Origin of the sequence: Cobetia sp. MC34 (assembly GCF_018340035.1) — a bacterium.
Taxonomy (GTDB): domain Bacteria; phylum Pseudomonadota; class Gammaproteobacteria; order Pseudomonadales; family Halomonadaceae; genus Cobetia; species Cobetia amphilecti.
The window spans coordinates 1-57671 of sequence record NZ_JADPPY010000011.1; the positions used below are offsets into that span (position 1 = coordinate 1).

Genomic DNA, 57671 nt, shown 5'->3' on the forward strand with positions numbered 1-57671 from the left:
TGGTGGTTCAGGAACGCCCCGATGACCTGCTGCTGCATGCCTTCTTCCTGGTCACCAACCTCGGCAAGTTCGACTGGCCGCCCGAGAAGATCCTGGCACTCTATCGCAAGCGCGGCAGCGCCGAAGCGCACATGGGCGAGGTGAAGTCGGCGCTCGACGTGCATCTCTCGTCGACCGATCGCGGTGCCTCCACCGTCCAGGACGTGATGGCCCGCAATGAGGTGAGCCTGTTGCTGAGTCTCTACGCCTATCAGGTTCTGCATGGTCTTCGCTGCTTGCTGGGGCGCCAGACTCGGCAGGGTTGGAGCCTGAGCCGGATGCGTGAACAGGTGCTCAAGGTGGCGGCGACGCTCTCGCTGCACGCTCGGCGCATCACCGTTCACCTCGGCGATGCGGCTGATAAATGGTGGCCTGCCTTGCTGAAGGGGCTGCCGAAGCTGACCGCGCTCAGCTGACGTTCGGCGCAACCACCATAGCTTCAAGAATCGAGCGACCGCAGCGACGGTCGACGATGACGGCTGCTTTAACGGCGTGATTAATTCCTGAACGTTATATAGATACGACAGAAGAGCAGCATTTGGGCATGATTCAGCGGGCCGTTACGGCGTAGATAGCGCCCCTGGTGCGAGAACCCAACGGCCAGCCACTTCAAGCCGCCCGATCAGGGCACTCGTGAATAAGGCGGGTTTAAGTGTTTAGACTGCGATTGGTTAGATGCAGTGTCAGCAGCCCTATGTAACCCGGGATAGTCTTCAGCATTCATATCCCTAGCTCCTACATTGTAGCTAAACTTTGCAAATTCTCTTCACTCCAAGCATGAACTCTAATACCATTATCTGAGAGACATTTCGGAATAGCTCCATAAACACCATTAATTCTAATAGCATATACAGGCTTACCTTTTTCTAAGGTCATTCTCACCTCATGAGGTACCCAATAGCTTCTATGCGTTTCATTACCTACAAAAACGATTGTTCTAAATGTGCCACTAAGGCTTTTGGAAATTGCTTGCTTAATAACTGCCGAGTCTTCCGTTCTCCATCTTCTTAGCAAATCGCGAACTCTAAAATTCAAATTACTATACCTAGGATTAACTGCTCTTCCCTTGATAGTTAGAACAATCTCTCTATCAGCTTCCTTGAAGCTAAAAAATACCACATTAGACATTTTTCCACCCCTTACCATTAAATAATTGCAATGATCATCCTTACCCTAATCTATATATATTAAAGCTTAGCAATTAACACATTCATAGCAAGACCATAGAATATAGGACTAAAAGACGACACAACAAAGCATATATTTAAAGTCAACGAACATTGAACGATAAAAGAGTTCAAATCTAACATCACTAAAACTATCTAGTAATCTACAGGCAGGCTTTCGCCTGCCCTATCCGCCGTGAGCGGCTAACAGAAGGAAAAGAAGGAGAAATCAGTCTTGCGGGGTGCGTTGCTGTGCCTGGACGACAGTGACCGCAATGACATTGAGAATGTCGGCGGTGGAGCAGCCGCGCGAGAGGTCGTTGGCGGGTTTGGCGAGGCCCTGGAGCAGCGGGCCGATGGCTTCTGCGCCGCCGATGCGTTCGGCGAGCTTGTAGCCGATGTTGCCGGCTTCCAGATTGGGGAATACCAGCACGTTGGAGGTGCCTTTGACGCGCGAGGTGGGCAGCTTGCGCTCGGCGATTTCCGCCACGATGGCGGCGTCGAGCTGCACGTCTTCATCGATGGCGATATCCGGGCGTTGCTCGCGTACCCGATGCGCGGCCTGTACCACCTTGTCCACCGAGGCGTGATGCGCGCTGCCATTGGTGGAGAATGACAGCATCGCCACCCGTGGGTCTTCCCCGAGCAAGGCCTGGGCGCTGTCGGCGGCGGCCAGCGCGATCTGCGACAGCTCCTCGGCGTCGGGGTCGATCACCAGCCCGCAGTCCGAGAAGATCATGCCGCCCTTCAGGTTGTGGAACGGCTTGCACAGCATCATCAGAAAGAAGCTGGAAACCAGCTTGCTGCCCGGCGCCAGCCCCAGCAGTTGAATGGCGGTGCGCACCACATCGGCAGTGGTGAGCACGGCGCCGGCCACCGAGCCATCCGCCAGCCCTTCGCGCACCAGCATGTTGGCGAATGTCAGCGGATCACGAATCTTCTCGGCGGCCTGCTCCGCCGTCATGCCCTTGGCCGCGCGATGCGCGTGCAGCGCCTCGGCAAGCCTGGCGGTGTGCTCGGAGGTGGCGGGGTCGATCAGCTCGAGCCGTGCCAGCGCCTGATCCTCAAGCCCGGCTTCTCTGGCGGTGGCGGCGATGACGATGGGGTCACCGACCACCATCACCTGCGCCAGGCCCTGCTCCGCCGCGCTCACCGCCGCCTGCACCACCCGCATGTCCTGCCCTTCGCAGAGCACGATACGGCGCGGGTCTGCCTTGGCCCGCGCCAGAATGTTGTTGAGTGCCTTCATGTCTGTCTCCTCGCTGCCCTTGCAGGCAGCCGACACATCCAAAAAGCCCCGGACATCTGAAATGGCCGGGGCAAGGGAGAGTTCCAGTCCTGCTTGCGCGTCGCGCTACACCCGCTTCATCGCGCTGCCATCCATGACCTGCACAGCGCGATCAGCGATGGGCGTTACACGTAATCCTGATACTTCTCGAGCAGACGCACCGGCTTCTTGAGGGCGTCGCGGCGGAACGGGTCGCCCAGTTCGCGAGTACACATCACCTCGATGACGCAGGTCTTGCCTTCGTTCATCTGCATGTCGATGGCCTTCTTGAGGGCCGGGCCCACGTCTTCCAGACGGTCGACGGTGATGCCTTCGGCACCCATGGAGCGTGCGATCTCGGCGAAGCTTTCGTTGTCCAGCTCACCGGCGACGAAGCGACGGTTGTAGAACTCGACCTGGTTCTTCTTCTCGGCGCCCCACTGACGGTTGTGGAAGACGACGGCCGTGACCGGAATGTCGTGACGCACGGCGGTCATGATTTCCATCAGGCTCATGCCCCAGGCGCCGTCACCGGCGTAGGCGATGGCGGGGCGTTCCGGCGCGGCAGTCTTGGCACCCATGATGGTCGGCAGCGCGTAGCCGCAGTTGCCGAAGCTCATCGGGGCGAAGAAGCTGCGCGGACGATCGAAGCGCAGGTAGCTGTGGGCCACGGAATTGATGTTGCCGATGTCGGTGGAGACCATGACATCTTCCGGCATGGCCTTTTCCAGCTCGCGCAGTACCTGACGCGGGTGCAGGTATTCGCCGCCGGAGAACGGCTTCTCGTCCTTGGCTTCTTCGATGGCGTCGAGGCTGAAGGCGTCCTTCTCGTGGGTCCAGGCATCCAGCTCGGCTTCCCAGGCGGCCTTCTCTTCACGAATCTGGGTCAGACGCGAATCCTTGGAGGCATCGCATTCCAGATTGCGACCGGACAGACGCTCGGTCAGGGCGATGGCCGCTTCACGCGCATCGCCGCAGATGCCGACGGAGATCTTCTTCACCAGGCCCAGCATCTTGTGATCGGCGTCGATCTGGATGATCTTCGCGTCCTTCGGCCAGTAGTCCATGCCGTGCTGCGGCAGGGTACCGAACGGCCCGAGGCGCGTGCCCAGCGCGATGACGACATCGGCCTGGGAGATCAGCTTCATGCCCGCCTTGGAGCCCTGATACCCGAGCGGACCACACCACAGCGGGTGGCTGGCCGGGAAGGAATCGTTGTGCTGGTAGCTGTTGACCACCGGCGCGCCGAGACGCTCTGCCAGTGCCTTGCACTCCTCAACGCCATCGGCCATCACCACACCGCCACCGGAGACGATGACCGGGAACCTGGCGCTGGCCAGCAGCTCGGCTGCCTCATCCAGGCTCTTGCTGCCACCCGGGCCGCGGTCGACACGTGCCGGCAGCGGAATCTCGCATTCGATCTCGCCGTAGAAGTAGTCACGCGGAATGTTGAGCTGGGTCGGGCCCATCTCGGACATGGCGCGGTCGAAGCAGCGACCGGTGTATTCCGCCATACGCGACGGGTGCGTCACGTGACCCTGGTACTTGGTGAATTCCTGGAACATCGGCAGCTGCTTGCATTCCTGGAAGCCGCCCAGGCCGATGCCGGTGGTGCCGGCTTCCGGCGTGACGATGACCACCGGGCTGTGCGCCCAGTAAGCCGCCGCGATACCGGTGACACAGTTGGAGATGCCCGGGCCGTTCTGGCCGATGACCATGCCGTGACGGCCGGAGACGCGAGCATAGCCGTCGGCCATGTGGGCAGCGCCCTGCTCATGCACCACCGGAATGAGGCGAATGCCGGCCGGGGCGAAGATGTCCATCGCATCCATGAAGGCGGAGCCCATGATGCCGAACATGTCGGTGACGCCATTGGCGACCATGGTTTCCACGAAGGCCTCGGAAGGGGTCATCTTCTGCTTGCCCTGCACGACCTTGCGATTGTCTGCGCTGTCTTGAGTGCTCATGGCGTCTCCAACTCTAAATTTTATGTTTATTGATACATTTAGTTCCGATTACCGAAACATGTGACCAAAATTAGCCCTCGCCGCGCGGCCCGTCAAGCCCGATTTCGGAAAATGATCAAAAACACTCCTTTTTTAGAAACTTCTTCCGATGAATGGAGTACTGTTAAAGTAGGCACAGCAACGCAAGGCACTGACGGGCCGAGCGTTTCGGCGCCACACTGCCCAGCGCACGGATTGAAGGAGGGAATAGCCCATGAACAGTGCCACCCAGCCCCAGGCGAGCCTGCCGCGTGACCGCAAGGACGCCGACAGGGACACCAGCAAGGAAGGCAGCAAGATAGAAGGCGATACGCCCGCCCAGCGTCTGCTGGCGCTGCTGGAAGTGATCGCCGCCAAGGACCAGTTCTTCACCCTGCAGGGACTGGTGGAAGAGACCGGCCTGCCCAAGCCGACGCTGCACCGAATGCTGCAGCAGCTGGAAGGCAGCGGCATGCTGCAGCGCGAGGCGGACAACCGCCATTACAGCAAGGGCAGCCGCCTGCGTCGTCTGGCGGAAAACCTGCTGATCAACGACACCGTGCAGGGTGCCCGCCACGGCGTGCTCAACCGGCTGATGGAAGAGGTCGGCGAGAGCTGCAACATCACGGCGCTGTCCGGCAGCGAGGTGCTGTATCTGGACCGCGTCGAGACCCAGGCCCCGCTGCGCTTCTATCTGCACCCCGGTTCCCGGGTGCCGGTGCATTGCTCCGCCAGCGGCAAGCTGTTTCTGGCCCAGATGCCGCCCGCCCAGCGCCGCCGCCTGCTGACCGGCACGCCGCTGAACGCGATGACGCGCAATACCCTGACCGACATCGAGTCCGTCGAGGCCGAGATCGAGCAGGTCCGCCAGCAGGGCTTCGCGCTGGATGATGAGGAATTCCTGCCCGGTCTGGTGTGCATCGCGGTACTGGCACCCAATCCCGATGGGCCCTCCAACATCGGCGTGGCGATCCAGGCGCCGGTGATGCGCCAGTCGCGCGAGGACATGCTCAAGCATCTGCCGGCACTCGAGCGTGCCGCCCGCGATATCGCCGCCATCCAGCGCGGTGCGATACCCTCCACCTGAGGCCAGCGGGCTGGAGCTGGATCTGGAGCTGGAAAAGAAGAGCGACAGGCACAAGGTCGTGCTTCCCGTGACGCGCATGAGGGGCTAGCCTAGCGGACTGCCTTTCATACGCCACGTCGAGAACACCATGTCCGCCAGCGATGCCTTGCGTCTTGTCCTGCTATCCACCCTGTGGGGCATGTCTTTCATCTTCATGCGCGTGGCCGCGCCGGAATTCGGCCCGACCACGCTGATACTGCTGCGCATGGGCATCGGCGCGCTGGTACTCGCCCCGCTGCTGCTGGGCGCGGGACGCCTGAGGATGCTGTGGGAGCACAAGGGCCCGCTTGCGGTGCTGGGGCTGACCAGTCAGGCGCTGCCCTTCTGCCTGCTGGCGCTGGCCACCACCCAGCTGGAGGCCGGTTTCACCTCGCTGATCAATGCCACCACGCCGCTGTTCACCGCGCTGCTGGGCATGGCGCTGTTCGCCACGCCGATCCAGAAGCAGCAGTATCTCGGCCTGGCCGTGGCCTTCAGCGGTGTCTATGTGCTGTCGAGCGATCGCCTCGATTTCCAGCTCGGCGGTGACGGCTGGTTCATTCTCGCCGCCCTCGGCGCGACCTTCTGCTACGGCTTCGCCTCCAACTTCTCGCGCCAGCGCCTGAATCACCTGCCAGCGCCGGTACTGGCCGCGGGCAGCTCACTGATGTCGTCCCTGCTGTTGCTGATTCCGGGCCTGTGGATGTGGCCGACGACCAGCGTCAGCCTGGAAGCCTGGGGCAGCGCCATCGCGCTGGCGGTACTCAGCACCAGCCTCGCCTTCCTGATCTTCTTCCGCCTGCTGGCCAGTGCCGGTGCCACCGCCACCACTTCGGTCACCTTCCTGGTGCCGGTCAGCGCACTGCTGTGGGGCAACATGCTGCTCGATGAGGTGATCGATGCGCGCATCCTCACCGGCATGGGCATCACTCTGCTGGGCACCGCCATCGCCACCCGTCTGATTCGCCTGCCGACACGTCAGAAAGTCGCCTGACCACTTGCCGCATGATGCAAAAAGGCCCGCCCCTGAACACGAGGTTCATGGGCGGGCCTTTTGGTTCAAGAGCTTTGGGTTTGTGAGCCTTTTGCCTTGTGGGGCTGAGCGCTCAGGCGCCAGTCATTCGGGTCAACCAGCTCAGCCGGTCAATCGAAGCATGAATCAACCCGCCGCTTCCTCGGCGGCATCGGCCAGCGCTTCGAAGACACGCGCCACGGCTTCCGCACCCGGGTCGCTGTTGCCGACCAGATGGGCGGAAGGCACGTAGGCGGAGCGTCCGGCCCGCGCCTTGGCCATCTCGGCGGTGGCATCCGCGCCCTGACGGGCGGCGCGCGCCATCGCGGCCCAGTCGACCCGCCCGGCGCGTATCTCCTGCCTGCTCTCGGCCGGCGAGGCTGACTGATCACCCTGCTGATCAGACTGCACCGATTCCTGCTTTTCAGACTGCACCGACGCTTGCAGTGCCTCCAACGCCGGCAACAGCGCATCCAGCAGGCTGCGGTCGCCGCGTGAGGCGCCACCGTAGTGCTGCATGCGGGCGACGCCGTGACTCAGGGCGTCGTGCCAGCGCTGGCCCAGCGGCGCCTGGCCATGCGCGTCCGACTGCTCCTTCCAGCGGGTGGCGGCGGCGGTGAACAGCGTCGAGAGCAGCACACCACTGGAGCCGCCCATGCCATGGGCCAGCTGCTTGCCGATGGTGGTCATCAGCTCACCGGAATCGCCACACGCCAGCTCGCAGTCTTCCAGCGCCTCGATCACCGCGCGCGCACCGCTGGCGAAGGTGCTGCCGGTATCGCCGTCACCGCTGATGGCATCGAGTCGGTCAAGGTCCGCCTCACTGGCGAGCAGGATTTCCAGTGCCGCGCGCAGGCGTTGCTCGACCTGCGGATCGCCCGGCAGGCCGGCACGCGATTTCACGCCACGGGCGGCACGCTCCTGGCAGTCGGCCTTGGCCTGGGCACGTCTGGCATCCGAGGCCTCATCACTGGCCGTTCTGACGGCGTCCTGACTCGGCGTGAAGTGCGCCAGTGGCGTCACCGGCTGCACGCCCGGCCAGGCCACCGGCGCGCAGCTGGCGCTCAGCGCCTCTTCCAGCAGGCTATCCAGCGGCAGCAGCGTCAGCGAGAAGCCGTGCATGTCCAGCGAAGTCATCAGCGGTTGCGGGCCGACCACGGCATGGATGCCCAACGCCTGCAGCGACGGATGGGGCAGCGCTTCTTCCAGCAGCAGGCTGCGTTCCAGCGCCGAGCAACCGCCCAGATCATTGATCAGCAGCAGATGGCCGCTGGCCGGCAGGTCGCCGCCGACATCCTTGCGCGAATGGCCCTGCACCAGCGCCGTGACCACGGTGTCCATGACCGCATGCACGCCGTGGGTGTCCGAGTCGCTGCCAAGCTCGAGCGCCATGGCGCCGGGCTCGCCGTGAATGCCCAGCCCCAGTTCCGGTGCGCGTTGCTCACGCGGCGTGCCGGGATGGCGGCCGACATTGAAGGCCACGCCCAGGGTCGAACAGCTGTCGGCGACGCGCCGTGCGACGGCGGTGATTTCCTTGAGGCCCGCCCCACGTGCCGCCAGTGCACCGGTGACCTTGTGCACCAGCAGTGTGCCGGCCAGCCCGCGCGGCTGCGGGTTGTCGGGCAGCGCCACATCATCGGCGACGATGACCATCTCGACCTTGAAGCCTTCCTGGCGCGCCCGCTCGGCGGCCAGCCCGAAGTTGAGGCGATCGCCGGTGTAGTTCTTGACGATCAGCAAGGCCCCGGCCTCACCGGTCACTTCGCGGATCGCCGCCAGCACGGCGTCCACCGTCGGCGAGGCGAACAGCTCACCACACACGGCAGCCGTCAGCATGCCCGCGCCGACGAAGCCTGCGTGCGCGGGCTCATGCCCCGAGCCGCCACCGGATATCAGCGCGACCTGATCACGCGCCCAGTCATCGCGTACCACCAGGCGCATGCCACTGGCGGGGTCTGACAGCCGCACGCCACTGCCATCAGGGTGGCGCAGTCGTGCGCAGCCTTCCAGCGCCTCACCGACGACCTGGCGTGGCTGATTGATGAACTGTCGGCCAGACTCGCTGCTACTCATCCTTCTCTCCTTGAGGACACTCGCCCTGCTGATAAAGGCGGCACTTGAGGCCGCCGTTCATGCCTGTCTTGTGCCACGACGCTTCCATGACGCTCAGGGGCCTCGACTCATCCTGCCTTGCCGTTCCCCCCAGCGTCGTTCGCGACTTTGCCGGATGCAATAGTCATATCAGAAAATGATGGCATTCGCGCTGCAGCGTTGTGCCACGCCCGTCGATCGAGCGGCCTGAAAGACAAAAGCCCCCCGACGCCTGCGCGTGCGGGGGGGCTTGGAATGTCGGGAGCCAGCGGGAAGCGGGCTTGCTTGTCATGCGAGTCACCTTTCCTCCTTGGCCCTGGCATCGGCAGACTCGGAATCAGCAGACACGCTATCGCCACGCTCGGTATCGGCAGGCTTGGTATCGGCAGGCTCAGTACCGGCAGACTCAGCACTGGCAGGCTCGGTACCGGCAGAAGCTGCCTGCTGCCTCGGCGGCGACTGGGAGGCTGGCGCGGGCCTTGATGTCGGCGCGGGCTGTGGGTGCAGCCAGGAAGGCAGGCGACTGGCGGGGGCTTCCAGATTCGAGGCCTGGAAATCGCAGTCGGAGTACTCCACCGGCGTGTGCACCCTGAAGCCATGCTTGCCGTGGTGCTTGACCCGGTACATCGCCTGATAGGCCCGTTCCAGCGCCAGCCCGAAGCGATTGTCGGCATCGCGCCCGAAGCAGATGCCGATGCTCAGGCCGATGCTCAGGCCGATGCGGCCGAGGCCACCGCTGATCTCGAGGGGATGCGCGAAGCGCTCCAGCCAGCGACGGGCAATATGTTCGACACGCGGCAGTGACATGCGGGGCAGCTGAAAGAGGAATTCATCGCCGCCGAAACGCGCCGAGAGATGATGGTGGATGCCCAGTCGATGCAGCTCATCGTTCAGGCCATGCGCGACCAGCACCAGCACTTCGTCGCCGGCACGATGGCCGAACTGGTCATTGACCTGCTTGAAGCCGTCGAGGTCGATGAAGATCAAGGCACTGTCGTCGGCCAGCGGTCGCTGATGCCAGCTGTTGATAGCCTGGCGATTGGCAAGGCCCGTCAGGGCATCGGTGCTGGCCAGCGCATTGAGGCGCGATTCGTAGTCCTTCTCATGACTGATGTCGGTATGCGTGCCCAGCAGCCGCAGGGCATTGCCGTGCTCATCGCGTTCGACCACCCGACCGCGGTCGGCGACCCAGGTGATGCTGCCATCGCGGGCCAGCATGCGATGCACGACCTGATAGACCTCGGTGCGCCCCTCAAGGTGATCATTGAGATTGGCGAGCACTTCGTCGCGGTCTTCCGGGTGCAGGTGCTCACGCCAGACATCGAAATGGGCGTTCAGCTCGCCGGGCTGATAGCCCAGCATGCGCCCCCAGCGATAGTTGAAGATGGTGAGCTTGCCGCTGGGCACTTCGAGCTGCCAGAGGCGCAGGCCGGTACCGTCGAGCGTCGTCGACAGTTTCTCTTCCAGCCCCGCTAGTCGGCGTTCAAGGCGAGCCTTGTCGCGTTCCATCTGCTGGAGTGCTTGTTCCAGTGATTGTTCACGCAGACTCTTGCGTGCCATGCCAGGCCCCCGGTCGACTCCTTGTCCTGCATCCTGTTTATCCATCGGCACCACGGCGGACTCCCTACTCGCTTGCCGATGCATCGCTCACGGTCTTGTGTTCTGTCTTGTTGTTCTGTCTTGTCGCTCTGTGTTGCGGTGTTCTTCCGCCTGTTGTGCCTGGCGTCCTAGGCGCTTCGCTGCCCAGACCGGTGACTGGGCGGTTGTCACCCGCCCGAGGTCAATAAGCACTAACTGTAGCTTAGATACCTAAAACAGAACCTATCGATATAACGTCCAGATGTGACAGCCCGAATGCCGAAAGAATCCCGACGAAAGTCTAAATCACATCAATAGCGCAAAAATGCGCAAGCCATATGATGTTTGCCCAGCGCGCCCGAGCATCAGCGCATCAGCACCTCAGAGCGCAAAAGCATCAGCGCGTCAGAGCGCCAGCTCGCCGCCCTTGGCCACGGCACGCTGAAAGGCCTCGCGCTGACGGATGCGGGCCAGCCATTCCTGGATATTCGGGTGATTCTTGAGCCCCTGGCGTGCATCGAGCGCCTGGATCGGGAAGCTCATCTGGATATCGGCACCGGTCAGCGAGTCGCCGGCAAGCCACTGGCGATGCTCGAGACAGGTATCCATGTAGGCGAGATGCGCCTTGATCTCCGGGCTGATGAAGCTGTCATTCACCCCCTTGGCCAGCTTGCGCGCGATCGGGCGCACCAGCCACGGCACCGGCGGCTTGTCGAGACGCGAGAACACCAGTCTGAGCATCAGCGGCAGCATCGCCGAACCCTCGGCGAAGTGCAGCCAGAAGCGGTAGTCACGCTCGGCCTGGCTGCCGGCGGGCGGGCGCAGATGGGCAGTGCTGCCGCTGCCCTGGCCGGCGTACAGATCGATCAGGTATTCGATGATCGCACCGGACTCGGCGACCACCACCGGCTCGGCATTCTCTCCCGCCAGCGTGGTGTCGGTGATGATCGGCGCCTTGCCCAGCGGGTGAATCTCCTTCAGCGCCTTGGGCGCGCGCATGCTGTTGCTGTCGCGAGCATAGGTCTGCAGACGGTATTCAAGATTCAACTCTTCCAGCAGCCACAGGATGCGCTGCGAACGCGAGTTTTCCAGATGGTGAACCGTGATCATGGGCGTGCTCCTGAAGGTGGGGGCAAGTGCGCAGCGGTCAGCTCCGGGGCGATCAGCGCTCGAAGATGCTGTCACCCAGGTCATCGATGGTGCGCTTCGCCTTGAGCAGGGTCAGCTCCACGGCGCCCTCTTCGCCCGGCACGGTGTCGGAGCGCTCGAAACGGTGCTCCAGCATCTCGCCGCCTTCCACCGGCTTGCGGATCACGCCCGACACCCGGTATTGACCATCGTGCTTCTGCGGCATCGCCACGATCAGATAGCCCTTGTATTCGGTGGCTTCCGGTTCCTTGACCGGCGCAGGCTCGCCTGCGGCAAACAGTTTCTTCAGCATACCCAGCATGAGATATCTTCCTTGGCCGGCCGCCATGACGGTCGCCGGCAATCTACGTGCAGAAATGACAATGAAAAGGGGCTTCTGTCAGCATCGCATGCACCCACGGGGGAGAAAAGCGCCCAGCAACGCCCCTGAGCGCCATGCGTGCCCTGAATGAGCAGCACCTCATCAGACGAAAGCGCGCCCGGCTCTGGTAGCCGACAGCGCGACTGACTCTGGCCGTCTAAAGCGCGATACGACAGCCGGATAACGTGGCACCGACAGCCGGATAGCACGACGCCGACCCCTATGGCAGCGAATGGCTGCAGCAGGGGCCGGCGTCATGGTGTTCCGAGATCAGGCTATCGGATCAGAGATTACTCGATGCCACGTCCCTTGCTGGCCGCGATACGCAGGCGCAGGGAGTTCAGCTTGATGAAGCCGGCAGCATCTTTCTGGTCGTAGGCGCCCGCATCGTCTTCGAAGGTCGCGATGGACGCATCGAACAAGGAGTCTTCGGACTGACGGCCGACGACGATCACGTTGCCCTTGTAGAGCTTGAGACGCACGACGCCGTTGACGACCTTCTGGGACTCATCGATGGCCGCCTGCAGCATGCGACGCTCCGGGCTCCACCAGTAGCCGTTGTACACCAGCTCAGCGTACTTGGGCATCATCTCGTCCTTCAGGTGGGCCGCTTCGCGGTCCAGAGTGATGGATTCGATGGCACGGTGAGCACGCATCATGATGGTGCCGCCCGGTGTTTCGTAGCAGCCACGCGACTTCATGCCGACGTAACGGTTCTCGACGATGTCGAGACGGCCGATGCCGTTGGCGCCGCCGACCTTGTTCAGGTACTCGAGCACTTCGTGAGCGGCCATTTCCTTGCCGTCGATGGCAGTGATGTCGCCCTTGGTGTAGGTCAGATCGATGTAGGTCGCGTCATTCGGCGCCTGCTCCGGGCTGACGCTCCAGCGCCACATCTCTTCTTCGCACTCGGTCCACGGGTCTTCCAGCACGCCACCTTCATAGGAGATGTGCAGAAGGTTCGCGTCCATGGAGTACGGAGACTTCTTCTTGTTCTTGGCGTAGTCGACTTCGATACCGTGCTGCTCGCAGTATTCCATCAACTTCTCGCGGGAGTTCAGGTCCCACTCACGCCACGGCGCGATGACCTGGATGCCCGGCTTCAGCGCGTAGGCGCCCAGCTCGAAACGCACCTGGTCGTTGCCCTTGCCGGTCGCACCGTGAGAGATGGCGTCGGCGCCGGTCTCGTTGGCGATCTCGACCAGACGACGCGCGATCAGCGGACGTGCGATGGAGGTGCCCAGCAGGTACTCGCCTTCATAGATGGCGTTGGCACGGAACATCGGGAAGACGTAATCGCGGACGAAGGTCTCGCGCAGGTCTTCGATGTAGATCTCCTTCACGCCGAGGGCTTCTGCCTTGGCACGCGCCGGCTCGACTTCCTCGCCCTGACCGAGGTCAGCTGTGAAAGTCACGACTTCACAGTTGTAGGTTTCCTGCAGCCACTTGACGATGACTGAAGTGTCCAGGCCGCCGGAGTAGGCGAGAACGACCTTTTGCACGTCGGACATGCTTGACTCCTGAGTTGATGCTTGTAGTTCCCGCGTACCACTGATGAACGCCGTGGCCGCAGGTGGGGTTGGATCGCCCGGTCCAGACGAGCGAAGGCCGCGCAAGCGCAGCCGCTCATCTACCCGAATCACGATGTGACGCCGATTATAGCGAGGCTGGCACCTCACCGATACTGCCAGGAGGGCCAGAGACACCCCGGCACGCGGCCAGCGCCGCGACGCGCCCTTTTCGCCCTGCTACAATTGGCCACCTTGAGCGTCGGCAATACGCACGACGCAGCACGAGATGCTATGACGGGATTGGAGATCTTGATGACCCAGGCGAGCGAGCGCACGCAGATGGCACAGCGCTTCCGTGGCTTTCTGCCAGTGGTGGTCGACCTCGAGACGGGTGGTTTCAATGCCGCCGGTGATGCACTGCTCGAGATCGCTGCCGTCACGCTGACCATGGACGACGATGGCAACATGGTGCCGGATGCGACCTATGCCTTCCACGTGGCCCCCTTCGAGGGCGCCAACATCGAACAGTCGGCACTGGATTTCACCGGTATCGATCTCGACAACCCGGTGCGCAAGCAGGTCGCGGTGGCCGAGAATCAGGCGCTGGGCGAGATCTTCAGCCCGGTGCGCAAGGCCATCAAGGCGCACGGCTGCACGCGTGCGGTGCTGGTCGGCCACAATGCGGCCTTTGATCAGGGCTTCCTGAACGCGGCGGTCGAGCGTTGCGGTATCAAGCGCAATCCGTTCCACCCGTTCTCGTGCTTCGATACTGCTTCGCTTGCGGGTCTGGTCTATGGCCAGACGGTACTGGCGCGCGCCTGCCGCGCCGCCGGCATCGAGTTCGACAACGCCTCCGCTCACTCGGCGCGTTATGACACCGAACGCACCGCGGAGCTGTTCTGCGCGATGGTCAACCGCTTCAAGGACCTGGGCGGCTGGGACCTGGCGATGAAGGAACAGGGCATGAATGATGAGGTGCCGGCCTCGCTCGACGCGCCCGCGCCCTGACTGGCAGAGCTTTTGCCCCCCTCCGGCTGACAGACTCTCTGAGAGCCAGACATGAAAACGCCCCCGCAGCCAGGCTGCGGGGGCGTTTTTTCTGCTCGGCACTGCTCGGCACTGCTCGGGTCAAGGCGAGCCCGATCAGAGCGACTCCTATCAGAAGATGCCGATCACTCGGCAGACGCTTCCTGAGCGGCCTGCTTGATCAGCGGCTCCAGTTCGCCGCTCTGGTACATCTCGACCACGATGTCGCAACCGCCGACCAGCTCGCCGTTGACCCACAGCTGCGGGAAGGTCGGCCAGTTGGCGTATTTCGGCAGCTCGGCGCGGATGTCCGGGTTGTCGAGAATGTTGACGAAGGCGAAACGCTCGCCGCAGGACATGACGGCCTGCACGGTCTGCGCAGAGAAACCACACTGCGGCAGCTGCGGGGTGCCCTTCATGTACAGGAGGATCGGGTTCTCGCCAATCTGCTTTTCGATCGATTCGATGGTAGTGCTCATGTGCAATCCTCGGACGGTGGGCGCAAGGCCCGTGAGTGTCATTCCCTCATTCTACTGGGGGTAAGCCATGAATTCAGCCCCCGATAGTGCCCGAGTTGTGGATTGCTGTCTGCAGCAGCGCGCATCGGCCCTGCAGCGCGCACCATGGCCGCCCTGATAACGGCGTGAGCGTTGCACGCTCGAGCCGAGCTGGCTAGGATGGCTCTTTTGACAGGCAGCGCCATCCGGGCGCCGTGATCGTCGGCGACTTCCTTCCCTCCGACGCATGGCGCCCTTTTCGATGGTGCTGCCCGAGACCCTGACAGGAGCCCGCTCGATGGCCACCCGGCACTTTCTGACCCTGCTTGACCTTTCTCCGGAAGAACTCGACTACCTCATCCAGCGCGCCATCACCATCAAGGATGAGCTGAAGAAGGAAGGTCCGGTCTATACGCCGTTCGCCAACCGCACCCTGGCGATGATCTTCGAGAAGTCCTCCACGCGTACCCGCGTGTCCTTCGAGACGGCCATGGCGCAATTCGGTGGCCATGCGCTGTTCCTGTCGCCGCGCGACACCCAGCTGGGCCGTGGCGAGCCGATCGGCGACACCGCCCGCGTGCTGTCCGAGATGGTCGATGGCGTGATGATCCGCACCTTCGCCCACTCCGATATCGAAGCCTTCGCCGACGCCTCCAGCGTGCCGGTCATCAATGCGCTGACCGATGACTATCATCCGTGCCAGCTGCTGGCCGACGTGATGACCTGGACCGAATGTCGTGGCTCCGTGAAGGGCAAGACAGCGGTCTGGATCGGCGATGGCAACAACATGTGCCATTCCTGGATCAACGCCGCGCGTCAGTTCGATTTCAACCTGCGCATCTGCTGCCCCGAAGGCTACGAGCCGGACAGCGAGATCGTCGCGGCAGCTGGCCAGCGCGTCAGCATCCATCGTGATCCGCAGCAAGCCGTGCAGGGCGCGGACCTGGTGACCACCGATGTCTGGGCCTCCATGGGTCAGGAAGAAGAGCAGCTCAAGCGTGAAGCCGACTTCGCCGGTTTCCAGGTCGATGAAGCCATGCTCGACAAGGCCGCCGACGATGTCATCTTCCTGCACTGCCTGCCGGCACACCGCGGCGAAGAGATCAGCATGGGTCTGCTGGATGACCCGCGCGCCGTCGCCTGGCAGGAAGCGGGCAATCGCCTGCACGCCCAGAAGGCACTGCTCGAGTTCCTGATGCTGGGTCGCCAGGACTGACGCCGCCGCCCAGCAAGCCGAAGGGGTGCCCTGCTGCCGCCTGCATCCACGCAGGCGGCGCTCGCGTATGCTCAAGCGAGACGGACACTCCCCTGCTCCGCTGCCTTCATCGCCATCCGGACTGACCTGCCATCATGCAACCGCTCCTTCAGATCGATTCGCTGGAATGCCGCTACGACACCACCGTCGTGACCCGTGACATCAATTTCTCCCTCAACAAGGGTGACATTGCCTGCCTGCTCGGCCCCTCCGGCTGCGGCAAGACCACGCTGCTGCGCGCGATTGCCGGCTTCGAACCGGTAGCGATGGGCGAGATTCGTCTCGAAGGCGAGGTGCTGTCCAGCGCGACTCATCTGACTGCGCCGGAGCAACGCCATGTCGGCATGGTCTTTCAGGATTACGCGCTGTTCCCCCACCTGAGCGTGGCGGACAACGTGGCCTTCGGCGTGCGCCGCATGACCCGTGAAGCGCGCAATGACAAGGTGACGGAGCTGCTGACGCTGGTCGGCCTCGCCCATCTCGGCGAGCGCTTCCCGCATGAGCTGTCCGGTGGCCAGCAGCAGCGCGTGGCCCTGGCCCGCGCGCTGGCGCCGGAGCCGCGCATTCTGCTGCTCGATGAGCCGTTCTCGAATCTGGACGTGGAGCTGCGGCGCCAGCTGAGCCAGGAGGTACGGCGGATTCTCAAGCACCTCGGCATCAGCGCGGTGCTGGTCACGCATGATCAGAATGAGGCCTTCGCGATGGCCGACCAGATCGGCGTGATCCACGGCGGTCATCTGCAGCAGTGGGACACGCCGTTCAATCTGTATCACGAACCCGCCACGCGCTTCGTCGCCAACTTCATCGGCCAGGGCTATTTCATCCCCGGCACGCTGAAGGACAACGAATGCGTGAGCACGGAGCTGGGCGTGATTCGCGGCAACCGTGCCTATCCGTATGCGCCCGGTACGCCGGTGGATGTGCTGCTGCGCCCGGATGACCTGGTGCTGGCCGAAGGGGATTCGGAAGCCACCGACCTCAAGGCGCGCGTGCTCAGCGCGACCTTCGCCGGTACCAGTACCCTCTACCGGCTGGCGCTGCCTTCCGGACGGGAAGTCGAGGCGGCCTTCAACAGCCATCACGACTATCAGCCCGGCGAGCAGGTCATGCTGCGCATCCAGGCCGATCACCTGATCCTCTTCGAGCGTGTCGAGGAGAGTGAAGCGGTGCTCTAGCGCCTACGCGCAGGATGATCGCCAGCCAAGAAAAAACGGCCTCCTTTCGGATAGCCGTTTTTTCTTGGCTCGCTCATGGCGTATCGCTATTTGAACTGACTCCACTGCTTGGGCGACTGCCCGTACAGACGCTTGAATTCGCGACTGAATTGCGAGGAGCTCACATAGCCCACGGCCATGGCCGCCTCGCTGACGGTCTTGCCGTTGGCGATCTGCATGGCGGCGGTATTGAGGCGCATGGACTTCACGAACTGGATCGGCGACATCGTGGTCGCCTGCTTGAACTTGCGGTGGAAGACGGCGCGACTCATGCCGACCCGCCCGGCCATGTCTTCAATGCTGACCGGCTCATCCAGTCGGCTGGAGAGGTAATCGATTGTCCGCGCGATCTCATTGCCCACACCGAAGGCACGTCGCGCTGACTCCCCCGCCTCGCCCTTCAGGACGGCGTAATAAAGCTCCCGCAGCCGCCCTTCTCCCAATATCGCCGCATCGGCGGGGCTCTGTGCCACCTGCAGCAGTCGCAACAAGGCATCGCTGAAGGCGGCGTCCCAATGCGCCAGGGCAAGCCCCGGCGGCAACGGGCCGCTGCCCGGCTTGCGCACGAGGCCCGCGGCGCTTTCCATCTCGATGGCAAGCTCCGTCATTACCCGCGTATCCAGCGAGAGGTAGACGCCCAGCAGCGGTGTCTCTGGCGAGGCCGTGGGGGCGCCCGCCTCGACCGGCATCGAGATGGGACAGCACAGATACTGGCGGCTGTCGTAGACATGCCGCTCGCCGTCCAGTATCGCCTCCTTGGCACCGCTGACGATCACCACCACGGCGGGTTCATAGATGGCCGGCGCGCAACGCACGGGCTCCGTCATGCGAAAGAGCTGCACGCCCTTCACTGCGGTCTCTCGAATGCCTTCCTCGTGGGCGAGGCTCGCCACGAGTCGTGTGATCTCTTGTCTGCTCATGTCGCCAATCTAGCGCCATGCCTGCCTCTCATCAACAACTTGAGACGATCAGGCAACGATTGACGGCAATTTCAGCCGATCACGAACCCGAGTGAGATTTATCGTCCATTCCTCTCAGTATTGGCAGACCCGGGCACTGGCGGCTATATATGTGAAGCAGACAGGGGCGAGCTGCTGACAGGGGCGAGCTGAAAGCCGGGCACAAAAAAAGCGGCCACCCCGAAGGATGACCGCTTTTTCAAGAATTCTGGTGGAGCCTAGCGGGATCGAACCGCTGACCTCAACACTGCCAGTGTTGCGCTCTCCCAGCTGAGCTAAGGCCCCGAATCAGACTGTCATTTCGCATGTCACTTGCAGGCAAGAGGCACATGAAATCTGTACAGGCTTGTCGTGAATCATGGTGGAGCCTAGCGGGATCGAACCGCTGACCTCAACACTGCCAGTGTTGCGCTCTCCCAGCTGAGCTAAGGCCCCGTCTTCACGATGGAGCGCATGTTACAGAGCGACGAATACGTCGTCAACCTCTTATTTTTGCTGCGCTTTGTGGAGTGCGCGAAGTCTGCGGGTCGCATCGCGAGGCACGGTTTCCCGCAGGGGCTCGCTCACGGACTCACGGCCGACGACAAGGAGCAGGAATCACGCTAGCACTATATCAGTAGTGGTTATCCTGAACGCGACGCACTGGATAACAGGGCATCGACAAGCCCTTGTCCAATGGGTACATTGGATCCCGCATTCACTTCACTGCTTATTGACATCTTTACTGGAGCCGCCTTGATCAAGGTTCTTGTCGCTGACGACCACCACCTGGTGCGTACCAGCATCGTCCGTACCATTGAGCTAGAGGATGGGCTCAAGGTGATTGCAGAAGCCTCGGATGGCGAAACCGCGATCAAACTCTGCCGTGAGCACAGCCCGGATATCGTGCTCATGGACATTCGCATGCCCGGCGTCGATGGCTTGGAAGCCACACAGAAGATCGTGCGCAGCCTGCCCGACGTCAGAGTCATCGTGCTGACCGCCTATCTGGAAGAGTCCTTCGCCAAACGCCTGCTGGAAGCGGGAGCCTTCGGCTTCATTTCCAAGGGCACGCCCTTTGACGAGATGATTCGCGCCATCCATCAGGTGGCCGCTGGCGAACGCTATCTGTCCCCGGAAATCGCCCAGCGCCTGGTGTTCTCGGGCATGGACACCCAGCGCAACAATCCCTTCGACCAGCTGTCGAGCCGAGAACTGCAGGTGGCGACGATGATCGTCAATTGCCATCGCGTCAGCGAGATCTCGGACCGCCTGCACCTGAGCCCGAAGACGGTCAACACCTACCGTTACCGCATCTTCGACAAGCTTGGCGTGACCAGCGACGTGGAGATGACCCATCTGGCTATGCGTCACCAATTGCTGGATGACTACGTGCTGGACCGTCCTGACGAGGCCTGAACAAGCACACCTTGCCAGCCCGTCACACACTGCAGGCCCGCGCTGCTCGTGACACTCCCGAGCAGCGCCGACAACGCCTCATGCAACAACGCCACCTTCCCCGGGTGGCGTTGTTGCATGAGGCGTTTCTGTCTGAGACGTTCGTGAATGGCACGTCCTGACAGGCGCCGGTCATGACAGCAGGCATTGCAGCATGGCCCTGTTGCCCCCATGCCTGCGAGCAATCGCCCTTGTTTGATAGACTCGAGGCATCTCTGGACGAGGAACCTCATGGCCAAGCAGCACACTGATCCCACGATGACGGACACCACTTCTCAGTCGCCCGAGAATGAGGAGCCGGCAGACACCGCCAGCCAGCCTGATGCCCAGCAAGCCTCCTCAGCGAGTGCGCAGGCTGACAGCCGCGCACGCAGTGACGCCGCGCGTGTCTCCAGCCGCCTGATCACCAGCGACGCGAGCAGTGATCTGCTGCAGGGCAGCGAGGCGACCGGCTTCGACGCCCGCCATTTCCTCAAGCATGTCAGCGACGCGCCCGGCATCTATCGCATGCTGGATAGCGCCGGTGACGTGCTGTACGTGGGCAAGGCCAAGCGCCTCAAGGCGCGCCTCTCCAGCTATTTTCGCAACACCGGCCTCAATGCCAAGACCCAGGCGCTGGTCGGGCGCATCGCCGATGTGCAGGTCACCATCACGCGCAGCGAGACCGAGGCCCTGCTGCTGGAGCAGACCCTGATCAAGGAGCTGCGCCCGCCCTACAACATCCTGCTGCGCGACGACAAATCCTACCCTTACGTCTTCATCAGCCAGCATCACGACTATCCGGCGCTGGAGTTCAAGCGCGTGCGCCACAAGCGCAATGACGGACGCTACTTCGGCCCCTACCCGAGCAGCGTCGCGGTACGCGAATCACTGACCCTGATGCAGAAGATCTTCCGCCTGCGCAATTGCGAGGATTCGGTGTTCGCCCACCGCGAGCGCCCGTGCCTGCAATATCAGATCAACCGCTGCACCGCGCCGTGTGTCGACTACATCAGCAAGCAGGATTATCGCCGCGACATGGAACATGCGGTGATGTGCCTGAACGGCCAGAGTGACAAGGTCACCGACGAGCTCAGCCAGGCGATGGAAGACGCGGCCATGCGGCTGGAATTCGAGGAAGCGGCTCGCCTGCGTGATCAGGTCGCCCAGCTGCGCCGCATGCAGGAGAAGCAATACGTCGACACCGGCACCGGCAACGCCGACATCCTGGCGCTGGCCGAGCGCCCCGGCGGGCTCTGCATCAGCGTGGTCTCGGTCCGTCAGGGTCGCATGCTCGGTGCGCGCCACTTCTCGCCCGGCAATGGCCTGGACCTGACCAGTAGCGAGCTGCTGACCAGCTTCGTCAGCCAGTACTATCTCGGCCAGGACAGGGAGATGCCCGATGAGGTGCTGACCTCGCTGGCCCTCGATGACGCCAACCTGCTGGAAGGCGCCCTGAGCGAGAAGGCCGAACGTCGGGTACGGGTCGCGCATCAGGTGCGTGGCCATCGCGCCCAGTGGCTGACACTGGCGCAGACCAACGCCGAGCAACATCTGGCCACCCAGCTGGCCAGCCGCCAGCAGCTGTCCAACCGCTTCCTGTCGCTTCGCGATGCGCTGGGACTCGATGAGGTGCCCAAGCGCTTGGAATGCTTCGACATTTCCCACAGTCATGGCGAGGCGACCGTGGCCAGCTGCGTGGTCTTCGATCATGACGGGCCGATCAAGTCGGATTACCGGCGCTTCAATATCGAAGGCGTGACAGCGGGCGATGACTACGCCGCCATGCAACAGGCACTGACGCGGCGCTTCAAGCGCCTGCAGGAAGGCGAAGGCAAGCGCCCGGACATCCTGCTGGTCGATGGCGGCAAGGGGCAGCTCAACATGGCGCGTGGAGTGTTCGAGTCACTCGGCGTGACCGACATCATCCTGCTCGGGGTGGCCAAGGGCACCACGCGCAAGGCAGGGCTCGAGACGCTGTTCATCGAGACGGTGCACGACACCCTGGACCTCGACAGCCACTCGCCGGCGCTGCACTTGATCCAGCATGTGCGCGATGAATCGCACCGCTTCGCCATCGCCGGTCACCGCGCCAAGCGTGACAAGGCGCGGCGTACCTCAAGCCTGGAAGGCATCGCGGGAGTCGGCCCCAAGCGGCGCCGCGAGCTGCTCAAGTTCTTCGGCGGCCTGCAGGGGGTGAAACAGGCCTCCAAACCGGAACTGGCGCGCGTGCCCGGCATCAGCGAATCGCTCGCCGAGCTGATCCACCAGGCGCTGCATGGCTGATCCACCAGACGCTGCATGGCTGCCCCCGTGCACGACATGGCTGCCTCTGGCACCATCGACTCAACGCTCAAGGAAGAGTGACAGAGCGTTGGCTTGAATAACCTGCCGTTTGGCATGGCTGAATGCGCCGCCGGCAGGCTAGAATAGACGACTTGTGCGGCGCCAATCGATCGGCTTTCTTCAGGGTCTCGACTCGCCCTCGATTGCGCCCAGCCACCTACGCTTCATGCAAGGACTCGTGCCGTCACGATGAGCATCCCCAATATCCTGACTCTGATCCGCATCCTGTTCATTCCGCTGCTGGTGGTATGTTTCTATCTGCCTTATGCATGGAGCCTGCCGCTGACGGCGCTGCTCTTCGCACTGGCCGCCATCACCGACTGGTTCGATGGCTATCTGGCCCGCCTGTGGAATCAGACCACGCCCTTCGGCGCCTTCCTGGACCCCGTCGCCGACAAGCTGATGGTCGCGGTGGCACTGGGCCTGCTGATCGAACGCTACGACAGCCTGTGGATGACCATCCCGAGCCTGGTCATCATCGGTCGCGAGATCGTCATCTCGGCGCTGCGTGAGTGGATGGCCGAGATCGGCAAGCGCGGCAGCGTCGCGGTGTCCTGGGTCGGCAAGCTGAAGACGGCCGCCCAGATGCTGGCCCTGTTCATGCTGCTGTTCTTCGCTCCGGGCAGTGTCGGGGGGGATGCCGGCCTGGCCCTGCTGTATATCTCGGCAGCGCTGACGCTGTGGTCGATGATCAGCTACCTGCATGCCGCCTGGCCGGAACTGGTGCGCTCGGTCTGACACCCCGTTCAGCCACGAGATGCTGCGAATGCCTCAACGCCCACCGCTCCTATGGCCGGTGGGCGTTTTCGTTTCCAGTGACCTGACTCGCGAGACAATTTTTCATTAACTGTTTGACAGCATGGGAATTATCCGTATAATTCGACCTCGAGTTCAGCGGGAATAGCTCAGTGGTAGAGCACAACCTTGCCAAGGTTGGGGTCGCGAGTTCGAATCTCGTTTCCCGCTCCAGTAACACAGGTAGCGCAACATTCACCTGATTTACTGACTCATGTATCTGCAGCAGCATCAGTGGATACTCCTCGGATCAGACATCAGTTTCGACTGACATCTCGATCATTGAGGCTGGATGGCAGAGTGGTCATGCAGCGGACTGCAACTCCGTGTACGCCGGTTCGATTCCGACTCCAGCCTCCATTTCAGATACCGAAACATCCCCTGTTTCCTTCTGGAATGGATATGACACCCACCCCCTTCGGGTCGTCACACTCCCTTGCTTGTTTCGCTTTACATTGCTGCAACCCTGACGCTTTTTCGCTTGGTTATCGTCTGATCTACGCCTTGCCAAGCCATTGCCTTGCCACATCATTTCTCTGTTTTCATCTGTCCGTGATTCTGACAGTGTTCCGGCACCCGTCAGTGACTTCCCCTTTACATCTTCGCGCTTGGCACTGGCTATCTGTTTACTTGCCCTTCTCCACCGCGCGCCATTTCGCGTCGCTTGCCGCGATCATGCCGGGCGAAAAGCGTTTTGCTTTCCTGTATCAATGTCACCGCTCACGATGGTCATTTAGCCTCGCAATTTCATTGCATAACAGTCAGTTAAATCACACATTCAGCAAGGTGTCGCCGCCATTAAAGTTGACCTTGATCTGAAATATGATAAGTTATGCGCCAGTCTGCGCGGCCATGGTGGAATCGGTAGACACCGGAGACTTAAAATCTCCTGCCTTCGGGCGTGCCGGTTCGAGTCCGGCTGGCCGTACCAGATCAAACAAACACCATACTGAATTCAAGAGCGCCGCTCCTCTCACGAGGGGCGGCGCTTTTTCATGCCTGTCACTTTTCATGTCTGATAAATTTCGAGCCTGTCACTTTTCAAACCTGAACACTGCTCCGCTCGTCAGGCCTCGCGCGGCCAGACGTCGAGAGAGGTAACCGTTGCTGGCAGCTCCTCGACACGAACAGTACCGACAATCGCCTGGCCAGACGCCAGCAAGCTGCTTACATGCGACTACACTGAAGAGGTAGCGACGCCAGCGCTGGCTTCCAGCACGGCTCGCCCAGCCAACATGCATCAGTGCAGGAGCCAAACATGCTGACACTGCTCAAGAGTCCCGCCGATCACGTTGTCGCCCTGCATCTCGCAGGACATATCGATCAGGCCTCGCTCGCCCCCATCATCAAGGAATGCGACGAACGCCTGGCGCGCCATGAGCGAATCTCGCTGCTGGTGGAAATTGAACGCTTTGGCCTGATCACACCCGCCGCCCTGCTCAATGACATCGGCTATGCCCTGCGCCACCTGGGAGACTTCGAGCGCGAAGCCATTATCAGCAAGGCCGACTGGCTGCGCCATGTCACCGAGTTCAGCAAGCATCTGGTGCGCTCCATCGAGGTGCGCCACTTCTCGCCCGACGAGCGCGAGGCTGCCTATGCCTGGGTCGCCGAGCCACCGCGTGGCGGTTCTGGTCTCGGTGCTGGCGCCGACAAAGCCCCCGCCGGCCGTGATGCCCAGACCCCGGCTGCGAAACGCCATCAGGCCTGAAGCCCCCCCGGCATCGAGTGAGCCTCCAAAGCGCCCTGCCACCGCCTCACGGCAGGGTGCGCGTCAGCACCAATCCCGCCAGCAGCAGCGCCCCCATCGCTATTGCCCAGAGCGTCATTGCGCGTTCCACTTGCGGGCGCTCTGCACAGCGCAGCAGCTGGAAGACCGTGATCAAGGGCAGCATGTAGCGCGTCTCGATCAGCTCCCGCGTGCAGATCATCAAGGCGAGCATCACCAGCAGCAGACCACCATGCCCCAGCCGCAGCGGTGCCCTCAGCCACCAGAGCGCCATGCTGGTGGTCAGCAACATGGTGACCCACAGCCCCACCGGGTGCTCATTGAGCCATAACAGCCAGCTATTGCGGATCGTCCAGCGCTGGAAATTGTAGTCATGCGTCACCTCAAAGCTCATCACCAGCATGACCCACACGCCCGCCAGCGCCCCCAGCAGCAGAATGCCCCGCCATGGCCAGGCACCCTGGGTGCACAGACGCCACAGCAGATGCCACTGACGCGGCAGGTCGGCCAGCCACAACGGCAGAAACACCACGCCGATCACGCCCAGGTAATAGCCGAGATTGCCGGTGTGCCAACCGGCCTGATGACGGGTGGTATCGCCCATGGCAATGCCGTCGTTCCAGAGAACAAACCCGATGAAGGTGGCCATAGGAATCACGGCCACCCACCACCAGCGCACGATCAGGCCCCACCAGATGGAAAGCTGGCGCAATGGCGAGCGCAGCGGTGGCGCCATGCCGACAGCCTGCGACCGAGCTCCTGCCTGCGCATGCGTCATGAACAGCAACAGACCGCCCCACAACCCGAGCAGCACGATGCTGTCCTGTCGCAAGCCGAGACCGGCCAGGATCAACACCAGCAACAGCAGACGCCGCTCACGCACCAGCGCGACGAGCTGCAGCGCGACCAGCACGATGATCCATGGGTCGGTATACACCAGCGCCAGATAGGGGAAGATGATCGGCAGCCATAGCCACTGCCAGCTCTGACGATTCGCCTGTTGCTGGGCATCGCTCTCATCGAGCATGGGGTCCAGGCGCCGATAGACGCTCGGCAGCGCCCGCCAGACCATGCACGCCATGACACTGAAGCCGAGCAGCGACAGGCCCCGCACCCAGTTCACCGAGGGCATTTCAGGCCAGCGCCCGGCCAGGGTGTCAGCCGCGAGAGGAAGATTGAGCCACTCCCCCAACGTCTGGAGTGTCATCAGGGCTACGGCCATGGTGGCGTGGTACAGGGTCAGGGTGGTCAGCTTGGGGTGCTGGCTCCAGTCGCCGGCGAGAAACTGGCGAATCTGCGCGAAATGCACTCCCTCATCGACGAAAGGGATCGGCAGGAAAAGACTCACCAGCCACAGGGAAACGCTCAGGCACGCCCCCAGTGCGAGCAACACAAGCCCCACCTTCAAGGGCCAGCGATGTCTGGCGCGCACGTATCCCATGCGCTGATCGAGTGACGACATATCCTTGTCTCCTTGTCAGATCTCCCTGAGAAAGCCGTTCACGGCCCTCTCCAAAGGGAAATCCCGTGTCACCAGTATCGGCAGGCCGGCGCGGATTTTTCCAGTCTGGCCATGCACTTTGCCCCTCCAAGGCTCGCGGCAGTACAATGCGCTCAGTCTGCTTCGCTGATACGCCTGTAAAAGGCGTGCCGAAGACCTGCCTGTTCATGCTTCGCGACTGCGAAGCGTACCGATCAAAGCGACAAGTCGAGGGATCGCTGAGCCCATGCGTGCCAGTCAACTGCTGATTTCCACTCTCAAGGAAACCCCGTCCGACGCCGAAGTCGTCAGCCACCAGCTGATGCTGCGGGCCGGTTTCATCCGTCGCCTGACCTCCGGCCTCTACACCTGGATGCCACTGGGCCTGCGCACACTGCGCAAGGTCGAGCGCATCGTGCGTGAAGAGATGGACCGCTCCGGCGCCCAGGAACTGCTGATGCCGGCCGTGCAGCCAGCCGAGCTGTGGCAGGAGTCCGGTCGCTGGGAGCAGTACGGCCCCGAGCTGCTGCGCGTCGTTGACCGTCACCAGCGCGACTACTGTGTCGGCCCGACCCACGAGGAAGTCATCACCGACCTCGCGCGTCGTGAGCTGAACAGCTACAAGCAGCTGCCGGCCAACTTCTACCAGGTCCAGACCAAGTTCCGCGACGAGATTCGTCCGCGCTTCGGTGTGATGCGCTCACGCGAGTTCGTGATGAAGGATGGTTACTCCTTCCACCTGGGCGAAGAATCCCTGAAAGAGACCTATCAGGTGATGTACGACACCTACGTGCACATCTTCACGCGCCTGGGTCTCGACTTCCGCCCCGTCATCGCCGACAACGGCTCCATCGGTGGCACCGGCTCCCACGAATTCCACGTGCTGGCCGCCTCCGGTGAAGACGCCATCGCCTTCTCCACCGGCTCCGATTTCGCCGCCAACATCGAGAAGTGTGAAGCGCTGCCGGCACCGCTGGGCGAGACGCCTGAGCGCGCGGCACCGACCCAGGAGATGCAGCTGGTCGACACGCCGAACGCCAAGACCATCGCCGCACTGGTCGAACAGCACGGTCTGGACATCGAGAAGACCGTCAAGACGCTGATCGTCAAGGCGGCCGAAGGCGTCGAAGGTGGTCTGATCGCGCTGATGGTGCGTGGCGACCACGAGCTGAACGAGATCAAGGCCGAGCACCTGCCGCAGGTCGCCGAGCCGCTGACCATGGCCAGCGACGAGGAAGTGCGCGCCGCCGTCGGTGCCGGTTTCGGCTCCCTCGGTCCGGTCGGCCTCGAGATGCCGATCATCATCGATCGCAGCGTCGCGCTGATGAGCGATTTCGGTGCCGGTGCCAATATCGAAGGCAAGCACCACTTCGGCCTCAACTGGGAGCGCGATCTGCCGCTGCCGGAAATCGCCGATATCCGCAACGTCGTCGCCGGTGATCCGTCACCGGACGGCCAGGGCGTGATCGACATCGCACGCGGTATCGAGGTGGGTCACATCTTCCAGCTCGGCACCAAGTACTCCGAAGCCATGAACGCCACCGTGCTCGACGAGAACGGCAAGGCACAGCCGCTGTCCATGGGCTGCTACGGCATCGGCGTGACCCGCGTGGTCGCCGCTGCCATCGAGCAGGGCAACGACAAGGGCGGCATCGTGCTGCCGGAAGCCATCGCGCCCTTCCAGGTCGCCATCGTGCCGATGAACGCCCACAAGTCCGTGCGCGTCAGCGAGACCGCCGAGCGCGTCTATCAGGAGCTGACCGCCGCCGGTTACGACGTGCTGCTGGATGATCGTGATCTGCGCCCGGGCAACAAGTTCGCCGACGGCGAGCTGCTGGGCATTCCGCATCGCCTGGTGATCGGTGACCGCGGTCTCGACAATGGCGAGTACGAGTACAAGGGTCGCACCGATGGCGAAGCGACCATGATCGCCGTCGACAGCCTGCTGGACTTCCTGGCCGAGCGCAGCGCGAGCTGAACTCGAGCAGCCTGAGCCACTCGCTCACGGCTGGCGCTATCGCAGCACCCAAGACAGCCCGCTCCTCTTCTCGAGGGGCGGGCTGTCTCGTTATCTGCCTTCCTTGAACTCCCCATTACCGTCAACGCCGCGGTAACGGCATAATGGCGCCATGACTGATACGCAGGGACTGCGCATGACCATCTCATCGATTTCCCCTTCAGCGCCGCCCGTAAAAGGCGCTGCAGGCGACACCCCACTTCGCCGCCTGCGCCCGTGGCTGGCCGCTGTCCTGCTGACGTTGAGCGCCGCGTCTACCGGACTGACAAGCCCCCCGGTGCAGGCCGCCGCCGCGATCCCCGAGCATGGGCTGTCGCCGGGGCTGCGTGACAGCCTGCGCGAGGCCTTGGCCGAGCCCGAGGCCTTCGAGGACCCCATCGATGCCCTGCATTGGGTATTGAGCATGCAGCAGCGCCTGGAGCGCTACATGCCGGACCGCGCCGCGCGCATCGACCTTCTGCGCAAGGTGCGCCGCGAAGCGACGCGCACAGGCCTGGCGCCGGAGCTGATCCTGTCCGTCATCCAGGTCGAGAGCGCCTTCAAACCCACCGCGGTCTCCCACGCCGGTGCTCGCGGCCTGATGCAGGTCATGCCGTTCTGGAAGCGTGAGATCGGCGAGCCCGACGACAATCTGCTCGACCAGGACACCAGCCTGCGTTACGGCGCCACCATCCTTGCCCACTATCTCAAACGCGAGAAAGGCGACATCACCGATGCGCTGGCACGCTACAACGGCAGCCTCGGCAAGACCTGGTACCCGGAGCGGGTGATGCGCGCCTGGACCACCCGCTGGTGGTATCAGGCGCCGGCGCCCTTCGTCGCCGAACGCTCGCCCGAAGGCCTTGTCGACACCGCCGACGAAGACGCGTCACGACGCGCCGAGACCAGCAGCACTGAGCCCGGCCAGTCCGAGCCACGCCACGGCCTCGAGCAAAGTGGTGGCGTTGAGCAAGGTGAGGTTATCGAGCAACACACCGGCGCTGCGCAAGGCCAGCACCCGCTCGCCGCCGAGGACACCTTCGATGGCCCTGCCAACCGCTCGCTGGCCGCCGGCGGCAGTCCCTGACAGGCCCGACAGCGCCTGACAGACCCGACAGCAGGTGATGACAGCAGCTGTTGCCGAGAAAAGCAGCAGACACGAAAAAGCCTCGCCCGGAACACCGGGCGAGGCTTTCTGCTTACCGCTTGCGATCAAACCCGCTGATCGTCAGACCAGGGTCGGGCCTGCCGTGATGATCGCCTCATCCACGCCGGCGAACTTCTTGAAGTTCTCGACGAACTTGGCTGACAGGTCACGCGCCTTGCTGTCGTAGGCAGCACGGTCTTCCCAAGTCTCACGCGGGTCGAGCAGGCTGGAATCGACGCCCGGCACGCGCACCGGCACATCCAGGTTGAGCACGTCGATGTGACGCGTCTCGATGTCCGCCAGAGCGCCGTTCTGGATCGCGCTGATGATGCCGCGCGTGGTCGGGATGGAGAAGCGTGAGCCGCCCTCACCGTAGGAGCCACCGGTCCAGCCGGTGTTGACCAGGTAGACACGTGAGCCGAAGGCATCGATGCGCTTGATCAGCAGGTCGGCGTATTCACGTGCCGGACGCGGGAAGAACGGCGCGCCGAAGCAGGTGGAGAAGGTGGCTTCGAGACCGGCGGTGGAGCCCATCTCGGTGGAGCCGACCTTGGCGGTGTAGCCGGACAGGAAGTGGTAGGCAGCGGCCTGCTTGCTGAGCACGGACACCGGCGGCAGCACGCCGGACATGTCGCAGGTCAGGAAGACGATGGCATTCGGCTCGCCGGCACGGTTTTCCGGCACACGCTTCTCGATGTGCTCCAGCGGGTAGGCGGCACGCGAGTTCTGGCTCAGACGGTCATCACCGTAATCCGCGCCACGACGGTCATCCAGCACCACGTTTTCCAGCACGGCACCGAACTTGATCGCGTTCCAGATCACCGGCTCGTTCTTCTGGGACAGGTCGATGCACTTGGCGTAGCAGCCGCCTTCGATGTTGAAGACGGTGCCTTCGCCCCAGCCATGCTCGTCATCACCGATCAGGTAACGCGCCGGGTCAGCGGACAGGGTGGTCTTGCCGGTGCCGGACAGGCCGAAGAACAGTGTGGTCTCGCCGTCGTCACCGACGTTGGCGGAGCAGTGCATCGGCAGCACGTCCTTTTCCGGCAGCAGGAAGTTCTGCACCGAGAACATGGCCTTCTTCATCTCACCGGCGTAACGCATGCCCGCCAGCAGGACGCGGCGACGCGCGAAGTTGATCAGCACGACGCCGTCGGAGTTGGTGCCATCACGCTGTGGCTCGCAGGTGAAGTGCGGCGCGTTGAGGATGGTCCACTCGCTCTTGTCCTTGGCATTGAAGCTGTCCGGACGCACGAACATGGTACGCGCGAACAGGTTGTGCCAGGCCGTCTCGGTGGTCACGCGGATCGGCAGGTAGTGCTCGAGGTCAGCGCCGACATGCAGCTCGGAGACGAAGCTGTCGCGCTCGCCGAGGTAGTCCTCGACGCGCTCCCACAGGGCGTCGAAACGCTCCGGGCTGAACGGGCGATTGACGCTGCCCCAGTCGATGGCGTCCGAGGTGGACGGCTCGTCGACGATGAAGCGGTCGTTCGGGGAGCGTCCGCTACGGGCGCCCGTCTCCACGACCAGCGCGCCGTTGTCGGCCAGACGTCCTTCGCCGCGAGCCACTGCCAGCTCGATCAGCTCTGCGCTGCTGAGATTGGTGTGAGTGGTCACCGCACTGTCTTGATGCTTGCTCATTCGCGTCTCCGCGGCTCAGGGCCGCCCTCTCTCTTGATGGCTGAAGCCAGATGCCCGAGGTACATGCCACAGGCTTATTTTGTGATCGATCGTTGCTGCCCGATCGCGCATGACGGCATGCCATGACACCGTCGATACCACCAGCACAGGGCATCCGGCCCTGTGCTGGCAAGGCATTATGGCAAAAAGGGTGTCGGGCGGAAACGCCCATTGTTGCAACACTTTGGCGCAGTCGCCGTCGCCTGACGGACGACGATATGTCAGACAATCATCATCCCCGCGGCCAGCCGCCGGCGCGTCGGGAAATGCTCAATGCACGACGGGGCTTTCGGCGTCAGGATCTTCGATGATCGCTTCCACTTCCGCGGCACTGAAGGAATAGCGGGTATGGCAGAAGTGACACTGGGTGGCCAGCTCGCCCTGCTCGGCGACGATCTGACGCAGCTCGTCGGCGGCGATGCTGTGCAGGGCAGCGCCCAGACGCTCGCGCGAACAGGTGCAGCCGAAACGCAGCGCCTTGGGCTCATAGATGCGCACGGTTTCTTCGTGATAGAGACGATGCAGCACTTCCTGCTGATCCAGCGTCAGCAGCTCCTCGGCCTTGAGGGTCTCGGCCAGGTGTACGACGCGCTCCCAGGCATCCGGGTCCTTGTTGGCGTCATCGTTGGGCAGCTGCTGCAGCATCACGCCGCCGGTGCGCTTGCCATCGGCCATCAGCCACAGACGGGTCGGCAGCTGCTCTGACTGGCTGAAGTAGCTCTCCAGACAGCCGGCGAGGCTGTCCTGATCGATGGCCACGATGCCCTGATAGCGTTTGCCTTCACGCGGGTCGAGGGTGATCACGATCTGACCCTGGCCGACCAGCTCCTGCAGACTGGACTCTTCCGTCGGCAACACCGCCTCATCGCTGAGACGTGCGATGGCGCGCAGCTCGCCGCCGGGGTTCGACTCGGCCATCAGCTGGCGCACGATACCGGTGCCGCGCACTTCCAGCGTCATGGTGCCATCAAGCTTGATGGTCTCGGTCAGCAGCGCCACGGCCGCCAGCATCTCGCCCAGCTGGCGCGAGATGGCCTGCGGGTAGGAGTGACGATCGAGCACCTCGGCGTAGGCCTTGTCGAGTGTGACGATCTCGCCACGCACGTTGGTGGCATCGAACAGGAAGCGCTGGATCTGATCGAAGCTCGGCGCGGCCGCATCGTCAGTGGAATGGGAATCTTGCATGTCGTGTTCGCTCATTAAGGGACCTCAAGGCAGGCGTGAAGAGAGAGCGCACAAGCGCCCCCATGTCAGGCCGCCAACAACGATGTGCTGACACACATCGGTATGGAAATTGTGCCGGTCGGTGCCAAGGCACCCGGCGGTGACTCGCGCTGGCTCAGCTATCGGCATCCTGGCGCTGGAAGCGATGGATGTTGCGACGCTGTTTCTTGTCAGGACGACCGGGAGGCGGCGTCATGCCCTGATTGCCGAGGCGACGCGTCTCGGCCTCACGCTCACGGCGCTCGCGGGACTCCTGCGTCTCCTGATAGAGCTTCTGAGCCTCGGGCGCGCCACGGCGCTGGTCGCTGAGGGCCAGCACCTCGACGACGAGGCGATCCCAGCCCTGCGGCACCTCGATCAGGGCGCCGACCTCGACGGTCTTGGAGGTTTTCACCTTGCCGCCGTTGTACTGGATCTTGCCGCCTTCGATGGCCTTCTTGGCCATGCCACGCGTCTTGAAGAAGCGCGCCGCCCACAACCACTTGTCGATACGTACCTGATCGCTCATGACGCCTCCTTGCCCTCCCCGTCGCTCGAGACTCCGGCATTGGCCACCTCGGGGCCCGCGCCCTGGGTCAGCACTGCAAAGCCGTCCAGGCCGTGCACACGCTCGAAATCACGCGCAGGGCGCTTCGAATCCGGCTGACGCACGCCCAGCAGATGGGCAATGCCATAGGTGTGGGCACTTTCCAGTACCTGGGGATTGTCATCGATGAACAGGGTACGCGCCGGATCGAAAGGCTCGATCTCGTTGAGCTTGTGCCAGAAGGCCTGCTCTTCCTTGGCGTGGCCCAGATCCGCGGACGACACCACGGCGTCGAAGTAGTCGCCCATGCCGGTCAGCGCGAACTTGAGATCGATGCCATGACGGTCGGCGTTGGTCGCCAGCACCACGCGTTGCGGCTGATCGCGCAGCCAGGCGAGGAAGTCCTCGGCCTCATGGCGATAGCCGATCAAATGCTGCACTTCACGCTTCAGGGCGACGACGTCGAGCTCGAGCTCACGGCTCCAGTAATCGAGGCTGTACCAGTTGAGCGTGCCGGACTCGCTGATGATGCGCGCCTTGAGATCGGCCTGCAGCGCCTCGTCGAGGCGGTGCAGCTCGCAATAGCGCCTGGGCAGGTGTTCGAGCCAGAAGTGGCTGTCGAAGTGAAGGTCAAGCAGAGTGCCGTCCATGTCCAACAGCACGGTGTCGATAGTGTTCCAGTCAAGCATCGGATTCTGTCAGCCAGAGGGAAATTTGGCCTCATAGTGTAAAGCATGGCCCACGGGCGCGCATGTGCAACGAGGGGTGATGACGGCTTGTGATTGCCCCGCTCGCGGCGGCCTGCCACGATGAGCGACAGTGTTCTCTCTTCTCATACTGCCTCGCGAGGACTTGCGATGGATGATGCGCCAGATACCGTTCACCCGACCATGAGTCATTCAGACGCCAGCCACACGCTGACGCCGCCGCGGATCGACTCACGCCGCGAGGTCGCACGCTCGCGCCTGTTCGCCGTCGAAGCGCTGGAATTGACCTTCTCCAATGGCGCCACCCGCAGCTTCGAGCGCCTCAAGAGCGGCGGTCACGGCGCGGTGATGATCGTCGCCATGCCCGACCCCGACCACGTGCTGATGATCCGCGAATATGCCGCTGGCCCTGAGCAATATGTGCTGACCCTGCCCAAGGGACTGATCGACCCGGGCGAGGACCCGGTGACCGCCGCCAATCGCGAATTGATGGAAGAATGCGGTTATGGCGCGCACAACATCGAGCCACTGGCCGAACTGAGCCTGGCGCCCAACTACATGGATCACCGCATGAACGTGATGCTGGCGCGCGATCTGTTCGAAAAGCGCCTGCCGGGGGATGAGCCGGAACCGCTGGTCGTCGAGCGCCACCGCCTCGATGAGCTGCCGGCGCTGCTGGCGCGTGAGGACTTCCACGAGGCGCGCGCGATCGCGGCGCTGTTCATGGCCCGCGAACGCCTGCTGGCCGGGGAAGATACCTACAGCCCTCGCTGGTGGTAAGGGCTTGATGGCAGGCATTGCTGGCAAGCACTGGCCACAAGCGCCCGAGGGCCCAGCCCCCCTTCTTTCCTAGCCCTCACACCCAGCTTTACGTGCTCCCATACGACGACAAGCCCCCGCCAGTGGCGGGGGCTTGTCGTTTCACTCGCGATGCGCTCAAGCGGGTCGTGCTGGCGACTCGTTCAGGCACCGCAAGATCCATTGCGGGTCTGGCCTGAGACCAGACCGTCAAGACACGCTTATTCGGTCTTCATGCTGCCATCAGCGGTGTTGGACGAACCGGATTCCGGGCTGACGCCCATGTGGTCTTCGCCTTTATCCATGACCTTGCCGTGCTTGGCGGACTCGGACTGGGCCGTGCCACCTTCCACCATCATGGAATCCTTCTTGGTGTTGGCAGAACCACTATCGGTGTTGCGTTCGGCGTCGTCATGCACCTTGCCATCTTCATGACCCGCAGCAGTACCGCCCTCTACCTTGGTGGAGTGGGCGCCAGTGTTGGCGGAACCGGTGTTGCTGGATTCGTGGTGCTCGGCAAAGGCAGCGGTGGTCGGCAGTGCCAGGGCAGTCGCGAAAAGTGCAGCAGTCAGCTTCTTCATGATCCATCCTCCAGTAGCGGTCTGTTGCAAGAGACGAGCAGATGATTCGCTCGGCCGTTGCCGGTAAGCCTTCAAGAACCCCGAGACTGGATGTCTCGAGTTCCAGGCTCCACAAGACGCTCCTAACTATCTCAACGACGTCTTGTGGTACTGCGTCAAATCTTTGCGGCGCATGTATCGAACACCCTCTATAGCGTCGGCTGCATGTCGGAGCATTTCTCAAAAAACGTCACCAGAGTTGTACCCGAACCTGCTGGTGTCATTCTTGACGAAAGCGCCAATCTGCCGAGGCGTGTTGCGTCACATGCGCCCTGATGCCTAAAGATATGGAACTACAGGGCCGGACTTTCAAGCAGAGAAGGGAAAGAAAAATATCTTTCTTCCAGATTTCCTATACAAGAGTGAGATATCGGCTCGCGTTTAATTAGCGCCCATATGGGCTGCTGGCCGCTCATCAGGCGGCTTGTCGCGCATCGATTGCCTGACGCCATGCATCAAGTGGCGCAAGATGGCTTGCAGTATTTTACTCAACGAAACATTTTGTAACCCTATGACTCCACGACATCGCCCATCTCTGCGGTCATCGGCAGTGGTTGCCACACCTCCCTCTGCAAGCACCGCCATCACCTGAATGACAGGAGACTCACATGCCAGACGTGCTGATCGGGGGACTCGCAGGACAGGGACCCAAGGGCCACATCACGCTAGCCGGGGCACTGGCCAATCGTCACGGCCTGGTCGCTGGTGCGACAGGTACCGGCAAGACCGTCACGTTGCAGGTGCTGGCTGAAGAGTTTTCGCGCATGGGGGTGCCGGTGTTCACCGCCGACGTCAAGGGTGACCTCTCCGGTATCGCCGCGGCGGGTGCCCCGCATCCACGCGTCGATGAACGCCTCGCCAGCCTCGGCATCAATGACTGGCAGCCTCAGGCCGCGCCCGTCAGGCTGTGGGATCTGTTCGGCAAGAGCGGGCATGCAGTGCGCGCCAGCATGGCTTCCATGGGGCCTGAGCTGATGTCGACCCTGCTGGAATTGAACGACACCCAGAGTGGCCTGATGCACCTGGCCTTCGATCATGCCGAGCGTGAAGGGCTGGAGCTGATCGACCTCAAGGACCTGATCAGCCTGCTCAAGCATATCGAGCGTGAACGCGAAGGCTTCGAGGAGCGCTATGGCAGTGTCAGCCCCCAGAGCCTCGGCGCCATGCTGCGCCGGGTGCATGTGCTGGCCACCCAGGGCGGCGAGCGCTTCTTCGCCGAACCGGCGCTCGACATCAATGACATGCTGGCGACCACGGGCGAGGGAGACCAGACACGCGGCTTCATCAATCTGCTCGATGGGTGTGAGTTGATGCAGAGTCCACGTCTCTATACCACCTTCCTGCTGTGGTTCCTGTCGACGCTCTTTCGCACCCTCCCCGAACGCGGCGATGCCGACCGCCCGGTGCTGGTGTTCTTCTTCGACGAGGCCCACCTGCTGTTCGACGCCGCTCCCAAGGCATTGCTTGAGCGCCTCGAGCAAACGGTGCGCCTGATTCGCTCCAAGGGGGTCGGCGTCTACTTCGTGACCCAATCCTCCGCCGACATCCCCGATGACGTGCTCGGCCAGCTGGGCAACCGGATCCAGCATGCCCTGCGCGCCTTCACTCCGCGCGACCAGAAGGCCGTCAAGACCGCTGCCGAGACCTTCCGCCCCAACCCGCCCTCGATACGGCTCAGGTGATCACGGAGCTGGGCGTGGGCGAGGCACTGGTCTCGGTGCTCGACAGCAAGGGCACGCCCACCCAGGTGGAGCGCACCTTGATCGCACCGCCACGTGGGCGGATCGGCCCGTTGAGTGACAGCGAGCGCACAGCGCTGCTGGCAAGCTCATCACTGGCCGGTCGCTACGATGAGGTGATAGACCGTGAATCGGCTCACGAGCGTCTCGAGGCACAACTGACGAGCTCGGCTACGGCCCAGGTTCGGCCACAGGAGACACCAGCGGCTACGCCTGACACCACGCCGCCTGCCACAGAACGGGATGGAAGCGCTCAAGCCGCTGCCAGCCGCGACACCGAGCATACAGGCCCGGTGGCCGAAAGCGCCCCGCGTTCAGGTGGCAGGCAGCGTCAGGGTGTCATGGAGACCCTGCTCAAGTCCGTGATGCGCGCCCTGGGGTCGCAACTGGGACGGACGCTGATTCGCAGTCTGCTGCGCTCCTTCACTCGCCGCTGAGGCTCGCTCCTTTCAGTCTGATACCACGCCAACAGCCTGACGCCTCGCCAACAGCCTGACGCGCTCCTTGGCAAATAGAAGCTTCCCCCGGCAAGCAAGCTCTCGAGACTGAGAGACTCATCCTTCACGAAAAGCAGGACATCACCCATGGTCAAATGACCATGGGTGATGTCCTGCTTTCGCTATCCAAGGCTGCTGACATCATATCGTCGCGCAAACTTCATTCGCTCTCGGCAAGGAGACGCCATACTGATGATTGCTGCTTACCGGCAGCACACCATGACACACACGCGCTTGCCACTACTCTCGGGGAGACTTGACGATGTGCATGAGCAATGAAGCATTGGAATTGTGGCTGAACGACAACTGGTTCTCGATCGAACTGGCGTTGGAAGCCATCGATATGGAAGCGACAGCGGAACCTCAGCTGGCAGAAGCCGCCTGAGCCAACAACGATACGCATGACAACAGCGGGATCCTGCCTGCCCCACCGGTGACATCAGGTGTGAAACGGCACAGGACACGGATGACAGGACAAGCGGCACACAGACTCTGCCACGCATGACGACGCATCATGGTGGGCAGAGAAAGAACTTGTCGGGGAGGCCGTCGATCAGCCATCGACCGGCCTCCCCGTTTCTTTTGTGCCACCACCAGAGTCACGGCCTGGCGCGTCTCCAATCCAGTCGCACCTCGAAAGCCCCGCCAGTCTTACGTGTATGAACAGTTGATTTCCTGCCCCGGCAAAACGCCCGTTCATCGCTCCCAACCGCCATACTCTTTTTTTGGTCATTCCCTCTCCCCGCAACATGCAAGATAAGGATGTCACATGCTGCCTACTCCGCCCGCGCGACCACCCTCTTCGGGGCACTCGAGTCCAGTTGATACCTCAGAGCTCTCACCACAAGCCGCCGCCGCGACTGTCTTCCTCAATGAGAATCTCGGACCCGCCCAGCTGCAAGCGCTGTTTGCCCTGACACTCGCGCCTGCGGGAACCTTCAGCGAACAGCTCAGAGAGTACCTGGTGACCGCTTGCCGCCTGCTGGGGATGACCACCGGCATCCTCGGCCATGCAGAGGCCAACCGCTATGAAATCATGGCGGCGGTCAATCCGCCGCCCGGCAAGGTCGAGGGCGCGATCGCACCGCTGAACGAGACCTACTGCAATGAAGTCGTTGAGCAGGCTGGCTGCATCGCCTACGCCAATATCGCGACCACGCCAGCACTCGAGGCTCATCCGGCCCTCAAGTCGATGCCCTTCCAGAGCTATATCGCCGCCCCGGTATGGACCGAAGGCCGTCTGACCGGCACCGTCTGCTTCGGCGACAACTCACCGCGCGCGGCAGATTTCAGCGCCAGCGATCGTGCACTGGTCGAGACACTGGCCAGCCTGCTGGGAGGCTTGATCGATCGCGAGAATGCGCGCAAGCGGCTGACCAGTGAACTGGGCAACCTGCGCCTCGCCTAACAGGAGATGGAGCTGCTGTTCTCGCGCTGCCAGCTCCCGATGGCGATCATGGACTTCCATGGCCATTGGACACGTCTCAATCCGGCGCTGGCCCAACTGCTGGGGACGGAGAGGAGTGAACTGCAGCGTGGCGCGCTGGAGGATGTCTCCCACCCTGCTGACATGCAGGCCTGTCAGGAGGCGCTTCTGGCCATGCAGGCCGGCGAGATCACCCACTTCGAGCAGCCGCATCGCTATCTGGGCAGACAGGGACAGATCATCGAAGTCATGCTGCATCTGGATGTGATCGACAGCCACTCCGGCGTCATTCTCAGCCAGCACCAGGACCTCAGCGAGCGACGCTCCCACGAGGAGAGCCTGGCCCGCATGCGGCACAAGCTGGCCAGCATGGCGCCCCCGGGCCCGGCCGTGCCGTCGGTGCTGGACAAGCTGTTGCCTGCCGAGATCTTCGAGCAACAGCTGGATGGCGAGATCGCGCGCAGTGCACGCCACGGGCAGCCACTGTCGATCCTGCTGCTCAACGTGGATGCCTTTACCGACTTCAATCGCCAGTACGGCCGCGCCGCAGGAGACCGCGCACTGCAGCAGGTCTCCACCATCCTGCGCAACGCGACACGCAAGAGCGACCTGCTCAGCCAGCGCGACGATGGCTCGCTGATTGCGGTGCTGGGCCAGACAGATTCCAGCGGCGCCATCATCCTCGCCGAGCGCGTCCGCCATGCCACGGCAGAACTGCATGGACTCGATGGGCCGGTCACCTGCAGCATCGGGCTGACCTGCTATCACCCGGCGCCCGATACGCTCACGCTGGCCAACCGGCTCGAGCTCTGCGAGCGCGCCCAGCACGCACTCAAGAAGGCCAAACGCCAGGGACGCAATCGCGTGCGCTTCCTGGAGCTTGAGCCGGTCATCCCGACGGACACCTTCGCAAGCCCCCAGTCACCGAGCGGCTTCCCCTCGCCCGATCTGCCCTGAGTGCGGTCTTTCGTGTGTACGACCTGCCGCGGATGCCCTTCAGGCACCTCCCCATCAACGACAACGGCCACCCCGAAGGGTGGCCGTTGTCGGTTGACTCATTCAGTACTCATTCAGTACTCACAAAGGAGACATACAGGAGTCACACAGGCTTGCGCGGTGTTTCTGCGCAGAGGCCTGCTCAGAGACCGGGTCAGATATCTGAAGCCGATTCTCAGTCCAGCTTGCTCAGGTCGCGCACAGCGCCCTTGTCAGCGGAAGTCGCCAGCAAGGCATAGGCCTTGAGCGCGGCGGAGACACGACGGTTGCGCTGGATGCTCGGCTTCCAGGCATCCTTGCCGCGGGCATCCATCGCTTCACGGCGCTCATGCAGCTCGCTGTCGCTCAGCTTGACGTTGATGGTGCGGTTCGGGATGTCGATCAGGATGGTATCGCCATGCTCGACCAGACCGATGGCACCGCCCGCCGCCGCTTCCGGAGACGCGTGGCCGATGGACAGGCCCGAGGTACCGCCGGAAAAACGACCGTCGGTGAGCAGCGCACACGCCTTGCCCAGCCCCTTGGACTTGAGATAGGACGTCGGGTAGAGCATTTCCTGCATGCCCGGACCGCCCTTCGGCCCTTCGTAGCGGATGATCACGACGTCGCCTTCCTTGACCTTGTCGGCCAGGATGTCTTCCACCGCCTGATCCTGGGACTCACAGACGTAGGCACGGCCTTCGAAGACGAGGATGGAGTCATCGACGCCAGCGGTCTTCACCACGCAACCATCCAGTGCGATGTTGCCGTACAACACGGCCAGGCCGCCCTGAGTGGAGAAGCAATGGTCGTAGTCGCGGATACAGCCCTGGGCGCGATCACCATCCAGGCTCGGCCAGCGCGCGCTCTGCGAGAAGGCGGTCTGGGTCGGGATACCGCCCGGGCCGGCGCGATAGAACTCGACGACTTCATCAGTGGGCGAACGCATGATGTCCCACTCTTCCAGCGCCGCAGACAGCGAGTCGCCATAGACGGTCGGCACCGAGGTATCCAGCACGCCGGCACGATCCAGCTCGCCCAGAATCCCCATGATGCCGCCGGCACGGTGGACATCCTCGATGTGATATTTCTGGGTGTTCGGCGCCACCTTGCACATCTGCGGCACGCTGTGGGACAGCTTGTCGATGTCGGACATGGTGAAGTCGACACCGGCTTCCTGAGCGGCAGCCAGCAGGTGCAGGATGGTGTTGGTCGAGCCACCCATGGCGATATCCAGCGTCATCGCGTTGGCGAAGGCGGCGCGGGAGCCGATGGCACGCGGCAACAGATGCTCTTCGTTGCCTTCGTAGTAACGGCGCGCCAGCTCGACGATGCGATGCCCGGCGTTCTCGAACAGGCGACGACGATCGGAGTGCGTGGCCAGTACGGTGCCGTTGCCCGGCAATGCCAGACCCAGCGCTTCCATCAGGCAGTTCATGGAGTTGGCCGTGAACATGCCCGAGCAGCTGCCACAGGTCGGGCAGGCGCTGCGCTCGATCTCGGCGACCGTCTCGTCGTCGACGCTGTCATCGGCGGCGATGACCATGGCATCGACCAGATCGAGGCCGTGATCCAGCAGCTTGGTCTTGCCGGCTTCCATCGGACCGCCGGAGACGAAGATGACCGGGATGTTGAGGCGCATGGCGGCCATCAGCATCCCCGGGGTGATCTTGTCACAGTTGGAGATGCACACCAGCGCATCCGCACAGTGGGCATTCACCATGTATTCGACGCTGTCGGCGATCAGGTCACGCGACGGCAGCGAATACAGCATGCCGTCGTGGCCCATGGCGATGCCATCATCGACCGCGATGGTGTTGAATTCCTTGGCGACGCCGCCGGCCTTCTCGATCTCGCGCGCGACCAGCTGCCCCATGTCCTTGAGGTGGACGTGGCCCGGCACGAACTGGGTGAAGGAGTTGGCAACGGCGATGATCGGCTTCTGGAAGTCGCCATCTTTCATGCCGGTGGCGCGCCACAGGGCGCGAGCGCCGGCCATGTTACGACCTGCGGTGGTCGTACGGGAGCGATACTCTGGCATGGTAAACCTCATTCAATGCTTGGCCGCTCTCCTGTGCGAAGAGGGACTGATTCATGGAATTGCGCCTGGCGGGGTCAGGAAACTGACGCCGCCCTTCTGCGCAATCCGCTGCAGAATCACTCCGCACGGGAGCGGCTTCTGTTTTGGTCAGGCGGCGCCCCGCTCGGGGTACGCACACCTAGTGTCCAGAGGAGACGCGTGCCTCATGGGTCAACGCTGTCTGCCTAGGGTCAATTCTGTCATGTACCGGCCCCGCTTGCCTACCAGATAGCACCGCCCACGCCATCAGCAGCCCCGAAAGATACCGACAAGCGCCGAAAGCGTTGAATGAAGCGGCCTCTAGTGTGGGCCTGCGGCGGGAGGCGCTGATTACACTGAAGGACGACACATCAGGCAATGCCAGACACCCCACAAGGAACAGGAGTCACCCATGGCCGGAAAATTCGTCATCACTCGGGGCAAGGACAGCAAGTTCTACTTTGCGCTGAAGGCAGGCAACGGCGAGAAGATCCTGCAGAGTCAGGGCTATGCCGACAAGCGCGGCTGCCTGAACGGCGTGGAATCCGTGCGCAAGAATGCCGTCGAGGAAAAACGCTTCACCCGGGAAGTCGCCAAGGACGGACGTTTCTATTTCACCTTGCTGGCCGCCAACAGCCAGCAGATCGGTCGCAGCCAGATGTACAAGTCGGAATCCGGCCGCGACAACGGCATCGCCAGCGTCGGGCGCAATGCCGCCGAGGCGGCCGTCCTCGAGCAACTCGACACCGCCTGAGCACGAGCTAGCCCAGCCCCTTTCACGATCACCCTCCCGATCATTCTTCCAATCGCTCTCCCAGACTTTCCCGGAATCGACAGACCCAAGCCAAGGAAAAAGAAAGCACAGCAACGACAGAGGCCCCGCCAATTGGCGGGGCCTCTGTCGTCTTGCAACCGGCTTGGGGGCTGGCTGCGCTCAGCGCTTGTCACTCACGCCTCGCCGCTGATCACACACTGTTCAATGACGCTGGGCGCTGTCACTGTCGAAGACCACACGCGAGACATCCGCGTAGCGCGCCGCGAAGTGCACGATCATGCCTTCCTTCAGGTATTCCGGCAGCTCATCGTAATCGCGCTGATTGGCCTGCGGCAGGATCAGCTCGTAGATATCACTGCGCCGCGCCGCAATCACCTTCTCGCGGATACCGCCCACCGGCAGCACCTGGCCGGTCAAGGTCAGCTCACCGGTCATCGCCAGCCCCTTGCGCGGCGCCTGATGCTTGGCCAACGACATCAACGCCGTGGTCATGGTCACGCCGGCGCTGGGGCCGTCCTTGGGCGTCGCGCCTTCAGGCACGTGCAGGTGAATGAAGGACTCGTTGAAGAAGTCCGCCTCGGCATCGTAGGCCTCGAGATTGGCCAAAGTGTAGGAGTAGGCGATGTTGGCCGACTCCTGCATCACGTCGCCCAGCTTGCCGGTCAACTTCAAGCCACGTGTCAGGCCATGCACTCGGGTAGCTTCGATGGGCAGGGTCGCACCGCCCATGCTGGTCCAGGCTAGCCCGGTCACCACGCCTTCGCCGGCCAGGACCTTCTCGCGACGGAAGATCGGCGCACCGAGGAATTCCTCGAGGTTCTTGACCGAGACCTTCACGGTCGGCAGCTCCTCTTCCAGCAACTTCACCGCCGCCTTGCGCACGATACGGTGCAGCTGTTTCTCCAGCTGGCGCACGCCGGCCTCACGCGCATAGCCTTCGATGACCTGACGCAGCGCGGCATCACTCAGATTGATGCGCTTCTTGGGGATGTTGTCGCGGGTCAGCAGCTTCGGCCACAGGTGGTGCTTGGCGATCGCCATCTTCTCCTCGGCGATGTAGCCGGAGAGGCGAATCTGCTCCATGCGGTCCAGCAGCGGGCCGGGGATGCTGTCCAGCGTATTGGCGGTACACACGAACAGCACCTTGGAGAGATCGAGGCGCACATCGAGGTAGTGATCGAGGAAGTCGACGTTCTGCTCCGGGTCCAGCACCTCGAGCAGCGCCGAGGCCGGGTCGCCCTGGAAGGACTGCCCCAGCTTGTCGATCTCATCGAGCATGATCACCGGGTTCTCGACCTTGACCTCCTTGAGCGCCTGCACCAGCTTGCCGGGCATGGCGCCCACGTAGGTGCGGCGATGGCCCTTGATCTCGGACTCATCGCGCATGCCGCCGATCGAGAAGCGATAGAACTCACGACCCAGCGCCTGGGCGATGGAGCGCCCGATGGAGGTCTTGCCCACGCCGGGCGGGCCGACCAGCAGCAGGATCGAGCCGCCGACATCGCCCTTGAAGGTACCCTCGGCCAGAAACTCGACGATACGTGACTTCACATCATCCAGCCCATCGTGATCGCGATTGAGCACGGTGCGCGCATGCGCCAGATTGAGCTGATCGGTGGAGGTGATGCCCCACGGCAGCGAGGTCAGCCAGTCAAGATAGTTGCGTGTGGTGCCGTATTCCGGCGAGCCGGTCTCCAGCACCGACAGCTTGTCGAGCTCATCATCGATGCGCGACTGGACGCGCTCCGGCACCTTGAGCTCGTCGAGGCGGCCGCGGAAGGTATCGACGTCGTTCTCGCGATCATCCTTGGAGATGCCCAGTTCACGCTGGATGACCTTGAGCTGTTCGCGCAGGAAGAATTCACGCTGATGCTTCTCCATCTGCGCATTGACCTGCTGGGAGATCTCGGTCTGCAGCTGTGCGACCTCGATTTCCTTGCGCAGCAGGGGCAGCACCTTCTGCATGCGCTCCATCACCGGCAGCGACTCCAGCACCTCCTGAAGCTCAGCGCCCTTGGCCGAGGTGATGGCGGCGGCGAAGTCGGTCAGCGGACCCGGTTCATGCGGGCTGAAGCGGTTGAGGTACTGCTTGAGCTCCTCGCCGTACAGCGGGTTGATCGGCAGCAGTTCCTTGATGCCGTTGATCATCGCCATCGCGTAGGCGCGCGCCTCATCGCTCTCGGCATCGACCGGCTCGCGCGGATAGGTGACCTCGACCAGATAGGGAGGCTTGCGCGACAGCCAGCGCGTGATACGGAAGCGGCGCAGCCCCTGGGCGATGAACTGCACCTGGTCATCGCCATCTTCGGGCTTGTGGACGCGCACGGCGGAGCCGATCTCGGGGAAGTGCTCGACCCCCAGCTCATCGACCTCGACATCGCCGACGAAGGCCAGACCGACAGCATGATGCGGCGTATTGCCGACCAGCTGCATGGTCTCGGCCCAACGCTGCTTGTTGATCACCAGCGGCTGAACCTGGGCCGGGAAAAACGGGCGATTGTGAATCGGCAGCAGGTAGATGCGCTCCGGCAGCTGGTCACCACTCGGCACCAGCCCACCCGAGGCGGAAGAAGAAGGCTCTTGTGACTGGCTGTCATCCTCGAAGCCGGCAAGAATATCGTCGTTATCGGAAATCTCTTCGTGACGTGGCATGCAACCCTCATGAAACCAGGCCTCGGTTGAGGCGATCATCTCCCCCAATGCGGCCAGTGAGCCACTTTATCAAGGCAGGCTTGCCGCGCTGGGGGCGCAACACTGCGTGTTCAGGGTGGCACCTGATGCGCCCCCTGGAAACGACAATGCCCGCCATGAGGCGGGCATTGTCGTTTCCAGCATACTGCGCGGCGCTCAGTAGATCGGGGTGCCGTTGATCTTCACGCTGTCACCGTCGATCTCGACCACGAGATTGCGGTCGGCGGCCTGCGGAGAGACACCCGCCATCATGGCCATCATCGGCGGCACGTTGCGGAACTCGAAGCGCCCGCTCAGACGATTCAGGAAGGCCTGCTGACCCGGCACGGTCTGCAGCTCCTGGATGGTCAGATCAGTGATATCGGCACCATCGAGAATCATCTGGCCATCACCCTGCATGTCGACGCCGAAGGCATCGCTCTTGGCATTCAGCGATTCCAGCGTCATGCGCGGAGAGGTGCTCAGCATGGTGAACAGCGGCGCTTCGACCTTCTCGAGGATGGCGACCTGCTGCTCTTCGCTCAACTCCTCGAACGGCTTGCCCGCTTCTTCCAGCAAGCCCTGCAGCTGGGTAATGAAGTCATAGACGGCCGCGCCCTGCAGACGGTCGATCGAGATGGACACGTCGCCGCTGGCCATCTGCTGATCACCCGCACTGACATCCTGCACCGACAGCTTCATCAGATAGCGCAGCTCGGTCGGGTCCAGACGCGTTTCGCCGCTGTAACGGATATCGCTGGCGACCACCGGCGGCTGACCGGTGCCGTTGTCGATGGTCAGGGTGTCCAGCACGATCTTGTCGTCCTGGCGGAAGTCATTGTCCGCCCCACGATAGATGCCGTTGAGGCTCAGGGTGCCGACGCTGACCTTCTCGGCGCCATTGGTGATATCGAACGGCGTGATCTCGCCATCCACGGTGATTTCCGGCGTGTCACCGCCATCGTGGGAGGCCAGCAGCTCGCCGCCCTGGAAGTCGATGCGCGTGCCGCTCTCCGGGTCCTGCCAGTCAAAGGCCGGCAAGGTCAGGGTGGTGTCGCTGGCGCCGCTGAAGTTGTCGACGCTACCATCGAAGGCGATCGCCTTGCCATCGCCGAGCACTTCGGCGAAGACGTCGCGTGACGGCGTACCGTACAGCACCTTGACGTTGCCCTGCATGGTGGTCGACAGCAGCCCGTGGCCGGCTTCATAGGGCAATACGATGCGCATGGGACCTTCACCGTCCCCGGTGGCGAGTTCCATCTCTACCCGGCCCGTGGAGCCGAACCAGCCGCTGTCGACATCCTCACGGGTCGCCTTGATGTCGGAGCTCCTGTCGAGCTCTGCCACCATGCGGGCCATCTCATCTTCAAAGCGCTGGCTTGAGTAAGCCACGCCGCCGACATAGCCGGCTGCCCCGATGACGACCACTGCCGTCGCGGTTACCAGTCCCTTGCCCATCGCATTAACCCTTGTCCGTTATTGGAGCATCACACCGTCTGCGCGGTGCCTCTTGTCGCATCTGCTTCCATCAGTGAAACATGTGCGTGAGCCTCGCCGCCAAGGCAGCGAAGCGTCAGTGCAACCACAGCCACAGATGCATCGTCGACCAGGCATAGATACCGGCGAAGACGTCATCCAGCATGATGCCGAAGCCACCGGCAACCCGGCGGTCGGCCCAGCGAATCGGCCATGGCTTGAGAATATCGAAGACCCGGAAGACCACGAAGCCCCATAGCGCTGCCTGCCAAGAGAATGGCACGGCGGCCATCGTGATCCAATAGCCGACGAATTCGTCCCAGACGATCCCGGAGTGATCATGCACGCCGAGATCGCGCGAGGTGCGATCACAGATCCAGATCCCGACCAGCGACGCGACCAGCACGATGGCCAGATACGGCCACAGCGTGAGGTTGGTCATCAACCAGTAGAACGGGATTGCCGCGAGAGTACCGAAGGTGCCCGGTGCAAAGGGCGCGGTACCACTGCCCAACCCGAAGGCCAGGAAGTGCACGGGGCGCCGCCAGACACTGGCGGGTGCGCGATTCATGGTGCCACCCCGTTCGCGTTACGTGGCGACGCATCACCGCAGGAGCCGTCTGACCCAGAGGCCTGCGTGGCAGAGACCTGTGTGTCAGAGACCTGTGTGACAGAAGCCTGCGAGGCAGAGAAATGCTGCCAGCTCTGGCCCGTCGCTGCCTGCTCAACGCCCTTCTCCATCAGCATCACGCGCGGCGCATCGCTGCCCGCCGCCTGCATGCGACCGATGACATTCAAGGACAGGTTGAGTGAGCGCAGGGCGAGCCTGGCCGCCTCGAGGTTCTCTTGGGGCAGCGTGAGCAACAGCTCGTAATCGTCGCCGCCATTGAGGACCGCCTCGCGGGCGCCCTGCTCGCCCAGCGCCGTGACCAGCTCGGGCGCCAGCGGCAGTTCGCCAAGCTCCAGCGCCGCCGACAGCTGACTGGCACGACAGATGTGTGCCAGGTCGCCCATCACGCCATCGGAGACATCCAGGCCCGCACTGGCCAGCTCACGCAGCGCCAGCCCCGCATCGACCCGCGGTTCTGGTCGCAGGTAGGCCGCCAGGCAAGGATTCAGCACATCGCGTACGCCATCCTGCCAGGCCTTGAGGCCAGCATGCGCCAACCCCGGCAGGCCGGTGACCGCGATGAGGTCCCCCTCACGGGCGCCGTCACGCCGCAGAATCGGGCGGGTCACGCTGTCGGCCTGCTGGGCAGGCTCGAGCACGCACGGCAGCTCGCCATGTACGGTGATCGTGATGGAGAGCGGGCCGCGCGTGACGTCGCCGCCTACCAGCGCGATGCCGTAGCGATCCGCCAGCGCGTGGAAACCGGCTGCAAAACCATGCAGCCAGTCTTCGTCCACGTCCGGCAACGTCAGGGCCAGCAACGCCCAGCGCGGGGTCGCGCCCATCGCCGCCAGATCAGACAGATTGACGGCCAGGGCGCGATGGCCAATGGACGCCGCAGGCGCATCCGGCGGGAAGTGCACCCCCGCCACCGAGGTATCGACACTGACCGCCATCTGCATGCCATCACTGGCGGCAAGAAGTGCACAGTCGTCACCCGGCCCCAGCAACACGCCCGGTGCCCCGGACAGATCGCGCTGGAAGTAGCGGGCAATCAGCTCGAATTCACCTGGCATGTCAGCGCAGGCGGGCCTGGGTCACCTCGGCACTGCGCAGCTTGACTGCCAGCTTGTCGAGGATCCCGTTGACGTACTTGTGCCCGTCGGTGGCACCGAAGGTCTTGGCCAGCTCGACCCCTTCGTTGATCGCCACGCGATACGGCACTTCCATGCGCTTGGACAGCTCATAGGCGCCCAGACGCAGGATGGCCAGCTCGATCTCGTCGAGATCCTGCAGGCGACGGTCGAGCAGCGGGCTGATGCTGGCATCCAGTTCTTTCTGGAAGCGCGGCACGTTGTGCAGCAGCTCGTGGAACAGGGCCTGGTCGGCGATGCGCATCACCTCGACCCAGTTCTCGTGCAGCTCGACGTCATCGTCGACCTGTTGACCACGGAACTCGGCTTCGATGGTGGTCATGTTCTTGCCGGTCATCTGCCACTGGTAGATGCCCTGCACGGCCAGCTCGCGAGCGGCGCGACGCGCCTGCTGCTGCTTGGACGGCTCGCGTTCGGTACGTTCCTTGCGTTCGCTCACGCGTCACCTCCCATGGCCTTGAGCAGGGAGACCATTTCCATCGCCGCCATGGCCGCTTCGGTACCCTTGTTGCCAGCCTTGGTGCCGGCACGCTCGATGGCCTGCTCGATGGAATTCACCGTCAGCACGCCATTGGCGACCGGGGTGTCGAATTCGAGCTGCAGACGCGACAGCGCGGAGTTGCATTCACCGGCGACATATTCGAAGTGCGGCGTACCACCGCGGATCACCGCACCCAGCGTGATGACGGCGTGCGGCTTGACCTTGGCCAGCACGGCCTTGACGGCCAGCGGAATTTCCCAGGCACCCGGCACGTGGATCAGGTCGATGTTTTCCTCATCGACGCCGTGGCGTACGAGAGAATCGACCGCGCCTTCCACCAGGCTGTCGACGATATGGTGGTTGAAACGCCCGACGACGATGACGTAACGGCCATCGACATTGGTGAAAGTGCCTTCGAGTTGAGCAATCGGTTGCATGGTCAGTCCACAATGCTAGCGCCCCGGAGAACCGGGGCGGGGATATCAATCATACCGGGGAAGGCCGCCAGAAGTGCGCGACCTCCCCCGCCATTTGGGGTGCCGAAGCGCTTACGCGCCTGCGGCGTCTGCGCCTGTCTCGCCTGCTGTGTCATCACTGCCGACCAGCTCGACCACTTCGAGGCCAAACCCGGACAGGGCAGAGAACTTCCACGGCGAGCTGAGCAGACGCATCCGGCCGACACCGAGATCCCGAAGGATCTGGGCACCGGTACCGGTGGTCAGATAATTGCCCGCACCATCGGATTCGTTGGTGCGCGGCGTACGACGTCGTCCGAGGAAGACATCGAGACGATCCTTGTAATCCATCGCGTCGCTGCCGGTGTCCAGCAGTACCAGCACGCCGGCATCGGCGGCGGCGACTTCGGCGAGCGCATCATTGAGCGCCCAGCTGCTGCTGTCCGGCTGACGCAGGGTCAGCAGGTCGCGCATCGGGTCCTGCACGTGCACGCGCACGGTGGTCAGAGACTCGGCGTCCGGCGTGCCCTTGACCAGCGCCAGGTGGTGACGGCCCTGGATGCGATCGCTGAAGCAGTGCAGCGTCAGCTCGCCGAAGGCGGTCTCGACCTGCTCGCTGTCCAGCACTTCCACGGTCTGCTCATTGTGGATGCGATATTCGATCAGGTCCGCAATGGTGCCGACCTTGAGGTCGTGCTCGGCGGCGAAGCGCTCGAGCTCTTCACGACGCGCCATGCTGCCGTCGTCGTTCATGACCTCACAGATCACGCCGGTCGCGCCAAAGCCTGCCATGGACGCCAGGTCACAGGCTGCCTCGGTATGGCCGGCACGACGCAGCACGCCACCCGGCTCCGCCATCAGCGGGAAGATGTGCCCCGGCTGGACGATGTCCTGCGGGCGCGCATTGCGCGCGGCGGCAGCCTGCACGGTACGGGCGCGGTCAGCCGCCGAGATGCCGGTGGTGACGCCTTCGGTGGCCTCGATGGAGAGCGTGAACTTGGTGCCGAAGCCGGAACCGTTGGCCTGAACCATCAGTGGCAGCTGGAGCTGTTCGCAATGCTCACGCGACATCGGCATGCAGATCAAGCCACGCGCGTGGCGTGCCATGAAGTTGATGTGCTCGGCTGTCACGGCTTCTGCGGCGATGATGATGTCGCCTTCATTCTCACGATCCTCGTCATCCATGAGGATGACCATCTTGCCTTGCCGGATATCCTCAACGAGTGCTGCGATGCCTGATAGCGCCATGCTTGCTCCACTTTACGGGCTGCGCCGGCCCATGCCGGACCCACGCGTATTATCAAAAAGTCGGGCGTCAGGGTACCCCGCCACCCCGTTTTGCGCCAGCACCCAGCGACGCCGCTGTCGCCAGACGGCGGCAAGTGCTTGCGTGACAAGAAGAAATCAGTCGCCGCTCTCCTGCGGGTCTGGCGATGCTACCGGCACTGCGGTGATGCGCCAATCACGCCCCACCGCCCGGATATCGCGAATCTCGACCCGGCGCTGCTGCGCCATGTGATCCAGCCCCGGCAGCGCCAGCAGCGGGCGAGCCTCGCCCCCCAGCAGCGTCGGGGCCATGAAGAGCTGCATCTCATCGACCAGCCCCGCATTAATCATGGCCCCGGCCAGTACCGCGCCGGTTTCCAGCAGTACCTCGTTGGCCTGCTCGTGCTCGGCCAGATAACGCAGCAGGGCCTCGAGGTCCACGCGGCCATCTTCGCCGGCCGGCAGCGCCAGCACCTCGGCACCGGCCGCCTCCAACAAGGTACGTCGCTCAGCCTGCGCCGCTGTCTCATCCGCGACACATACCAGCAGCGTACGACCGGATTGCGCCAGAATGCGCGCCGCCAGCGGCAGACGCAGATGGCTATCCACCACCACGCGCAACGGCTGACGCGCCACCAGCGCCTTGAGCCCCAGCGGATGGTCTTCGAGCCCGAGCTGGTCGGCGCGCACATTGAGACGCGAATCATCGAAGATGACCGACTCGATGCCGCTCATCACCACGCTGGAGCGCGCGCGCAGACGCTGCACGGCACTGCGCGCTTCGGGGCCGGTGATCCACTGGGATTCGCCGGAAGCCATCGCCGTGCGCCCGTCCAGACTCATGGCCTGCTTGAGGCGCACGAAGGGCCGACCGCGCTCCATGCGTGACAGGAAGCCGGGATTGAGCGCTCGCGCCTCCTGCTCCATCACCCCGACCGTCACCGCGATGCCCGCGCCCTGCAGCAGCGCGATGCCGCGCCCGGCGACCTGCGGATTCGGATCACGCATCGCGATCACCACCCGCGAGACGCCCGCCGCGATCAGCGCCAGTGAGCAAGGGCCGGTACGCCCGGTGTGGGAGCAGGGCTCCAGCGTCACATAGGCCACGCAGCCCAGCGCGCGCTCACCCGCCTCTGCCAGCGCATTGACCTCGGCATGCCCTTCCCCGGCACGCACATGAAAGCCGCTCGCGATCACCTCGTCAGTCTCGGCCTCTACCAGCACACAGCCGACACGCGGATTGGGCTGCGTCGTGTAGCTGCCCAGTCGCGCCAGGCGCAGGGCGTGGGCCATGTGGCGCGCATCACGCGCCGAGGGAGCACTGCGGTCGCGAGAGTGGCTGTCACGGTGAGCACGAGAAGCACGGGGAGAAAGAGACATGCGATACCTTGGCGTGAAACGAGAGAAGGTCAGGCGTTGCCCAGGCGGCGGCCAATACCCCGAGGCCTGAGCCACGCAGCGTGACGCGACAGGGCCAGCAGGCGCAGGCCTCGAGGTCATCTGCAAGGATGACCGTGTCGAGACATCAGGGCCGCGCGTCTTCCTCGCCCGGCAGGAAGCTGGGCTCCTGGGCGAGACGGTCGATCTCGGCGCGGAACTCATCAAGATCCTGGAAGCGACGATAGACCGAAGCGAAGCGGATATAGGCGACCTGATCCAGCCGCTTGAGCTGCTGCATGACCTCATCACCGATGCGCCGCGCCTCTATCTCACGCTCGCCGGTGGCACGCAGACGCTGACGAATGCGCTCCACCGCGGCCTCGATCAGCTCGGAAGAAACCGGGCGCTTTTCCAGCGCGCGCAGCATGCCGGCACGCAGCTTGTGCTCATCGAAGCTCTCACGCGAGCCGTCACCCTTGACCACGCGCGGCATGACCAGCTCCGCCGTTTCGTAGGTCGTGAAACGCTCACCGCAGGCCGCGCACTGGCGACGCCGCCGCACCTGGTCACCCTCGACCACCAGTCGGGAATCCGTGACCTTGGTTTCATGAGTTCCACAGAAGGGACAGTGCATGTTGGAGAGCCTGCTTGGGTGCGAGGTGGCTGCGGCCCCGCGCGAAGCACAGCGAGGAAGTGGCGCAGCGCAGCCGAATGACAGCGAATGGCGGGTATTGTAACCGTTAAGGCCCCGCCACGGGAGCCTATGTCAGCCTCGACCTATCTGAACTAGCCTTGGGGAGCGATCAAAGGGCGACAGGGGTTTCCTGGATTGTCGCCTCGGGTGGCGGACACCGCGGCGAAAGCGTCAATCAACCTGCCCGGCAGGCTTGAAATCCCCGCGCGATAACCGAAAGATGACATCAGGGTGCAGCGCCTCACAAGGACGCTTGCCCGAGCCGTGAAATCCTTTCACGACTGGCGGCGAATGATCTCTGCCGCGAGATTGTTCACGATGACGCAAGGAGCTGCGACATGGGAATCATTGCATGGATCATATTCGGTCTTATTGCCGGCATCATCGCCAAGGTGATCGTGCCCGGCAAGGATCCGGGTGGCATCATCGTCACCAGCATCATCGGCATCCTGGGTGCCGTGGTCGGTGGCTGGGTCGGCACCCTGATGGGTTTCGGTGAAGTGACGGGATTCAATCTGGCCAGCTTTGTCATCGCCGTGCTCGGCGCCGTCATTCTGCTGATTCTGTATCGCGTGCTGCGCAAGTAAAGCGTGTCATGAAGCGCAGTGGCGTCAGCTGGCCGCAGGCCACATGACGCCGGACAGGACGGCCAGCCGGCACATGCAGGCTGGCCGTCCTGCCTTGCAGGCTTGACGAATCTGGCCCGAGGCGTGCATGACTCATGAGTAAAGGCGCCAGGCCGTCACCCACGGGCGCCGCTGAGCGATGCGCTATTCAGGCATTTCACCAAGCGACGGCCAGCCGACTTCATCTGATATGTGATTTCCAGTCTTGCCACCGGCCCCGCAGGATTGCGCCGGCGGGCTTCCCGAAGATCACCCGCGACACGCTCTGCCCATTGCGGCTCACGAGGCAGAGTCTGACCGCTTTTGCTGCCACGAGGATTGCCCATGTCCGATACGTCATCTCCCGATCACTCGACATCCACTGCACCCGATCCTGCGCCGAGCGAGGACAACGCCAGACCACGGGCCAGAGTCTCTCTCGCCAGACGCCTCTCGCAAGCTGATTTCCAGGCGCACGCCACACGCCTGCTCGCCGAGATCTACCCACAGCGTCATGAAGAAGTCCTCAGACGCCTGGAGACAGTGCTGGATTTCCATCGCACGCGCCTCAACCCCCGCGTACCGGAAGGCGAGCCGCTCTGGAGCGAGCGCGACCAGTGGCTGATCACCTACGGCGACAGCCTGCAGCAGGAAGGCGAGGCACCACTGGCGACCCTGCACGACTTCCTCGCCAGCCGACTGGACGACAGCCTGTCCGGTGTCCACGTGCTGCCCTTCTTCCCATGGAGCAGCGATGACGGCTTCAGCGTCATCCACTATCGCGAGGTCAATCCGGTCCTCGGCGACTGGCAGGACATCCGGCGCCTGAGTGAGCAGCGCGACCTGATGGCAGACCTGGTCATCAATCACTGCTCACGCGAGTCACTGTGGTTCGCCGATTATCTGGCCGGCGTGCAGCCCGGCCGCGACTACTTCATCGAGATGGACCCCGACACCGATGTCTCCGAGGTCGTGCGCCCGCGCCCATCTGCACTGCTCACGCCGGTGCATACCCGTCGTGGCCTGCGCCATCTTTGGGCAACCTTCTCGGATGACCAGATCGACCTGAACTTCGCCAATCCCGATGTGCTGCTCGAATTCATCGGCATCCTGCTTTATTACCTCGAGCAGGGCGCGGGCATCATCCGCCTCGATGCGGTGGCCTTCCTGTGGAAACGCCAGGGCACCTCCTGCATCCACCTGCCGGAGACTCACGCCGTGGTGCGCCTGCTGCGCGCCATCGTCGACCATCTGGCGCCCGGCAGCCTGTTGATCACCGAGACCAACGTGCCCCACGCCGAGAACATGTCCTACTTCGGGCTCGACCGCCTGTCACAGCACGGCCTCACCGCCATCGAGGGCAGCGCCCAGGCCGATGAAGCGCACCTGATCTATCAGTTCACGCTGCCGCCGCTGACCCTGCACACCCTGACCTCCGGCGATGCCAGCGCCCTGACCCAGTGGGCCACCAGCCTGCCGTCATTGCCTTCCGGCTGCAGCTACTTCAACTTCACCGCCAGTCACGACGGTATCGGCGTTCGCGCCCTTGAGGGCCTGCTGCCCGACCACGAGCGCGACACCCTGGTGCGGCTGGTGCATGACTTCGGTGGCTACGTCAGCATGCGCGCCAACCCCGGGCGCGCCGACACCCCCTATGAGCTCAACATCAGCTACTTCGATGCGCTCAAGGGCACGCGGCGCGGCCAGGACCCGTGGCAGATCGAGCGCTTCATCGCCAGTCAGACCCTGATGCTGAGCCTGCAGGGCATCCCGGGGCTGTACATCCACTCGCTGACCGCGACCCCCAACCACCAGGAAGGCGTCGAGCGCGATGGTCATCTGCGCGCCATCAATCGCCGCAAATGGCAGCGCGATGAACTGGAAGCGCTGCTGGCAAGCCCCAACACCGCGACCCATGAGGTCTTCCACGCCCTCAAGCGCCGCATGGCACTGCGCCGCAACGAACCCTGCTTCCACCCGGATGCCGACCAGAATGTCTTTGATGTCGGCCCGGATTTCTTCGTCTTCGAGCGCGTCACCCATGAAGGGCGCCGCCTGCTGTTCGCCCTCAATGTCACCGATCAGCCGCGCGTGCTGCCGCTGCCGGAAAGCTGGCAAGGCGTCGCGCTGACCGACCACCTGTGCCACGACAAGGCCTACGATCCCACCATGGCCCGCCGTCCCTATCAGGCGGCCTGGCTGATGGAGCAAACCGTGCGCCCGCCGGCCATCGAGGTCGTCTGACGCCCGCGTTTCTTCCTTCTGCCTACGACAACGGGGCTGCCAGTGGCAGCCCCGTTGTCGTAGGTCTTGCTGTTTCCCGCCGCGAGCCTTACTGGTTGTCCAGCTCCACCGCTTCGTGCATGCGCTCGAGCAGGTCCGGCACGGCTGACTGCACCCGGTTCCAGCTCGGGATGAAGGGCTTGTCGCGCGGATTGTCGAGGAAGGCGCTGCCGGCATCCATGATGTTGGCGGCGAACAGCTCCACCGCCGCTTCCTCGCTGTGGCGGTCCACCGTCAGGCCATTCATGACGGCATCGTTGTAGTAGGTCTCGATCAGGTCCAGCGCGATACGGTAGTAGGTGGCCTTGATGGTGCGGAAGGTCTCGCCGTGCATCTCGACGCCCAGCGTGGCCAGCTTGCGATACATGGCCTTGGCGATGTCCAAACTCATGCGATTCAAGCCGCCCAGCGCATCTTCCTCGGACAGCGGCTGGTGCTTGTGATCGTAGGCATCGGCGATATCCACCTGACACAGACGCTTGGTGGAATAGTTGCGGTGGACCTCGGACAGCACACCGATCTCCAGCCCCCAGTCACTGGGAATGCGGATGTCCGCCAGCACGTCGGTGCGCATCGAGAACTCGCCGGACAGCGGATAGCGATAGCTGTCGAGATAATCCAGGTACGGCAGCGGGCCATAGACCTTCTTGAGCGCACGGATCAACGGCGTGACCATCAGGCGTGCCACGCGGCCGTTCAGCTTGCCCTGGGCGATGCGCGAGTAGTAGCCCTTGCAGAACTCGTAGTTGAACTGCGGATGGGCCACCGGGTAGATCAGGCGCGCCAGCAGGCCGCGGTCATAGGTAACGATATCGCAATCATGCAGTGCCACCGCCTCGGCGATGCCCGAGGACTGCACGTAACCGGAACAGTACCAGACATTGCGCCCCTTGCCGGCCTCCATCGGCGCCAGACCGTGCTCGGTCAGCTCCTCATCCAGTGCCCGCAGGCGCGGGCCGTCGTTCCACAGGATGCGGTGATGCTGCGGCAGATGTGAGAAGAACTCCTTGGCATGCTCGAACTGGTCACGGTCGGCGCGGTCCAGCCCGATCACGATCTCGCTGAGGTACGGCACCTGGGCCAGCTCCTCGACGATATGCTTGAGCGCCGGGCCTTCCAGCTCGGAATACAGCGACGGCAGAATCAGGCTCATCGGTCGCTTGCGGGAGAAGCGCATCAGGTCCGCTTCGAGATCTTCCACCGGACGATCGGTCAGGTTATGGAAGTTGGTGATGATGCCATTCTGGTAGAAATCGCTCATGTCAGCTCCTTGTCATGCCGAAGACACGCATCAGGCAGGCGTCAGGCGCCCAGACCTCTGGATGTCCATTCTTCCGGCTGGCCATTGGCCAGCCAGTGACGCAATCCCTCGACCCATCCCTGCGGTCCGGGGAGATTGGCGCGAAAACAGCGGCGTTCATCCGCCAGTTGCGGATAATCGGCAAGCTCCCGATCACGCTGTGAGGTATCACCGACGCCGGGGATCAGCACAGCGTTGTCGACGGCGGCCAGCAGTGGCAGGTCATTGGCGCCATCGCCGAAGCCCAGTGTCCAGGGGCGCACCCGCTCGCAGAGCCGGTAGCGGGCGATCAGATAGCGCGCTGCCACGCCCTTGTCACTGTCCCCGATCACATGGTGGAAGCGCCCACCACGTGTCAGCTTGAGGCCATGACTGGCCAGACGCGTGCGAAAGTCCTCGAGACGCTCCGGCGCGTCACGCCACACCAGCGGTTCACTGGCATCACGCTGTCCCGCCAGGGCCGCGTCGCCCTCCCCCAGCCCCGTCAGCTCACTGATTCTCGCCACCGACATCGAGGCGAAGCCCTCGAAGGCGAATTCCCCGATCAGCTCCTCCAGCACCGCGAGAATCCTGTCGCGGGGCATCGCCACCGCGATACGACACAGGCCGTGTGCATCCGGGGCGCTGGCCTCTTCCAGCGGGTAGGCACTCAACCAATCGGCCGGCAGCGCCACCACGCCGCCGTTCTCGGCGATCCACGGCTGGCCCGCCAAGCCCAGCGAGCCCATCAGCGGCGCCAGTTCGGCCGCCGTCTTGGAGGTGTTGGGGACGATCCAGGCACCGCGCGCGCGTAGGCGGGTCAGCCAGCTGCGCGCCGGCCCCGGCGAGTAATCGTGGTGATCCAGCAGCGAGCCATCCAGATCGGTCAGCAACAACAGCGGTGCTTGAGTCTCTGACATGTGAACTCTCCTCGTGAAGTGCTGCAGCGTGTCGGGGGTCACCTCGACAGGATCTCGTGGCACCGGACAGGCATTGCAAGAGCATTGCAGGGAATGTGCCAAGATGGTGCATCTGCCATGACAGCCTGCCCCCTCTCATCGTGACTGTGTTTGTGCATCCGCTCATTTGCACCATAAAAGAGCACAAAGCCTGCCTTGCATGATGCCTCGCCACACGACGGCGCAAATCTTTCATCACCAACGACGAC

Annotated in this window: 46 protein-coding genes, 5 tRNA genes and 1 pseudogene; 22 read left to right on the plus strand and 30 right to left on the minus strand. The window is 63.1% G+C overall.

The genetic code is table 11. The features are described from left to right. Positions 1-455: transposase (locus IZU87_RS07835; protein WP_213114197.1), on the plus strand; the 455-nt coding region annotated here is incomplete at its 5' end. Between the two features lie 319 nt (positions 456-774). Here IZU87_RS07835 and IZU87_RS07840 read toward each other — a convergent pair. The 3 genes from IZU87_RS07840 to xsc form a co-directional block, all read right to left on the minus strand. Further along, complete coding sequence (locus IZU87_RS07840; protein ID WP_213114198.1) at positions 775-1167, minus strand: TIR domain-containing protein; 393 nt, start codon at positions 1165-1167, stop codon at positions 775-777. Positions 1168-1434: 267 nt separating this feature from the next. Beyond that, a complete protein-coding gene (gene pta, locus IZU87_RS07845) occupies positions 1435-2454 on the minus strand; it encodes a phosphate acetyltransferase (protein WP_213114199.1) in 1020 nt (339 codons plus the stop codon). 164 nt (positions 2455-2618) lie between these two features. After that, positions 2619-4439 carry a sulfoacetaldehyde acetyltransferase gene (gene xsc / locus IZU87_RS07850; protein ID WP_249330494.1) on the minus strand — a complete coding sequence of 607 codons (1821 nt, stop codon included), beginning with the start codon at positions 4437-4439 and terminating at the stop codon, positions 2619-2621. A gap of 253 nt (positions 4440-4692) precedes the next feature. Here xsc and IZU87_RS07855 point away from each other — a divergent pair, with 253 nt between their 5' ends. Both IZU87_RS07855 and IZU87_RS07860 read left to right on the plus strand, forming a co-directional pair. Further along, positions 4693-5544 carry an IclR family transcriptional regulator gene (locus tag IZU87_RS07855; protein WP_213114200.1) on the plus strand — a complete coding sequence of 284 codons (852 nt, stop codon included), beginning with the start codon at positions 4693-4695 and terminating at the stop codon, positions 5542-5544. Positions 5545-5671: 127 nt separating this feature from the next. Next, complete coding sequence (locus IZU87_RS07860) at positions 5672-6556, plus strand: DMT family transporter (RefSeq protein ID WP_131432527.1); 885 nt, start codon at positions 5672-5674, stop codon at positions 6554-6556. A 165-nt stretch (positions 6557-6721) separates the two neighbouring features. On the opposite strand, the gene IZU87_RS07865 is transcribed toward IZU87_RS07860, so the two are convergent. The 5 genes from IZU87_RS07865 to IZU87_RS07885 form a co-directional block, all read right to left on the minus strand. Further along, the gene (locus IZU87_RS07865; protein ID WP_213114201.1) at positions 6722-8647 is read right to left on the minus strand and encodes a dihydroxyacetone kinase subunit DhaK; all 1926 of its coding nucleotides are present in this window, start codon (positions 8645-8647) and stop codon (positions 6722-6724) included. 315 nt (positions 8648-8962) lie between these two features. Further along, positions 8963-10225 carry a sensor domain-containing diguanylate cyclase gene (locus tag IZU87_RS07870; protein ID WP_213114202.1) on the minus strand — a complete coding sequence of 421 codons (1263 nt, stop codon included), beginning with the start codon at positions 10223-10225 and terminating at the stop codon, positions 8963-8965. Positions 10226-10648: 423 nt separating this feature from the next. Further along, the gene (locus IZU87_RS07875) at positions 10649-11353 is read right to left on the minus strand and encodes a glutathione S-transferase (protein ID WP_153636321.1); all 705 of its coding nucleotides are present in this window, start codon (positions 11351-11353) and stop codon (positions 10649-10651) included. Between the two features lie 52 nt (positions 11354-11405). Continuing rightward, positions 11406-11693, minus strand: a complete 288-nt coding sequence (locus IZU87_RS07880; protein WP_306424366.1) for an HlyU family transcriptional regulator — start codon at positions 11691-11693, stop codon at positions 11406-11408. 350 nt (positions 11694-12043) lie between these two features. Next, complete coding sequence (locus IZU87_RS07885) at positions 12044-13309, minus strand: argininosuccinate synthase (protein WP_225348161.1); 1266 nt, start codon at positions 13307-13309, stop codon at positions 12044-12046. 267 nt (positions 13310-13576) lie between these two features. Here IZU87_RS07885 and rnt point away from each other — a divergent pair, with 267 nt between their 5' ends. Further along, on the plus strand, positions 13577-14272 hold the full coding sequence (rnt, locus tag IZU87_RS07890) for a ribonuclease T (protein ID WP_054555724.1): 696 nt from the start codon (positions 13577-13579) through the stop codon (positions 14270-14272). A 164-nt stretch (positions 14273-14436) separates the two neighbouring features. Here the strand turns inward: rnt and grxD are convergent, their stop codons facing one another. Next, on the minus strand, positions 14437-14769 hold the full coding sequence (gene grxD, locus IZU87_RS07895) for a Grx4 family monothiol glutaredoxin (protein ID WP_043331357.1): 333 nt from the start codon (positions 14767-14769) through the stop codon (positions 14437-14439). Positions 14770-15085: 316 nt separating this feature from the next. Between grxD and argF the strand changes: the two genes are divergently transcribed. Together argF and IZU87_RS07905 are read left to right on the plus strand one after the other, a co-directional pair. After that, positions 15086-16003 carry an ornithine carbamoyltransferase gene (gene argF, locus IZU87_RS07900; protein ID WP_213114203.1) on the plus strand — a complete coding sequence of 306 codons (918 nt, stop codon included), beginning with the start codon at positions 15086-15088 and terminating at the stop codon, positions 16001-16003. A gap of 134 nt (positions 16004-16137) precedes the next feature. Further along, positions 16138-17217: an ABC transporter ATP-binding protein gene (locus IZU87_RS07905; protein WP_054555527.1), complete on the plus strand. Its 1080-nt coding sequence runs from the start codon at positions 16138-16140 to the stop codon at positions 17215-17217. Positions 17218-17303: 86 nt separating this feature from the next. Here IZU87_RS07905 and IZU87_RS07910 read toward each other — a convergent pair whose 3' ends face one another. The 3 genes from IZU87_RS07910 to IZU87_RS07920 form a co-directional block, all read right to left on the minus strand. Then, a complete protein-coding gene (locus tag IZU87_RS07910; RefSeq protein WP_213114204.1) occupies positions 17304-18176 on the minus strand; it encodes an AraC family transcriptional regulator in 873 nt (290 codons plus the stop codon). Between the two features lie 248 nt (positions 18177-18424). Continuing rightward, positions 18425-18500, minus strand: a tRNA-Ala gene (locus tag IZU87_RS07915). Between the two features lie 74 nt (positions 18501-18574). Beyond that, positions 18575-18650 (minus strand) — tRNA-Ala (locus IZU87_RS07920). A gap of 300 nt (positions 18651-18950) precedes the next feature. Here IZU87_RS07920 and uvrY point away from each other — a divergent pair. From uvrY to IZU87_RS07955, 7 genes are all read left to right on the plus strand, one after another. Beyond that, complete coding sequence (gene uvrY / locus IZU87_RS07925; RefSeq protein WP_213114205.1) at positions 18951-19613, plus strand: UvrY/SirA/GacA family response regulator transcription factor; 663 nt, start codon at positions 18951-18953, stop codon at positions 19611-19613. A 270-nt stretch (positions 19614-19883) separates the two neighbouring features. Continuing rightward, positions 19884-21917 carry an excinuclease ABC subunit UvrC gene (uvrC, locus tag IZU87_RS07930; RefSeq protein ID WP_283248888.1) on the plus strand — a complete coding sequence of 678 codons (2034 nt, stop codon included), beginning with the start codon at positions 19884-19886 and terminating at the stop codon, positions 21915-21917. A gap of 249 nt (positions 21918-22166) precedes the next feature. After that, entirely contained in the window at positions 22167-22715 is a 549-nt protein-coding gene (gene pgsA, locus IZU87_RS07935; protein ID WP_213114206.1) for a CDP-diacylglycerol--glycerol-3-phosphate 3-phosphatidyltransferase, read from the plus strand. A gap of 156 nt (positions 22716-22871) precedes the next feature. Then, positions 22872-22946 (plus strand) — tRNA-Gly (locus IZU87_RS07940). Between the two features lie 112 nt (positions 22947-23058). Next, positions 23059-23132, plus strand: a tRNA-Cys gene (locus IZU87_RS07945). 486 nt (positions 23133-23618) lie between these two features. Further along, positions 23619-23703: transfer RNA gene (locus tag IZU87_RS07950), tRNA-Leu, on the plus strand. A gap of 327 nt (positions 23704-24030) precedes the next feature. After that, the gene (locus tag IZU87_RS07955; RefSeq protein WP_213114207.1) at positions 24031-24483 is read left to right on the plus strand and encodes a SpoIIAA family protein; all 453 of its coding nucleotides are present in this window, start codon (positions 24031-24033) and stop codon (positions 24481-24483) included. Positions 24484-24529: 46 nt separating this feature from the next. Here the strand turns inward: IZU87_RS07955 and IZU87_RS07960 are convergent, their stop codons facing one another. Further along, complete coding sequence (locus IZU87_RS07960) at positions 24530-25963, minus strand: Dol-P-Glc:Glc(2)Man(9)GlcNAc(2)-PP-Dol alpha-1,2-glucosyltransferase (protein WP_213114208.1); 1434 nt, start codon at positions 25961-25963, stop codon at positions 24530-24532. A 265-nt stretch (positions 25964-26228) separates the two neighbouring features. On the opposite strand from IZU87_RS07960, the gene IZU87_RS07965 reads away from it, so the two are divergent. Next, the gene (locus tag IZU87_RS07965; RefSeq protein WP_213114209.1) at positions 26229-27959 is read left to right on the plus strand and encodes a proline--tRNA ligase; all 1731 of its coding nucleotides are present in this window, start codon (positions 26229-26231) and stop codon (positions 27957-27959) included. 175 nt (positions 27960-28134) lie between these two features. Beyond that, on the plus strand, positions 28135-29064 hold the full coding sequence (locus tag IZU87_RS18035; RefSeq protein ID WP_213114210.1) for a lytic transglycosylase domain-containing protein: 930 nt from the start codon (positions 28135-28137) through the stop codon (positions 29062-29064). A 141-nt stretch (positions 29065-29205) separates the two neighbouring features. Here IZU87_RS18035 and IZU87_RS07975 read toward each other — a convergent pair whose 3' ends face one another. From IZU87_RS07975 to yrfG, 4 genes are all read right to left on the minus strand, one after another. Next, entirely contained in the window at positions 29206-30765 is a 1560-nt protein-coding gene (locus IZU87_RS07975) for a phosphoenolpyruvate carboxykinase (protein WP_213114211.1), read from the minus strand. A gap of 309 nt (positions 30766-31074) precedes the next feature. Continuing rightward, positions 31075-31989 carry an Hsp33 family molecular chaperone HslO gene (hslO, locus tag IZU87_RS07980; protein WP_052384283.1) on the minus strand — a complete coding sequence of 305 codons (915 nt, stop codon included), beginning with the start codon at positions 31987-31989 and terminating at the stop codon, positions 31075-31077. A gap of 154 nt (positions 31990-32143) precedes the next feature. Further along, positions 32144-32536, minus strand: a complete 393-nt coding sequence (locus IZU87_RS07985; protein WP_192837546.1) for an RNA-binding S4 domain-containing protein — start codon at positions 32534-32536, stop codon at positions 32144-32146. Then, entirely contained in the window at positions 32533-33243 is a 711-nt protein-coding gene (yrfG, locus tag IZU87_RS07990; RefSeq protein ID WP_192837545.1) for a GMP/IMP nucleotidase, read from the minus strand. The genes IZU87_RS07985 and yrfG overlap by 4 nt, the downstream gene beginning before the upstream one ends. 201 nt (positions 33244-33444) lie before the next feature. On the opposite strand from yrfG, the gene nudE reads away from it, so the two are divergent. Beyond that, the gene (gene nudE / locus IZU87_RS07995) at positions 33445-34041 is read left to right on the plus strand and encodes an ADP compounds hydrolase NudE (protein WP_213114247.1); all 597 of its coding nucleotides are present in this window, start codon (positions 33445-33447) and stop codon (positions 34039-34041) included. A gap of 239 nt (positions 34042-34280) precedes the next feature. On the opposite strand, the gene IZU87_RS08000 is transcribed toward nudE, so the two are convergent. Then, entirely contained in the window at positions 34281-34640 is a 360-nt protein-coding gene (locus IZU87_RS08000; RefSeq protein WP_213114212.1) for a hypothetical protein, read from the minus strand. Between the two features lie 647 nt (positions 34641-35287). Between IZU87_RS08000 and IZU87_RS08005 the strand changes: the two are divergent. The 3 genes and pseudogenes from IZU87_RS08005 to IZU87_RS08015 all read left to right on the plus strand — a co-directional run bounded on the left by IZU87_RS08005 (position 35288) and on the right by IZU87_RS08015 (position 39298). Further along, a pseudogene (locus tag IZU87_RS08005) lies at positions 35288-36855 on the plus strand (helicase HerA-like domain-containing protein). An 829-nt stretch (positions 36856-37684) separates the two neighbouring features. Continuing rightward, the gene (locus IZU87_RS08010; protein ID WP_213114213.1) at positions 37685-38323 is read left to right on the plus strand and encodes a GAF domain-containing protein; all 639 of its coding nucleotides are present in this window, start codon (positions 37685-37687) and stop codon (positions 38321-38323) included. 6 nt (positions 38324-38329) lie between these two features. After that, a complete protein-coding gene (locus IZU87_RS08015) occupies positions 38330-39298 on the plus strand; it encodes a GGDEF domain-containing protein (protein WP_213114214.1) in 969 nt (322 codons plus the stop codon). Between the two features lie 214 nt (positions 39299-39512). On the opposite strand, the gene ilvD is transcribed toward IZU87_RS08015, so the two are convergent. Then, positions 39513-41357, minus strand: coding sequence for a dihydroxy-acid dehydratase (gene ilvD / locus IZU87_RS08020; RefSeq protein WP_107336223.1), 1845 nt, complete (start codon positions 41355-41357; stop codon positions 39513-39515). A gap of 430 nt (positions 41358-41787) precedes the next feature. Here ilvD and IZU87_RS08025 point away from each other — a divergent pair, with 430 nt between their 5' ends. After that, positions 41788-42129, plus strand: coding sequence for a YegP family protein (locus IZU87_RS08025; RefSeq protein ID WP_043331370.1), 342 nt, complete (start codon positions 41788-41790; stop codon positions 42127-42129). 222 nt (positions 42130-42351) lie between these two features. Here the strand turns inward: IZU87_RS08025 and lon are convergent, their stop codons facing one another. From lon to nrdR, 9 genes are all read right to left on the minus strand, one after another. Then, on the minus strand, positions 42352-44802 hold the full coding sequence (lon, locus tag IZU87_RS08030) for an endopeptidase La (RefSeq protein ID WP_084589197.1): 2451 nt from the start codon (positions 44800-44802) through the stop codon (positions 42352-42354). Between the two features lie 195 nt (positions 44803-44997). Continuing rightward, positions 44998-46278, minus strand: a complete 1281-nt coding sequence (locus tag IZU87_RS08035) for a DUF945 family protein (protein ID WP_043331371.1) — start codon at positions 46276-46278, stop codon at positions 44998-45000. A 115-nt stretch (positions 46279-46393) separates the two neighbouring features. Further along, positions 46394-46867, minus strand: coding sequence for a phosphatidylglycerophosphatase A family protein (locus IZU87_RS08040; RefSeq protein ID WP_043331372.1), 474 nt, complete (start codon positions 46865-46867; stop codon positions 46394-46396). Next, complete coding sequence (gene thiL / locus IZU87_RS08045; RefSeq protein ID WP_213114215.1) at positions 46864-47982, minus strand: thiamine-phosphate kinase; 1119 nt, start codon at positions 47980-47982, stop codon at positions 46864-46866. Before thiL ends, IZU87_RS08040 begins: the two co-directional genes overlap by 4 nt. 1 nt (position 47983) lies before the next feature. Beyond that, the gene (nusB, locus tag IZU87_RS08050; protein WP_043331373.1) at positions 47984-48499 is read right to left on the minus strand and encodes a transcription antitermination factor NusB; all 516 of its coding nucleotides are present in this window, start codon (positions 48497-48499) and stop codon (positions 47984-47986) included. Then, positions 48496-48978, minus strand: a complete 483-nt coding sequence (ribH, locus tag IZU87_RS08055) for a 6,7-dimethyl-8-ribityllumazine synthase (RefSeq protein ID WP_213114216.1) — start codon at positions 48976-48978, stop codon at positions 48496-48498. Before ribH ends, nusB begins: the two co-directional genes overlap by 4 nt. Before the next feature lie 111 nt (positions 48979-49089). After that, complete coding sequence (gene ribBA / locus IZU87_RS08060) at positions 49090-50244, minus strand: bifunctional 3,4-dihydroxy-2-butanone-4-phosphate synthase/GTP cyclohydrolase II (protein ID WP_213114217.1); 1155 nt, start codon at positions 50242-50244, stop codon at positions 49090-49092. A 156-nt stretch (positions 50245-50400) separates the two neighbouring features. Next, positions 50401-51555 carry a bifunctional diaminohydroxyphosphoribosylaminopyrimidine deaminase/5-amino-6-(5-phosphoribosylamino)uracil reductase RibD gene (gene ribD / locus IZU87_RS08065; RefSeq protein ID WP_249330499.1) on the minus strand — a complete coding sequence of 385 codons (1155 nt, stop codon included), beginning with the start codon at positions 51553-51555 and terminating at the stop codon, positions 50401-50403. 232 nt (positions 51556-51787) lie between these two features. Then, complete coding sequence (nrdR, locus tag IZU87_RS08070) at positions 51788-52276, minus strand: transcriptional regulator NrdR (RefSeq protein ID WP_043331377.1); 489 nt, start codon at positions 52274-52276, stop codon at positions 51788-51790. Between the two features lie 398 nt (positions 52277-52674). Between nrdR and IZU87_RS08075 the strand changes: the two genes are divergently transcribed. Further along, the gene (locus IZU87_RS08075) at positions 52675-52923 is read left to right on the plus strand and encodes a GlsB/YeaQ/YmgE family stress response membrane protein (RefSeq protein WP_043331379.1); all 249 of its coding nucleotides are present in this window, start codon (positions 52675-52677) and stop codon (positions 52921-52923) included. Between the two features lie 363 nt (positions 52924-53286). Continuing rightward, complete coding sequence (locus IZU87_RS08080) at positions 53287-55185, plus strand: sugar phosphorylase (RefSeq protein ID WP_213114219.1); 1899 nt, start codon at positions 53287-53289, stop codon at positions 55183-55185. Between the two features lie 88 nt (positions 55186-55273). Here IZU87_RS08080 and IZU87_RS08085 read toward each other — a convergent pair whose 3' ends face one another. Both IZU87_RS08085 and IZU87_RS08090 read right to left on the minus strand, forming a co-directional pair. Then, entirely contained in the window at positions 55274-56485 is a 1212-nt protein-coding gene (locus IZU87_RS08085; protein WP_131432547.1) for a glycosyltransferase family protein, read from the minus strand. A 41-nt stretch (positions 56486-56526) separates the two neighbouring features. Further along, complete coding sequence (locus IZU87_RS08090) at positions 56527-57423, minus strand: HAD-IIB family hydrolase (protein ID WP_213114220.1); 897 nt, start codon at positions 57421-57423, stop codon at positions 56527-56529. Positions 57424-57671: the final 248 nt, after the last annotated feature.

Excerpts from the sequence above, each read along its gene's own strand:
- IZU87_RS07840 (WP_213114198.1), bottom strand. The coding sequence starts at position 1,167 with ATGTCTAATGTGGTATTTTTTAGCTTCAAGGAAGCTGATAGAGAGATT.
- pta (WP_213114199.1), bottom strand. The coding sequence starts at position 2,454 with ATGAAGGCACTCAACAACATTCTGGCGCGGGCCAAGGCAGACCCGCGC.
- xsc (WP_249330494.1), bottom strand. The coding sequence starts at position 4,439 with ATGAGCACTCAAGACAGCGCAGACAATCGCAAGGTCGTGCAGGGCAAG.
- IZU87_RS07855 (WP_213114200.1), top strand. The coding sequence starts at position 4,693 with ATGAACAGTGCCACCCAGCCCCAGGCGAGCCTGCCGCGTGACCGCAAG.
- IZU87_RS07860 (WP_131432527.1), top strand. The coding sequence starts at position 5,672 with ATGTCCGCCAGCGATGCCTTGCGTCTTGTCCTGCTATCCACCCTGTGG.
- IZU87_RS07865 (WP_213114201.1), bottom strand. The coding sequence starts at position 8,647 with ATGAGTAGCAGCGAGTCTGGCCGACAGTTCATCAATCAGCCACGCCAG.
- IZU87_RS07870 (WP_213114202.1), bottom strand. The coding sequence starts at position 10,225 with ATGGCACGCAAGAGTCTGCGTGAACAATCACTGGAACAAGCACTCCAG.
- IZU87_RS07875 (WP_153636321.1), bottom strand. The coding sequence starts at position 11,353 with ATGATCACGGTTCACCATCTGGAAAACTCGCGTTCGCAGCGCATCCTG.
- IZU87_RS07880 (WP_306424366.1), bottom strand. The coding sequence starts at position 11,693 with ATGCTGGGTATGCTGAAGAAACTGTTTGCCGCAGGCGAGCCTGCGCCG.
- rnt (WP_054555724.1), top strand. The coding sequence starts at position 13,577 with ATGACCCAGGCGAGCGAGCGCACGCAGATGGCACAGCGCTTCCGTGGC.
- grxD (WP_043331357.1), bottom strand. The coding sequence starts at position 14,769 with ATGAGCACTACCATCGAATCGATCGAAAAGCAGATTGGCGAGAACCCG.
- argF (WP_213114203.1), top strand. The coding sequence starts at position 15,086 with ATGGCCACCCGGCACTTTCTGACCCTGCTTGACCTTTCTCCGGAAGAA.
- IZU87_RS07905 (WP_054555527.1), top strand. The coding sequence starts at position 16,138 with ATGCAACCGCTCCTTCAGATCGATTCGCTGGAATGCCGCTACGACACC.
- IZU87_RS07910 (WP_213114204.1), bottom strand. The coding sequence starts at position 18,176 with ATGAGCAGACAAGAGATCACACGACTCGTGGCGAGCCTCGCCCACGAG.
- uvrC (WP_283248888.1), top strand. The coding sequence starts at position 19,884 with ATGGCCAAGCAGCACACTGATCCCACGATGACGGACACCACTTCTCAG.
- pgsA (WP_213114206.1), top strand. The coding sequence starts at position 22,167 with ATGAGCATCCCCAATATCCTGACTCTGATCCGCATCCTGTTCATTCCG.
- IZU87_RS07955 (WP_213114207.1), top strand. The coding sequence starts at position 24,031 with ATGCTGACACTGCTCAAGAGTCCCGCCGATCACGTTGTCGCCCTGCAT.
- IZU87_RS07960 (WP_213114208.1), bottom strand. The coding sequence starts at position 25,963 with ATGTCGTCACTCGATCAGCGCATGGGATACGTGCGCGCCAGACATCGC.
- IZU87_RS07965 (WP_213114209.1), top strand. The coding sequence starts at position 26,229 with ATGCGTGCCAGTCAACTGCTGATTTCCACTCTCAAGGAAACCCCGTCC.
- IZU87_RS18035 (WP_213114210.1), top strand. The coding sequence starts at position 28,135 with ATGACCATCTCATCGATTTCCCCTTCAGCGCCGCCCGTAAAAGGCGCT.
- IZU87_RS07975 (WP_213114211.1), bottom strand. The coding sequence starts at position 30,765 with ATGAGCAAGCATCAAGACAGTGCGGTGACCACTCACACCAATCTCAGC.
- hslO (WP_052384283.1), bottom strand. The coding sequence starts at position 31,989 with ATGCAAGATTCCCATTCCACTGACGATGCGGCCGCGCCGAGCTTCGAT.
- IZU87_RS07985 (WP_192837546.1), bottom strand. The coding sequence starts at position 32,536 with ATGAGCGATCAGGTACGTATCGACAAGTGGTTGTGGGCGGCGCGCTTC.
- yrfG (WP_192837545.1), bottom strand. The coding sequence starts at position 33,243 with ATGCTTGACTGGAACACTATCGACACCGTGCTGTTGGACATGGACGGC.
- nudE (WP_213114247.1), top strand. The coding sequence starts at position 33,445 with ATGAGTCATTCAGACGCCAGCCACACGCTGACGCCGCCGCGGATCGAC.
- IZU87_RS08000 (WP_213114212.1), bottom strand. The coding sequence starts at position 34,640 with ATGAAGAAGCTGACTGCTGCACTTTTCGCGACTGCCCTGGCACTGCCG.
- IZU87_RS08010 (WP_213114213.1), top strand. The coding sequence starts at position 37,685 with ATGCTGCCTACTCCGCCCGCGCGACCACCCTCTTCGGGGCACTCGAGT.
- IZU87_RS08015 (WP_213114214.1), top strand. The coding sequence starts at position 38,330 with ATGGAGCTGCTGTTCTCGCGCTGCCAGCTCCCGATGGCGATCATGGAC.
- ilvD (WP_107336223.1), bottom strand. The coding sequence starts at position 41,357 with ATGCCAGAGTATCGCTCCCGTACGACCACCGCAGGTCGTAACATGGCC.
- IZU87_RS08025 (WP_043331370.1), top strand. The coding sequence starts at position 41,788 with ATGGCCGGAAAATTCGTCATCACTCGGGGCAAGGACAGCAAGTTCTAC.
- lon (WP_084589197.1), bottom strand. The coding sequence starts at position 44,802 with ATGCCACGTCACGAAGAGATTTCCGATAACGACGATATTCTTGCCGGC.
- IZU87_RS08035 (WP_043331371.1), bottom strand. The coding sequence starts at position 46,278 with ATGGGCAAGGGACTGGTAACCGCGACGGCAGTGGTCGTCATCGGGGCA.
- IZU87_RS08040 (WP_043331372.1), bottom strand. The coding sequence starts at position 46,867 with ATGAATCGCGCACCCGCCAGTGTCTGGCGGCGCCCCGTGCACTTCCTG.
- thiL (WP_213114215.1), bottom strand. The coding sequence starts at position 47,982 with ATGCCAGGTGAATTCGAGCTGATTGCCCGCTACTTCCAGCGCGATCTG.
- ribH (WP_213114216.1), bottom strand. The coding sequence starts at position 48,978 with ATGCAACCGATTGCTCAACTCGAAGGCACTTTCACCAATGTCGATGGC.
- ribBA (WP_213114217.1), bottom strand. The coding sequence starts at position 50,244 with ATGGCGCTATCAGGCATCGCAGCACTCGTTGAGGATATCCGGCAAGGC.
- ribD (WP_249330499.1), bottom strand. The coding sequence starts at position 51,555 with ATGGCCCACGCCCTGCGCCTGGCGCGACTGGGCAGCTACACGACGCAG.
- nrdR (WP_043331377.1), bottom strand. The coding sequence starts at position 52,276 with ATGCACTGTCCCTTCTGTGGAACTCATGAAACCAAGGTCACGGATTCC.
- IZU87_RS08075 (WP_043331379.1), top strand. The coding sequence starts at position 52,675 with ATGGGAATCATTGCATGGATCATATTCGGTCTTATTGCCGGCATCATC.
- IZU87_RS08080 (WP_213114219.1), top strand. The coding sequence starts at position 53,287 with ATGTCCGATACGTCATCTCCCGATCACTCGACATCCACTGCACCCGAT.
- IZU87_RS08085 (WP_131432547.1), bottom strand. The coding sequence starts at position 56,485 with ATGAGCGATTTCTACCAGAATGGCATCATCACCAACTTCCATAACCTG.
- IZU87_RS08090 (WP_213114220.1), bottom strand. The coding sequence starts at position 57,423 with ATGTCAGAGACTCAAGCACCGCTGTTGTTGCTGACCGATCTGGATGGC.